Origin of the sequence: Acinetobacter sp. YH12105 (genome assembly GCF_013419095.1) — a bacterium.
GTDB classification, from domain to species: domain Bacteria; phylum Pseudomonadota; class Gammaproteobacteria; order Pseudomonadales; family Moraxellaceae; genus Acinetobacter; species Acinetobacter pseudolwoffii.
The window spans coordinates 342438-387643 of the sequence record NZ_VPAU01000001.1 but is presented as its reverse complement, the minus strand read 5'-3'; the positions used below and the strand labels follow the sequence as shown (position 1 = coordinate 387643).

Sequence of the window (45206 nt, the reverse complement as noted above, 5' to 3'; positions counted from 1 at the left end):
TTGATGCCATTTTTCTTTATACTGTCACTGAGGCAGGTTGGACATTTGATTTCTAGAGTTATTCGCATTTCTCTATTTTATCAAAATTCAACCTGCTTTGTTTCAGCATACTTTTTGAAACACCACCCAGTTATATGGTCAGTGGCTTTGCTGTAGGTATGAGCCTGATTGTCAGTATCGGGGCGCAGAATGCCTTTGTACTAAAACAGGGTTTAAAACAGCAGCATATCTTCCTGGTCTGTTTGACGTGTGCCTTGTCTGATACTATTTTGATATTATTAGGTGTTTTTGGTTTTGCTCACATCATTGAACATTATCCAAATGCGGTTATGTTTTCTAAATATATTGGCGCAGGATTCCTGTTTTATTATGGTCTGCAACATGCAATCAATGCATTTAAATCAACAGAAGTTTTGGCTCCAAGTGATCAAGTTACAGCACATTTTTTACAAGTGTTGATGATCTGTCTGGCATTTACTTGGTTAAACCCGCATGTTTATTTAGAAACCGTCATCCTGATTGGTTCAATTTCAACGCAATATAGCCTAGGAAAATGGTGGTTTGCGCTTGGTGCGGTCTGTGCATCCTGGTTTTTCTTTTTTAGCTTGGGCTATGGGGCAAAGATATTGACACCCTGGTTTCAGCATCGCCATGCCTGGAAGGTTCTGGATGCTCTCATTGCTTGTACCATGTGGATCGTCGCAGGGTCATTAATTCTAAGCATTTAATTCAACTGGTAATATAAAAATCCTCAATTGAGGATTTTTATATTTTGAACAAGAGAATGCGAGTAAGGTCTGTAATTGATATTTGTCTAGACATTCTGTTTTAAACATTTTTCAAAGAGAATCACAATAGAAAATAGAGTTTGCAGTGCTCGCTGTGTAAGCAAATTTTACTTCAGATTTTGTTGGAATATATGATCATATTTAGGAGATGAATTTTAAAATCAAAGTATTAACAGTCTCCATTCGATGAGTATACTTCGATTAAGCCATTTCTTAAAAATAAATACTAACGATTATTTTTTCCATTAGTCACTAAGGGTTTTACAAAAACTTCAGTTAACTGGTATAAAAATAACGAAAACAAAAATTCTAAAACTGAAAAGAAAATTTAATTTCAGCTTGAAGCGTGTATCTAAATCCGATCAATAAGAAATTAAACAAGGTGGATTTAAAATTGAAAACAACAATAAAAACTGGACTGATTGGCCTGGCAATCTGTTTATTTTTCAGCAGTCAGACTTTTGCAAAATCATGGACGCTCACTCCTAAAAGTGATGTCGGCTTTGAGATCAAGTCAATGGGACTGACTGTGGTCAAAGCCAAGTTTAATCAGGTGCAATCCAGCATGCAGTTTGATGCCAAAGCACCGCAAAATGCTTCAACGCATCTGGTCATGGATGTCGAGAGTTTGAGTTTTAATAAACCGTTATTGAAACATATGATTTTGGGTGAAGACCTTTTTTATGTTGAAAAATACAAAACGGTAAGTTTTAAAAGTATCCAGTTTAAAGACCTGGGCAATGGTAAATACAATGTTTTAGGCAATTTGACTTTGCGTGGTGTGACCAAACCGGTGATTTTTGAAACAACCTTTAAGTCGAGTCTGTCTAATGACAACTTGCTCGAAGTCCAGGCATTTGCAGTGATTAACCGCAGTGATTTCGGCATGAGAAAGGGGATCGCAGGCGTAGGGGAGAAAGTGAATCTGCATCTCTCGGGTCATTGTGAAGTTAATTAAGGGTGTTTGAATACAGTCTTTTTTCAGATTAATAGACTGCTGCATGTCTATTGCTTAGCTTTAAAAATTGAAGCATAGAAGACATATAAAATGCTTGTATTACATCAAAGTAATCACAAAAAAAGCCCGATTTTTTTCGAGCTTTTATCCTTGCAGGAAATAGTCAATTAAGCACTTTGCAGAGCTTTTAAATCTTCCAGGACTTGTTCGGCATGACCTGCGGCTTTGACTTTACGATATTCTTTGACCAGTTCGCCGTTATGGAAAATAAAAGTCGAACGCTCGATCCCCATGACTTGTTTGCTATACATGTTTTTTTCTTTAATCACATCAAAGTGATTACACAGGATTTCTTCTTTATCACTGATCAGATTAATACTCAGATTCTGCTTTTCAGTAAAGTTTTGATGGGCTTTGACCGAATCACGAGATACGCCAATAATGGTGGTATTTAAAGCATCAAACTGATCTTTTAAACAAGAAAATCCGACGGCTTGAGTGGTACAACCCGGAGTAGAATCTTTAGGATAAAAATAAATCACCAGCCATTCTGTATCCAGCTGGGTTAAATTGATTTCAGCTGTCGTTGCAGGGAAACTCTGGTCAAGCAAACTGATGGCAGTCATATTAACTCCTGTTTTATTTAAAATTTTCAAAAAAATAAGCCACATTATAGTGGCTTATTTCATCAAAGAATAATGAGATATTATTTCTTCGGCGCAGCTTGAGCTGATTTCATTGCTTCTTCAGTCAAAGTTTTCAGTTTGCCTGTTAACTGTGGACCAAAACATGCTTGCAGGTCTTTATTCTGCTTCTGTACAAAAGCTAAAGTTCCAGGACTTTTCTTCTGATTAATGGTGCTTTGGATTTCCCATTTTTGTGCATTGGTTAGTTTACCATCTGCTTCAACAGCGCAAGTACAATATTTACTGACTTCAGCAGCGGTCAGTTTTTTACCTTTGCCAGTTTCATCTTTACAAACATTGATCAATGCAGATTTTACATTGGTGCTTTTATAAGCTTGTTGTAATTTGTCATCAGCTGCCTGAGCCGTTGTTGCGAACATAGCAGCAGCTGAAACAATTGCTGAAAGCACGATGCTTGATTTTAAATTCTTCATAAACTCTACCTTGTTATTACGGTATATAACGTGTCGGGTCTTCAACACCTGCGTCCGCAAAACCCTGTTTACGTAAACGGCAACTGTCACATTTGCCACAGGCACGTCCTTGGTCATCTGCTTGATAGCATGACACCGTTTGACTGTAGTCTACGCCATGTTCAATACCTAAGCGAATAATATTTGCTTTGGATAAATGTAACAAAGGTGTTTCAAATTTGAGCGCCTGACCCTCTACGCCAACCTTGGTCGCAAGGCGTGCCATGTTGGCAAATGCGTCAATAAATTCCGGTCGGCAATCCGGATAGCCCGAGTAATCAACCGCATTAATTCCGATCACAATTGCTTCGGCTTTAAATACTTCCGCAGCGGCTAAAGCATAAGACAGGAAGATGGTATTACGTGCCGGAACATAGGTAATCGGAATACCGGCCTGTTCATGATCAGGCACCTCAATGCTATGATCGGTAAGGGCTGAGCCACCCAGATTACCCAGATCAATATTAATCACACGATGTTCCACACCGGCAGCTTGAGTCAGTGCTTTGGCTGCATCCAGCTCTGTGGTCGAACGCTGACCATACTTAAAACTGATCGCGATACATTCGTAGCGTGCCTGTGCCCAAGCCAGACATGTAGTTGAGTCTAATCCGCCAGATAACAGAACAATGGCACGAGGGCGCATAAGCTGATTCTCCAAAAAAGTAACTTTACAAAAAATTAACGACCAGTTTCATCATTCCATAACAACTTGTGCAGCTGTAACTGGAAACGAACAGGGAGATGGTCTTCTAAAATCCACTGAGCCAAATCACGCGCCAGTTGCGGTAAACGAACTGCGCCTTTTTCAACCGCAAATGCAGGCGAGAACCAGACTGTACTGACTTTCTTTTGAAGCTGATACTGTTCAAGCTGCTGCTTTGACCATTCATAGTCTTCACGGTTGCAGATCACAAACTTGATTTGATCATGTGGCGTTAAATGATCCAGATTGGATAACAAATTCCGTGCAACTTCACCTGAAGTTGGGGTTTTTAAATCTAGAACTTTGGAAACGCGCGGATCTACTTTAGCAACATCTAAAGCGCCACTGGTCTCTAAAGAAACCTCACAACCTAAATCGGCAAGGCGCTGCATTAAAGGCAAGGCATTCGGTTGAGCCAGTGGTTCACCACCGGTCACACAGACATAGGGTGTTTTAAAATCGAGCGTGGTCTGAATAATTTCATCCAGAGATTGACGCTGACCACCTTCAAAGGAATAGGTGGTATCACAGTAGCTACAACGTAACGGGCAGCCGGTTAAGCGGATAAAAACCGTTGGCAAGCCCGCAGCATTGGCTTCACCTTGTAATGAATAGAAGATCTCCGTAATGCGTAAACCCGCAGACGGATCAGAAACTGGAATTGCGGAAGAACGAAGCGTATTCATAACAAAACTAACCACTGAGAAATAAATAACCGGGTATAAAAATAAAAATCCCTACGATCATGACTGATCGTAGAGACGGGGAGCGCTTGAAGCTCCGAGGAACACCAATGTGCCCTCTAAGTTAAGACATATTAGTCTTCGCGTAATAGATCGTTCAGGCTGGTTTTAGAACGAGTTTGCGCATCTACTTTTTTCACGATAATCGCAGCATAAAGGCTGTAAGTACCACATTTAGAAGGCAGACTACCTGCAACAACGACTGAACCTGCTGGTACGCGACCATAGTGAATTTCACCAGTGGCACGATCATAAATCTTGGTCGATTGACCAATGAATACGCCCATTGAAATTACAGAACCTTCTTCAACGATCACGCCTTCAACGATTTCAGAACGTGCACCGATAAAGCAGTTATCTTCAATAATGGTCGGGTTGGCTTGAAGTGGTTCAAGTACACCACCAATACCAACACCACCAGACAAGTGAACATTTTTACCAATCTGTGCACATGAACCCACAGTTGCCCATGTGTCCACCATCGTACCTTCATCTACATAGGCACCGATGTTGACATAAGAAGGCATCAAGATCACGCCTTTAGCCTGGAACGAACCTTTACGCGCCACCGCAGGAGGAACTACACGTACGCCAGCCGCTTTGAATTGTTCTTCAGTCCAGTCTGAGAATTTAGTATCTACTTTGTCATAGAAACGAAGATCACAAGCTTGCATTGGTTTGTTGTCGTTTAATTTAAATGATAACAATACCGCTTTCTTAATCCATTGATGAACAATCCATTCACCATCGATTTTTTCAGCAACACGTAAAGTACCATTGTCTAGACCAGCAATTACGTCCTCAACTGCTTGACGGATTTCAGCAGGGCAATCTGCAGCTGTGAAATTCGCACGATCTTCAAACGCTTTTTCAATGATTGTTGAAAGCTGCGACATGATCTTCCTTCCAGAAAAAATTTTCTAGATTTTACACTATATTGCATTAAAAATAGTTGAGCAGACTGAAAATAGATGAAAAATAGCCAAAAGTGTGGGAAGTTTGAAATAATGAACGTGATAAGTGTTATTTTTCATTATTTTAAAATGTAGTAGAAGTGTTAGAAAAAGCCAGGTTATCAACAAGAAAAACTAATTTGTATCAAAAAATAACAAAAGATCAGCAAAACATGAATAAAAAATATTTTTTAAGTCCTTTATATTGAATCCATCACGAATAACTAATGATCAAAATAAGTTCTTTTGAGGAGAGAAATAATGAAGTCTTTACATAAAATTTTAGCAGTTTCCATTTTGGCTGCAGCAGCTGGCTCTGCTATGGCTGCTGATGAAACAATCGTAACAGATGAAGGTGTGGCATCTTTTTCTTTCTTTAAACCAGCAGCTGTTCGTGCTGAAGTCGGTACTACCGGTTACGGTGGTGCACTTTCATGGAATGTGAACCCATATGTCGGCGTGACTTTAGGCTATAACGGGGGTGACATTTCTTGGAACGATGATGTTTCTGTAAATGGTACTAAATATGACTTGGATATGGATAATAACCTAACCTATCTGAATGCAGAAATCCGTCCATGGGCAAACTGGTTCTATATGGCAGCTGGTGTTGGTTATGTCGATAACGAATATGAACTAAGTAAACGTATTGGTGCTGGTGATACGTTAAGAATTGACGGTGATAGTTATGGTCGTCTTGTTGGAGGAACAGAGGGACGTGTAGATGGTCGACTAGACTACAGAAATAATATCGCACCTTATGTAGGTATTGGTTTCTCTCCAGCAATTACTAACCGTTGGGGTGTATTTGGTGAGATCGGTGCATTCTATACCGGTAATCCAGATGTTAACTTAACAGCAACTAACTTAGCACCAGTTGAAGGTGCTCGTCCTGTAGAAGATGCAATTGCAGATGAAGAGCGTGAAATTCGTAATGATAACGAGTTTAAATGGCTTCCAGTAGCTAAACTGGGTGTAAGCTTCCGCTTCTAATGATTAGATTCAAGAAAAAACGAGCTTCGGCTCGTTTTTTTATATCTATCAAGTTATTAAATTAATTTAAGTGTTTAATCTTACTTCAATAAATCAAGCTAAAAATCCAGAAGCTTCTTAGTTTTTAAATATTATTTTAAAGTTCAATTATGCCTGTATTTTGAACCTACTCATTTCAAACAAACATAAAAAAGAGGCTAAAAAGCCTCATTTCATCTATTTAGATTTTATAGATTAGTCATCCGGATAAGCTACTTTTTTTAATGCTCGAATGTCTGCATCCGGCGAGCACAGGGAAATAAACTCGTAGCCATAACCACGTAGTAAATGTCCTTTACGTACCGCAATCCAGGTGGTATTCATGCCAAAAATATCCGTTTTAATCTGCTTTAAACGGTAATCACGCTCCGGGTCATAAGCGACATCGTTGACAATGCCGACGCCCATATTCATTTCCACATAGGTTTTAATCACATCGGCATCGAGTGCGGACATGACGATATCGACATCAAAGCCGGCTTCTTCAAAGGCGGTATCAATCTTGGAGCGACCGGTAAAACCACCATGATAGGTAATAATCGGGTAATGGGCCAGATCTTCGATCCGGATCTGATCTTTAGTTGCAAGTGGATGATTTTGCGGCGTAATAATACTATGTTGCCAGTTATAATAAGGTACGCTGGCCAGATTGTCTTCAGTCGTCAGTGCTTCGGTTGCAATACCGATATCGGCTTGACCTTGCAGCAGCATTTCCGTGATTTCTACCGGGCTGGCCTGTTGCAGAATCAAATGTACTTTAGGAAATTCTTTTTTAAATTGGCTGACAATCGGCGGTAGCACATAGCGCGCCTGGGTATGCGTGGTGGCAATGGTCAAGGTACCTTCATCAACTTTATTAAAATCATCAGCCAGACGCTTAATATTATCGGCATCGACCAGCATGCGTTCTACAATTCCTAATAGTGCCTGACCCGGCTCGGTTAAACCCAGTAGACGCTTACCCTTACGGATAAACAGCTGTACGCCAAGCTCATCTTCCAGATCTTTAATATGCTTACTTACTCCAGACTGCGAAGTATAAAGTGCAGCTGAGGCTTCAGTTAAATTAAAGTTCTGTCTAACCGTTTCTCGTATAATTCTTAATTGTTGGAAATTCATAATTCTCTTTACCCTAGAAGAGGATGGGGCATTTCGAAGCCCCATCTTTTGGTCTTAAGCGACCTGATTTTCAAATAAATGCAAGTTCACTGCACTTAACCACACGGTTTGATTGGGGCGGAATTGGTGTGCTCTTGCTTCATCAGGTGTCAGTAAGATTTCAATCAAGTTACCCTGACGGTCATTCAGTTCTGCAACGACTTTACCCGCAATCCATAATTCACGTATGAAGGTGGCCTGAATGGCATTGTCTTGTGGCTGTGCATGAATGCGCAGTTCATCAGGACGTGCGAATAAAATCACTTCACCTTGAGCAGCATTTTTTGCGCCATCAAACTGAATACGATCTTGACCGAGCTGAATAATGCCGCCGTTGTTCTGGCCTTCAAAACGATTGGCTTGACCCAAGAAATCAAACACAAATGGGGTTGCCGGCGTTTCATAGACCTCACGTGGCGAACCGATCTGTTCGACATTACCTTTGTTCATCACCACAATCTGATCGGCCACTTCCAGCGCTTCTTCCTGATCGTGGGTCACAAAGATCGAGGTGATGTGCAACTCATCATGCAAGGTACGTAACCAGCGACGTAATTCCTTACGGACTTTGGCATCCAGTGCACCGAAAGGTTCATCTAGCAACAGCACACGCGGTTCAACGGCTAAGGCACGTGCCAATGCAATACGCTGACGCTGGCCACCTGAAAGCTGAGCAGGGTAACGGTCAGCCAGAAAACCCAGCTGAACCAAATCAAGTAAACGCGTAACACGTTTTTTAATTTCCGCTTCAGATGGACGGGTTTTACGTGGGCGAACACGCAGACCAAAAGCAATATTGTCAAATACCGTCATATGACGAAACAGGGCATAATGTTGAAACACGAAGCCGACTTCACGTTCACGTACATGAACATTGGTCGCATCCTGACCTTCCAGAATGACCTGACCGCCATCTGCAGATTCTAGACCTGCAATAATCCGTAGCAGCGTGGTTTTGCCGCAACCTGATGGGCCGAGCAGGGCCACCAGTTGACCATCTGGAAAATCCAGCGAGATATTTTTAAGTGCATGGAATGCACCAAAGTGTTTTTCAATATTTTGTACTTGAATACTCATGTTGGCATTCCTTAAGAAACTGTAGAATCTTGATTACGTTTGTCCTGTTTTTCCTGGCGCAGTTCCACCCATGTTTTTAAAATCAGGGTGACAATTGCGAGGAGAGCCAGAAGCGAAGACACGGCAAACGCAGCACTAAAGGTATATTCGTTATAAAGAATTTCGACGTGTAGCGGTAAAGTATTGGTTTCACCGCGGATATGACCGGATACAACCGATACTGCACCAAACTCACCCATGGCCCGTGCATTACACAGAATCACGCCGTAAATCAGACCCCATTTGATATTTGGCAGGGTCACTTTCCAGAAAGTTTGCCAGCCAGATGCACCGAGCACAATCGCAGCTTCTTCTTCTTCCGTGCCTTGTGCTTCCATTAATGGAATTAACTCACGAGCCACGAAAGGTACAGTAATAAAGATGGTCGCCAGGACAATGGCAGGCACTGCATAAAGGATCTTGATGTCATTGTCCATTAGCCAGGACCCCATCCAGCCTTGCGTACCGAAAATCAGTACCAGCATTAAACCGGCAATCACGGGAGAGACCGAAAATGGCATATCAATCAAGGTGGTCAGGAAGGATTTACCCCGAAAGTTAAACTTCGCCACTGACCATGCTGCAGCTACACCAAATACCACGTTCAGCGGTACGGCGATTGCAGCAGTCAAAAGTGTAAGTTTGACCGCAGATAAAGTATCCGGATGCACCAATGCCTGTGTATAGACACCAATTCCCTGTTTAAAGGCTTCCACAAAAACCAGAATCAAAGGCAGGATCAGGCAGCTCAAGAAAAAAATCAGTGCAATAGTGATCAGGGTATAACGTACCCAGGTTGGCTCACGGGTTGCATCACGGGATTGCAGTTTTTCAGCCAGTGCATTGCTGTTGGTATTCAAACTCATCGTGCAGTTCTCCCGGTACGGCGGCTGGCCCAAGCTTGCAGTAAGTTAATCAGGAACAGCAGGACAAATGAAATCAGCAACATCACCACCGCAATTGTGGTTGCACCGGCATAATCATATTCTTCTAAACGGGAAATAATCATCAGTGGGGCAATTTCTGTTTCAAAAGGCTGATTCCCGGCAATGAAGATCACCGAACCATATTCACCAACACCGCGAGCGAAAGCTAACGCAAAGCCAGTGATAAGCGCAGGAAGTAAAATCGGGAAAATCACCTTGGTCACAATTTGCAAGCGATTTGCCCCGAGTGCAGATGCAGCTTCTTCCAGTTCAGTTTCCAGATCACTGAGTACCGGCTGTACGGTACGAACCACAAAAGGCAGGCCAATAAAGATTAGAGCCAGCGTAATACCAATCGGGGTATAAGCAACCTGAATACCAATCGGTTCAAGATACTGACCAATCCAGCCAGTCGGCGCATATAAAGAGGTCAAGGCAATACCGGCCACCGCTGTTGGCAGCGCAAAAGGCAAATCGACCAAGGCATCGACAATACGTTTGCCCGGGAAGCTATAACGTACCAGACACCAGGCCAATAACAGGCCAAACAGCACATTCACCAGCGCAGCAATAATGGCTGCACTGAAACTGAGTTGTAGGGATTTTTGAATACGTTCAGAGCTCAGGATTTCCCACAAGCCTTCCCAGCCAATGCCCAGTGATTTAATAAAAACAGCAGACAGCGGGATTAAAACGATTAATGATAAATACGCTAGGGTAAAGCCTAGAGAAAGACCAAATCCTGGCAGCACTCGGGATCGCTGCGACATGATGACTCCTCAAAAGAGAGAAAGCTGGTTAAAACTAACCAGCGAAAATTAAAAAAAGAAATTGGACACAAGCATAATTTGCAACGACTAAAATGCAAATTTGAAATAATACTTGCTGTCATCAGTATTGCTGATATGTTGCATAGTCTTTTCTGAAATCAAATACTGGGCAAGTTCAGGAAAAGGGCCAAATCCTGAAGCGACATTGACATGCCCCACCTGTCCGAGATTAATCGGTTTGAGTTTCCAGGCTTTGGCCAGAAACTGGGCGTCTGCATAGCTTAACCAGGGATCATTTTCACTGATTAATAACGTGGCCGGAACCTGAATCTGCACTTGCTGAAAATAATGGCTGTAATCGGTCTGGCTGTTACGAACAAAACCATTTTCCCCAAAACGTGCCGGATTGGCCGGCGCGACCAGAATCAGCTTTTTAACTTTAGCAGTCAATTCTGGATGTTGTGCCAGTGCTGCGACCGAGGTTAAACAGCCAAAGCTGTGCGCTACAATCTGTACATCATCTTGAATATCTTGCAGGGCTTTGACAAATTCAGTGATCCATTCCTGCAAAACGGGATGATTCCAATCTTTTTGTTGCACACGAGAGCATCGACTGAGCTGATGTTGTAAGCATGTTTGCCAGTGATTGTATTCGCTACCACCTACACCTGGAACAATAAGCGTATGTATCATGTCGATGCTCCTGTCAGATCAGCTGCGAATTACTTCGCGCTGTTTGCCTTCACAATCTGGTCGAAAATACCGCCATTCTCAAAATGCGCTTTTTGCACTTTTGCCCAGCCGCCAAACTCCTGATCAATCGTTACCAGTTTGAGTGGTTTGAACACATGATTATATTTCTTTAAAGCTACTTCACTGCGTGGGCGATAATAATGTTTGCCTGCCAGATCTTGCCCCAGTGGTGAGTACAGGAAGTTTAAATAACCTTGAGCCAGATGCTTATTGCCTTTTCTCGCTGCATTTTTTTCTACAATCGCCACTGGCGGTTCAGCCAGAATAGACAGACTTGGCGTGATAATTTCAAACTTACCTGGTTGCTCACGAATCGCTAAGTACGCTTCATTTTCCCAGGCCAGCAAGACATCACCGATCCCGCGCTCGGCAAAGGTGGTAGTTGCACCACGCGCACCTGAATCCAGGACTTTGGTGTTTTTATAAATTTGGCGAACAAATTCTTGTGCAGTCGTGTCATTGCCACCGGCCTGATGTTTGGCCCATGCCCATGCCGCCAGATAGTTCCAGCGCGCGCCACCTGATGTTTTCGGATTCGGGGTAATAATGCCGACACCCGGTTTCACCAGATCGCCCCAGTCTTTAATCCCTTTGGGGTTGCCTTTACGCACCAAAAATACGATTGTTGAGGTATACGGTGTCGAGTTTTGTGGCAGTTTCTTTTGCCAGTCTGTTGGCAATAATTTGGCTTTTTCTGCAAGCACATCAATATCGGCTGCGAGGGCCAAAGTCACCACATCTGCATTCAAGCCATCAATAACAGAGCGGGCCTGTTTACCAGAACCACCATGGGATTGCTTGAAGTTAATTTTTTGACCCGTACGGCTTTCCCAGTATTTGCCAAAACTCTTGTTGACATCTTCATACAATTCACGTGTCGGATCGTAGGAAACATTCAGAAAATCACGTGCTGAAGCACCTAATGAGGTTGCCGAAATCACAGCAGCCAGAACCCCAAGTTTTATTGTTTTTGAAATACTCATTAGAAACCTCAATTTCTTACACGTTTTGTAACATAGCTGCAGAATAAACCTATTCTTTATGCGTAAAAAATAAATAAAAACGAATTTTATATGAAAAAAAAAGATAAGACAGAGCTGAAGTTATTGAAATGAAAATGGCCTTATCAATAAAGGCCATTGTTTCTGCTGGACTGCCTCATTATTTCGTATGATTTGCCTTTACAATTTGATCAAAGATCCCGCCATTATCGAAATGTGCTTTTTGTACCTTGGTCCAGCCACCAAATTCTTTGTCGATGGTGACTAACTTTAAAGGTTTAAATACGCTGCTATATTTCTTTAATACTTCGCTATTACGTGGACGATAGAAGTTCTTCGCAGCCACAGTTTGCCCCGCAGGAGAATACAGATAATTCAAATAAGCTTTGGCCAGGTTTTCATTGCCATCTTTCCTGGCATTTTTCTCTACAATTGCCACCGGTGGCTCGGCCAAAATTGACAGACTTGGCGTGATGATTTCAAATTTACCCGGCTGTTCACGAGTAGCGAGATGGGCTTCATTTTCCCAAGCCAGTAATACATCACCGATCCCGCGCTCAGCAAAAGTGGTAGTGGCTCCACGTGCGCCTGAGTCCAGAACTTTGGTCTGTTTATAGATTTGACGCACAAAATCTTGTGCTTTGCTGTCATTGCCACCAGGTTGATGTTTGGCCCATGCCCATGCTGCCAGATAGTTCCAGCGTGCACCGCCAGAAGTTTTCGGGTTTGGCGTAATGATCTCTACTCCAGGCTTCACCAGATCGTCCCAATCTTTAATCCCTTTTGGATTGCCTTTTTTGACCAGAAAGACGATGGTGGAGGTATAGGGGGTCGAGTTTTGCGGGAATTGTTTCTGCCAGTCTTTAGGCAGCAGACCTCTCGCTGCAATTTCATCAATGTCGGCAGCTAGCGCGAGGGTCACGACGTCTGCATCCAGACCATCAATCACAGCACGGGCCTGTTTACCTGAACCGCCATGCGACTGTTTATAGTTCACGTCCTGACCCGTGGTTTTTTTCCAGTATGCGCTGAATTCCTTATTAAAATTGTCATATAATTCGCGGGTTGGGTCATAAGACACGTTCAGGAAATCTTTTGCAGACACACTGAAAGCAGTGGCCGAAACCAGTGCAGCCAATACCCCAATTTTTAATTTACCAATATTCATTTTTGCCTCAATTTTTTTAGCTTTTGTTGGACAAGGCAAGAATAGCTGGAGATATTTTGCATAAAAAATAATTAAAAATGCATTTGATGTGAGTAAAAGAGATAAATCGATGGAGCTTATCTCTCAGTACTCAATTGTTGATTTGAGAGGCAATAAAATATGCTCTGTTTGAAAAATGCGAACCATGTCAGTGAGATAGAAGTACTCGATCGGGCCTTTCATTATGGTGATGGCTGTTTTAGCACGGCCCGGATTCGACAGGACCGGGTGGAATTATATGATCGTCATCTGGCACGTTTGCAGCTCAGTAATCAAAAATTAAGTTTGCATGCTGATTTAGCTCTGATTGCAGAAAGTTTAGAACTTTTACGTGAATCAGAAAGTCAGCTGAATGGAACATTAAAGATCGTGCTGAGTCGTGGAGTCGGCGAGCGGGGCTATAGTTTGCCAGAGCATCCGGCGGATCTGTGGGTATTTTATTATCCTCAAGCCCTACATGATTTAAAGTATGAACAGATCCAAAGTGGGGTATTACAGCAGGCACTGGGATTGACCATGCCGGGTCTGGTCGGACTAAAAACCTTGAATCGCCTGGAGCAGGTTTTGCTCAAGCAGGAGGCGGATCAGCGCGGTTGGTCTGAGGCACTGGTGACAGATGTACAGGGCGGGGTTGTCGAAGGGGTGAGCAGTAATTGTTTCATTTGTATAAACAATACATGGATTACGCCGGAACTTCGTTATAATGGCGTCTTTGGGGTGATGCGTGCAGAAATTCTACAACGGATGCAAGATCAGGGAATTGCCTGTCAGCAACGTTACATCGATATGGAGGAAATAGCCCATATTCAGAGTCTGTTTTTTTGTAATGCGCTAAACCCGATGAAAATTGTCACTCAATTTGAGCAGCGATCCCTGGATGGCGATGCTTGTATTGAACTTTTTAACCGTCTTCGATTAAATCAGATGTCTTAATATGTCAGCTTCCAAGTCTAAAGCCAAAAAGAACAATACAGCCAAATTTTCGTCACTTTTCAAAGGAATTGCCTTCGTCCTGATTGGACTTGCCTTGATTTTGGTACTGGTCTTAAAAAGTAGTTTGTGGAAAGACTATCCTGTAGACGGACAAAAACAGCTGCTGGCGATTGGGTCAGGGGAAACCTATTCTGGTTTTATTGACCGTCTGGCCAAAGAAAAACAGGTCAGTTTCCCGATTATTCTCAAGCTTTATCAGCGCATCCTGATTCATGACACCATGAAAGCTGGCGTATATGAAGTGCGCCAGGGCATGAGTATTCGTCAGGTTCTGGATATGATCTCCAATGCTGAAAATGCCCAGATGAACCGGATTTTGGTGATTGAAGGAACCACATTCAAACAGCTGATTGATGCTTTGAAGAAAGATGATCTGGTGACCAAAGAAGTGTCACATTTGCCAATGGCACAACTCCTTAAAGAGCTCAATATTCCATTTTCACATCCTGAAGGTCTGTTTGCACCGGATACATACTTCTTTGCTAAAGGTGAAACTGACCGTAAAATTTTAACCAATCTGTATCAGCGCCAGATGAAGGCACTGGATCAGGCCTGGGAAAAACGCGTGACTGATCTGCCCTATCAGAATAAATATGAAGCGCTGATCATGGCGTCGATCATTGAAAAAGAAACCAGTGTAGATAGTGAGCTAGAACAGGTTTCTGGAGTGTTCGTGCGCCGTTTAAAAATTGGCATGCGTTTACAGACCGATCCTACCGTGATTTATGGAATGGGCGATGCCTATAATGGCAATATTACCCGCAAGGATTTACGTACGCCGACGCCGTATAACACCTATACCATGTCTGGTTTGCCGCCAACGCCAATTGCACTGCCAAGTAAGAAAGCCATTGAAGCAGCCATGCATCCGGATAATTCTGACAACCTTTATTTTGTCGCCACGGGCAATGGCGGACATACGTTTACGACCAATCTGAATGATCACAATAAAGCAGTGCAGGAGTATCTGACCATTTTACGCTCGAAGAATAAGGAATGAGTATGTTTATTAGCTTTGAAGGCACAGAAGGTGTAGGTAAAACCACACTCATTCGTTCGATCTATGACGATTTTATGGCGCAAGGTAAAGATGTGGTGCTTACGCGCGAGCCGGGTGGTACGCCGATGGCCGAGCAGATCCGTGCACTACTTCTGGCTGTGAATCATGAAGAAACGATGGCGCATGATACCGAATTACTATTGATGTATGCGGCGCGTGCCCAGCATTTGGCACAAGTCATTCTGCCAGCCTTAGCAGCCGGAAAAATTGTACTCTGTGACCGTTTTACTGATGCCAGCTTTGCCTATCAATGTGCAGGTCGTGGACTCAGTGAAACAAAGCTGCAGTTATTAAATGATCACTTTGTGGCACGTATGCCGGACATCACCTTCTGGTTAGAAGCACCGATTGAACTGGGAATGAACCGGGCACGCGCGCGTGGCGCACTGGATCGCTTTGAACAAGAGAAAGTCACTTTCTTTGAGAAAGTAAGAGCCGGCTATGAAACGTTGTGGCAGCGTCATCCGGAACGGATCAAACGTCTGGATGCAACCCGTACACCGGAGCAGGTATTCGAGCAGGCTTTAAGTTATTTGAAGTCTGGTTTAAATTGAAATCCTGTTTATTTTAATTTTCACTAGGTAAATGTGTGAAAAATCTTCTATATTGAAGGCAATATAGAAGATTTTTTTAATAAGATGAAAACGACCAAAACCGAAATCCAACAATTTTTACAACAAGAATTTCCACAAAGCCTAGAAAAATGTAGGATCGAAGCCGTTGTTCCACGCGGTGCAACTTTGCTGTATCAGGTTAGCGCACAAGAGTTGCGTCCGGGTGGTACTGTTTCTGGCCCAACTATGATGACCTTGGCCGATCTTGCTTTATATGTCGCTATTCTGGGCGAAATTGGCCTGGTGGGTTTGGCTGTCACCACCAATCTGAATATCAATTTTCTCCGTAAACCTTCAGGTGGCACGGATTTGCGAGGAGAGTGCAAGCTTATTAAAGTCGGTAAAGTTCTGATTGTCGGGGAAGTCTGGATTTATTCAGTAGACCTTGATGAGCCAGTGGCGCATGTTACTGCGACTTATGCCATTCCACCTCAACACTAAACACCTGAAGAATAGAAGTTCAGTGATATAAATAGCCTAAGCTTAATTAAGTAGGTGAGCGCTAAAAGACAGGGAGATATGATTTAAAAATCATATCTCCCCAATAATCTAAATATTGACCAAGGGTGTTTCTACTTCAAAATTCACCGGATTTAGAATGGTCTTGCGTAATTCAGGCAATAATTCCGGATAGTCCAGCGTGAAATGCAGGCCACGAGATTCTTTACGCTGCATGGCACAGCGCACAATCATTTCTGAGACCAGCACCAGATTGCGAAGCTCGATCAGGTTTTTGCTGACCTGATAATCTTGGTAATACTCAGTGATTTCTTTTTTCAGCATTTCAATACGATGCAAGGCACGTTCCAGACGTTTGGTGCTGCGCACAATACCGACATAGTTCCACATGGTCTGACGTAGCTCATCCCAGTTTTGCAGAATCACCACATCTTCATCCGGATTGGTTACCTGTGAGTCATCCCAGATGGGTACGGGCGGAAAGGCATAGTCAGCATTGAAATGAGATTCGATATGCTTGGCTGCACTCATGCCATACACAAAGCATTCTAAAAGTGAGTTACTGGCCATTCGGTTAGCACCGTGCAGACCAGTATAAGAGGTTTCCCCAATTGCATATAGACCTGCGATATCAGTCTGGCTATGTTCATCGACCACAACGCCACCACAGGTGTAATGGGCTGCAGGTACCACTGGAATCATATCTTTGGTGATATCAATACCCAGTTCCAGCAGGCGGGTATAAAGCGTAGGGAAATGTTCTCTAACAAAGCTTTCATCCTTATGGGTAATATCTAGCCAGACATGTCGAATACCTAAGCGCTTAATTTCATAGTCGATTGCGCGTGCGACAATATCGCGTGGTGCAAGTTCGGCGCGCTCGTCAAAACGCAGCATAAAGCGTTCGCCATCGGGCAGACGCAGATAAGCCCCTTCGCCGCGCATTGCTTCAGTGATCAGGAAGGAGCGCGCTTGTGGATGATAGAGGCAGGTCGGATGGAACTGGTTAAATTCCATGTTAGCCACCCGGCAGCCGGCACGATAGGCCATGGCAATGCCGTCACCTGTGGCAATATCCGGATTTGACGTATAAAGATAGGCTTTCATTGCACCGCCACAGGCAAGGGCGGTAAATGGTGCTAAAAAGGTATGTACTTTTTCATTTTTTTCATCCAGCACATATAAACCTAGCGCACGGTTTTCACCGTCTAGGCCAAGTTTATGTGAACAGATCAGATCAATCGCAATATAATTTTCAAAAATAGTGATATTTGATTTTTCTTGGGCGCGTTGTACCAAAGTAGTCGAAATTGCACGACCTGTGGCATCGGCAGCATGAATAATCCGGCGCTGTGAATGGCCGCCTTCACGGGTGAGATGCAACTGTTCCTGTTCATCCAGGGTAAATTGCACACCGTGTTTTAGCAGAAAGTCAACTGATGGTTTGCCCCCTTCTACCGTCTGTTTGACTGCGTCCATTTCACATAGCTGTGCACCTGCAATCATGGTGTCATCAATATGCTGTTCAATCGAATCCATTTCATCGAGTACTGCAGCAACACCGCCTTGCGCATAAAAGGTGCTGGCATCTGTCAGGGTGGATTTCGCTAAAACTGTAATATTAAAATGGTCCGGGAGCGATAAGGCTAAACTTAAACCGGCACCGCCACTGCCCACAATAATGACGTCAAATTGATGGGTAAGGGATGAATTAGACATGTCCATCAGCTAATTTAAAAAAAAGTTTGGTAATAACAGCGCTTTTTTGTGCAAAAGGCAAGCGTTGAAACGCTCATTTATTAATGAAAAAAATTAATCAAAGCCTTAACTTAGTGTTTTAATGATGAGATATTGTCCAGCGTGAAGCATTGAAACATATTATTACTTAAACTTTACAATGTTTGTGATAAAACCTATTTACATAAATTTATCAACAATTTGAGTGAATAATTTATATGAAAATTCTAGACTTAAAAAAAGGATTATTTGCAGCGACCCTGACCATGAGTGCTGCACAGTTGCAGGCTGTCACACCGGTTGATTTTTCAAATCTGGTCGAGCAGGTCAGTCCTGCCGTGGTCAGTGTCAATGTCGTTAAAAAAATGAGCGAAGAAGAACTCTTACAACAACAAGTTCCGGAAATTCTACGTCGCTTCTTTGGCAATCAGGTGATTATCCCTCAGCAGCGCATGCCACAGGAAAAAACCGGCTATGGCAGTGCATTTTTTATCAGTAAAGATGGCTATCTGCTGACCAACCATCATGTGGTTGAGGATGCATCTAAAGTCACCATTACCCTGAATGATCGCCGTGAAATTGATGCCACTGTGGTGGGAAGTGATGCACGTACCGACGTAGCTTTACTTAAGGTCACAGGTTCGAATTTTCCAGAATTGCGTACCGGGGATGTAGGCCGCTTACGTGTCGGTGAGCCTGTGCTCGCGATTGGTTCGCCATTTGGTTTTGATTATTCGGCCTCTGCCGGAATCGTCAGTGCCAAAATGCGCAACATGATGGGTGAAACAGCAGTGCCTTTTATCCAGACAGACGTGGCCCTCAACCCGGGTAACTCTGGTGGGCCTTTATTTAACCAGCATGGTGAAGTAGTCGGGGTGAACTCGCGGATCTTCAGTGGAACCGGCGGTTATATGGGGCTCTCCTTCTCGATTCCGATTGATGTGGCCATGGAAGTGGCAGAGCAGCTGAAAAAGAATGGTAAAGTGACCCGTTCCTATCTGGGGGTCAGCTTGCAGGATATCGACCGTAATCTGGCAGAGTCTTACAACCTTTCTAAGCCTGAAGGCTCCTTAATTACTCAGGTTGAACCAAATTCACCCGCCGCACGTGCCGGTCTACGTGTCAGTGACGTGATTTTAAAATATAACGGTACTGCGATTTCACGCACCAGTGAATTATTAAACTATCTCAACCGTACTGCACCTCAGCAACAGGTACAGCTGGAGGTTTTACGTGATGATAAGCGCCGTAATATTTCAGCAACCTTAAGTACCGCACCGGATGATACCCCTGCAAAAGCCGGAGCACAGGCGCAGCCGAGCAAAGGACCTGTAATTGGTGTGGCTATTCGTGATTTAAGTTCGCTAGAAAAGGATCGACTGGAGATCAAAGGCGGGGTCATGATTCAGGATGTTCGTTCAGGTGGCATTGCCGCACAGGCGCGTATCATGCCAAACGATGTGGTGACGCATATTAATAACAAGGCAGTATTGAACGCAGAGCAATTTGTACAAGAAGTTTCTGAGTTGAAGAAGGGCAATGTGGCACGCGTTACGCTCATGCGCCAAGGGCAGCGTGCGATTGTCGGAATGCGTATCTAATTCTATTCAGATTTTTAAATATAAAAAACCGCTTTTGATGGGCGGTTTTTTATTATTTGCAATTTACCCAGCCTATAAATTCGGTAGACTCTATTCAGTTGAAAATAATGGAAAGGATAAGAGAAAAGTGACAGCTATTTTTGATCTTGCGTTAAAGGTGCAAGCTGAACATATCGATGGCTTGGGCCATGTCAATAATGTGGTCTATGTACAGTGGATGCAGGAGGTCGCCACAGCCCATATTGAAAAATTGGGATTGGGGTTAAAGGAATATGTGGAACTGAAACATGCCATGGTGGCAGTTGAGCATCAGGTGCAATATCGCAAGGCTGCTTTCGAGGGCGATGAAATTATTTTGCGAACCTGGTTGAACGATATCAATGCACTGTATTCATTTCGCCAATATGCATTTTATCGACCACAGGATCAAAACCTGTTATTTACAGGTAGTACGCAGTGGGCCTGTATTGAAATGGCCACTGGGCGTCCTAAACGCATGTCGCCTACCTTTACCCAAGCCTATCAACCTCTTTCTGATCAGATCAATCCTTATGATTTTTCAATAGTGTATCTAGATCAATAAGTGCTCGCTTCTTTGGCACAGAGTTAGATATTTCAATCAGGTTTAGCAAAAATATGGCGTGATTTTCAAAGCTTCATTGCAGTGATTGAGCTTGAGATCGCTGGACAGGTATTTTGGCAGAGTGGACAAAGCTAAAAATATAATTCTTTTTCTAGATCACCATTCTGCTATAATCCTTCGCAATTTCTATTCGGCTTTTGTTATGTAATATTTTTAAATTACATAGCGCGTTTTTTCTCAAGGTAACCCATGGCGCAAGCTAAAAAATCTGTTGATATTAAAAACATTCGTAACTTCTCGATTATTGCGCATATTGACCACGGTAAATCGACCCTCGCAGATCGCTTTATTCAGACCTGTGGTGGTTTGCAAGATCGTGAAATGCAGGCTCAAGTCCTCGATTCTATGGAGCTTGAGCGCGAACGTGGGATTACCATTAAAGCCACTTCGGTGACGCTAAACTATACCCATCCAAATGGTGAAGTTTATCAGCTGAACTTTATTGATACGCCGGGACACGTTGACTTCTCGTATGAAGTGTCGCGATCGCTCGCAGCCTGTGAAGGTGCTTTATTAGTCGTTGATGCGGCGCAAGGTGTGGAAGCACAGTCTGTCGCCAACTGCTATACCGCGATTGAGCAAGGTCTGGAAGTACTGCCCGTACTGAACAAGATCGATTTGCCGCAAGCTGAACCTGAGCGTGTGATTCACGAGATTGAAGAAATTATCGGCATTGAAGCGACAGAAGCACCGACATGTTCAGCCAAAACCGGTCTGGGCATTGAAAATGTTTTAGAAACCCTGGTGAATGTGATTCCGGCACCGGTCGGTGATCGCGAAGCGCCGTTGCAAGCGCTGATTGTAGATTCATGGTTTGACAACTACCTTGGGGTAGTTTCTCTGGTACGTGTAAAGCAGGGTCGTGTGCGTAAAGGCGACAAGATGTTGATGAAATCAACAGGTCAAACGCACATCATTACTTCTGTGGGGATCTTTAACCCGAAACATACTGAAACAGGTATGTTGGAAGCAGGCGAAGTCGGCTTCGTGATTGCCGGTATTAAAGACATTTTTGGTGCGCCGGTGGGTGATACCATTACCTTGGCAACCACACCTGAAGTTGCAACGCTACCGGGCTTTAAAAAAGTAAAACCGCAGGTTTATGCCGGTTTATTCCCGATTGATGCCAGTGACTTTGAACCGTTTCGTGAAGCTTTGCATAAACTGCAAATTAATGACTCGGCCTTGTTCTTTGAACCGGAAAGTTCGGATGCACTCGGTTTTGGTTTCCGCTGTGGCTTCTTGGGCATGCTACACATGGAGATTGTACAAGAGCGTTTAGAACGCGAGTATGATCTTGATCTGATTTCTTCTGCGCCCACCGTAATTTACGAAGCAGTGATGAAAAATGGCCAGACGATTTATATCGACAGCCCGTCTAAAATGCCGGATGGTTCAACCGTAGAAGATTTACGTGAACCGATTGCCGAATGTCATATTTTAGTACCGCAAGAATATCTGGGTAATGTCATGACCTTGTGTATCGAGCGCCGTGGCATACAAAAAGACATGAAATTCCTCGGCAATCAGGTGTCGATTACTTTTGAAATTCCAATGGCAGAAGTGGTCATGGATTTCTTCGATAAATTGAAGTCTTGTTCACGTGGTTTTGCATCCCTCGACTATAACTTTGTCCGTTTTGAAAGTTCTTCATTGGTAAAAGTGGATGTGCTGATCAATGGTGAAAAAGTCGATGCCTTGGCGATGATCTGTCACCGTAACGACGCGCGTCATCGTGGTATTGCGCTGGTGGAAAAAATGAAAGACCTGATTCCGCGTCAAATGTTTGATGTGGCAATTCAGGCGGCAATTGGTGCGCAAATCATTGCACGTTCCACTGTAAAAGCCATGCGTAAAAACGTATTGGCTAAATGTTATGGTGGTGACGTGTCACGTAAGAAAAAACTTCTGTCTAAACAGAAAGAAGGTAAGAAACGCATGAAGCAGGTGGGTAGTGTCGAAATCCCGCAAGAAGCGTTCCTCGCTGTGTTAAAAGTCGAACGCTAAAAGAATAAGGATATAAGCCCATGGATTTTGATTTTAATTTGATTCTTGTTCCTGCGACGCTGTTTTTTGTCGCACTGTGGTTGCTTGACAAGTTTGTCCTGAAACAAAGACAAACTCGCGGCAAGGGCAATGAAAATTTTATCATTACCTGGGCTTATGACTTTTGGCCAGTACTGACGATTGTACTGGTGCTGCGTTCGTTCTTGTTTGAACCGTTTAATATTCCATCGGATTCAATGGTGCCAACCCTGGAAACTGGGGACTTTATTCTGGTGAATAAATTTGACTATGGCGTGAAACTGCCTATGGTCAACACTAAAATTATTGATACTGGTAGTCCAGAGCGTGGCGATGTGGCAGTATTCCGTTATCCACCACAACCGACCATCAGTTATATCAAGCGTATTATTGGTTTACCCGGTGATCATATTGTCTATGATCATGGTCAGTTGAGCATCAATGGTGAACAAGTAGCGAAAGTTCCAGTGGAATTTAGCCGTGAAAAAGATCGTCTGGATACACCCAATGCCATTTATCATAAAGAAACTTTAGGTCAGCATAGCTTTACCATGCGTGAGCTGGAAGGGGTCAATGTCGCGCGTCAGGCGCCTTATATTAACTTTGTGGAAAATGGTAAATATTCAAGTGAAAATGGTTTATATTGGGAAGTAAAGGTGCCAGAAGGTCATTACTTTGCGATGGGGGATAATCGCGATCAGAGTGCTGACAGCCGTTTCTGGGGGCTTGTTCCGGAAGAAAACTTAACAGGTCGTGCATTCTATATATGGATGCATAAAGAACCTGGCTTTAAATTGCCATCGTTTGGTCGCAACGGGACAATCGATTAATTGTTTCAATCAGGAAAATAAAAAATGAGACATCAACAAGGTGCTTCGTATATTGGGATTTTATTTGCAATCGTGGGGTTTGCATTTCTCGCCAAAGTAGCGATTGCAGTGTGGGGACCCTACTTTGATGATCGTATGGTCGATGGTGAGATTGAGGCGCTGTTAAAAAGTGCGCCAGCCAATATAACACCAGAAAAATTTCGTCAGCAGATGGATCAGCGTTTATCAATGAATAATATTCGCGATCTGAAGTTTGATGAAATTGCCAAAGTTACCCATACCGATGGTTTGCAGGTACACAAGAATTATGAAATTCGTAAAAATTTCATAATGAATATCGATTTAGTGATGAAGTTTGAGAAAAATTTTGATCAAAGCGCAGTCAAAACTCAATGATGAGCGTCTTGCCAGACGGATCGGTTATCAGTTTAAACAAGCTGAACTGCTCAAGCTGGCACTGACCCATCGTTCAGTCAGTCATAAACAAAACTATGAACGCCTAGAATTTCTAGGCGATTCTCTTTTAGGGATGATCATTGCGAATTATCTCTTCACTGCCTACCCAAGCGAAAACGAAGGCCGGCTGACGCGTATGCGTGCCACCTTGGTTCGACAGGAAGCATTGGGGAAAATCGCCAATGATTTAAAACTCAGTCAGAATTTAATTCTCAGTACCGGTGAATTGAAATCTGGCGGTCATCATCGCGAGTCTATACTGGCAGATACTGTAGAAGCCATTATTGGCGCAATCTATGTGGATTGCGCTGATCTCACTGTGTTAGAACCGATTGTGTTAAAATGGTATGAACCGTATTTGGATCATATTGAGCCGACCGATCAGCTTAAAGACCCTAAATCACGTTTACAAGAGTATCTACAAGCACGTAAGAAACCTCTCCCAGTTTACGAGGTTGTAGATATTCAAGGTGATGCCCCTAATCAGCATTTTAAAGTGGAATGTGAGATTGAGGGATTACCGACCATGCAAGGTGAAGGCGCCAGCCGACGTTTTGCTGAACAAGCCGTTGCGGCAGATATTTTAAAACTTTTGGAGCATAAGTCTTAATGACTACTCATTCCGATCACATTGATGCTGATCACGAGTCGCAAAGCGACAGTCACGACCTGGTAAATCAATTTTTTAGCGCACAAGGCACCGAAATTCCGTCGGATTATCGCAGTGGTTTTGTCGCTATTGTAGGTCGCCCGAATGTGGGTAAATCTACCTTAATGAACCATATTTTGGGTCAGAAACTCTCAATTACCTCACGTAAACCGCAAACCACACGGCATAAAATTGTCGGGATTGATTCGCGTGAAAAGTCTCAGGCGGTATTCGTGGATACGCCGGGGATGCATAAAAAGGAAGTACGTGCCATCAATAAAATGATGAACCGTGCTGCCCATTCGGCTTTACGTGATGTGAATCTGGTTTTGTTTGTGGTGGATGCACAGAAGTGGACGCCGAATGATGATCTGGTACTGGAAAAGCTGAAAAATGCTGAAATGCCGGTGATTCTGGTGATCAACAAATTAGATACTTTTGAGAACAAGAACGAAGCTTTACCACTGATTCGTGAGCGCGAAAAGCTGATGAACTTTGCGGAAATCGTACCTGTTTCTGCACTTCGTGGTGCCAATCTTGAGCATTTACGTGACACGATTGCCAAGTATCTTCCGTTCCAGCCGCCATTGTACTCCCTGGATCAATTAACTGACCGTTCAGAACGTTTCCTGGCTTCTGAAATTATTCGTGAAAAAATCATGCGTCAGCTGGGTGAAGAACTGCCCTATGATTTAACCGTGCAGATTGAATCATTCAAAACTGAACAGCCAGTGATGAATGAAAAGACTGGTCGTATGAAGCCGGCCTGTACCTATATTGATGCTACGATTTTTGTCGATCGTCCGAGCCAGAAAGCCATTGTGATTGGTGAGAAAGGCGTTAAGCTGAAAAAAATCGGTATGGATGCACGTCTCGACATGGAAAAAATGTTCGAACAGAAAATCATGCTGACCCTTTGGGTGAAAGTCAAAGGCGGCTGGTCTGATGATGAACGTGCACTAAAAAGCTTAGGTTATAGCGATATCTAAGTTATAAAATTAATAAGCCCCTTTAAGGAATTTCGTGATGATGAAAGTGTTGGCAGTGCTTGCATGTGTTTTATTCTTGCAAGGCTGTATCCATAAAGTGGTCACGGTTCCTGTCAAGGTGGCTTATAAAACCACAAAAGTCGCAGTCAAAGGCACTGCGGCTGTTGTGGGCGCAGTCATCCCGGATGGAGATGACGACGATGATAAAAAATCAAAAAAAGATAAGGATTAAAGTGTCCGCTTATGCGTAACGAAGTACTGCATGGTTATTTGATTCATCATCGTAAGTACCGTGAGCGCAGCCATATTGTGCATTTATTTACCCAGGAATACGGTCGTATGGATGGCATTCTCCGGCAAACACCGCCGCCGCAATATCAGCCCATCAGTTTGCAAGCCACCGGAAAATCAGAACTCAAAAACTTTACCAAACTGGAAATTGTCAATCAGCCGATTTTCTTTTTTGGCGATGCCTTTTTTTCAGGCTTTTATCTGAATGAAGTCCTGTTGCGTTTGTGCCCCCTAGAAGTGGAAATGCCGCAAACCTTTGCCAAATATGCAGAGACATTAACTGCATTGCAGCAATTATCAGAACAATCTAATCCCAATTTATACTTAAAACAGATTTTGCGGCAATTTGAACATATCTTGCTGGAAGAACTCGGTTATGGTCTGGATTTTTCCCTAGATGCTCATCAGGTACAAATCGATCCGTTACAACACTATTATTTTCAGCTCAATGCCGGTTTTATGCCATCGGCCAAAGCATTACGCTCTACCATGTCAGGTCAGCAGATTTTAAGTATGCTAGATCATGAAAATGGTGGGGATTTTAATCCGGAACAGTTACAATTGTTGACGAAACTGTATCGACAGGTGATCACGGCCTTATTGGGTGATCGGCCATTAAAAAGTCGGCAACTCTGGATTCAAAACTCTCAATCTCAAACGTAGTTAGGAAAAGATTATGGCTGCATTACTTGGTGTCAATATTGACCATGTCGCAACATTAAGACAAGCACGTGGTACAACGTACCCAGACCCAGTCAATGCTGCATTGATCTGTGAGCAGGCCGGGGCAGAGGGCATTACCTTGCACTTGCGTGAAGACCGTCGTCACATTCAGGATGAAGATGTGCGTCGTATGCGTCCTGCACTGAAAACCCGTATGAACCTCGAGCTGGCGGTAACAGATGAGATGGTCGCTTTTGCCAAGGAAATTAAACCGCATCATGTCTGTTTTGTCCCTGAAAAACGTCAGGAAGTCACCACTGAAGGTGGTCTGGATGTGGTGACCCATTTCGAATCAGTCAAAGCAGCCACGCAAGAACTGGCGGCGATTGGTTGTGATGTGTCTTTGTTTATTGATGCCGACTTTGCCCAAATTGATGCAGCAGTTGCTTGTGGTGCACCGACCATCGAGATTCATACTGGGGCTTATGCCGATGCAGAAACGCCTGAAGCCCAGCAGACTGAGCTTGAGCGCATTATTAAAGGCGCTGAATATGCCGCATCGAAAGGTCTGGTAGTGAATGCCGGTCATGGTTTAAACCTCGATAATGTAACGCCAATTGCGGCGATTCCACAAATTCATGAACTTAATATTGGCCACTCATTAATTGCAGATGCTGTATTTGTAGGTCTGGCACAAGCTGTTCAGCAAATGAAAGCTGTGATTAAGTCAGCACGTTAAGATCAGAATCGTTATGTCAAATATTAATTATGATGAACTGATGCAGCCGGTGATTGCTTTCCTGGGGTGTGAAACGCCCAAGGCATGGCTGAATGTGGCAGTCGAAAATCTTGAAATCTTGATGCAAGATCATGCTAATTGTGAGAAAAAAGCAGCCAGCACGGCCATGAACCTGATGTTTCGCTATAGTTACTTTGTCGATTTACAGGTGAAGCTTGCGCAGTTAGTGCGTGAAGAAATGCTGCATTATGAACAAGTGCTTGAACTGATGAACAAGCGCGGTCAGGCCTGGCAGAATTTGAGTGCAGGGCGTTATGCCGGTGGCTTGCGCAAAGAAATCCGGACTTTTGAACCTGAAGCCTTGATTGATGTCTTGGTGATTGGTGCTTTTGTGGAAGCACGCTCTTGTGAGCGTTTCTACGCGCTGGCTTCGCGTGTGGATGATGAGTTGGCACGTTATTACCGTTACTTGCTTAAGTCTGAATCTCGTCACTTTGAGGACTATCTGGCTTTGGCGATGGATGTGGCGACCACGGCAAAATTGAAAAATCCGCAAGAGGATATTCAAAGCCGGATTGATCATATTCGTAACGTTGAAAAGCAGCTGATTCTGACACCAGATGACACTTTCCGTTTCCATAGCGGTGTTCCGGCTCAAGCGGCTTAATTGCAGTGAACATTTAAAAATCCTCCATTCATGGGGGATTTTTTATATCCAGAGCAAATATATAAATGAGAATTATTTACATCTACAGACTTAATCCATAAAATACAGCAGATTTCTTAATAACGATGATGAAATAATGAATAAGCTGGTAAAAGTCATGCCTTTTTTGATCTTGGGAGTGATCAGCAGTACAGCCTTTGCACACTATCCTTATGTTGCCCCACTAAGTTATCAAACTTTTAACAATCACACCGCGATTGTATCTGGCTTTTATGACAATCCATTTGCCTCGGAAGTGGCGATTAAAAACTTTAAGTTTCATTATCATACGCCTACAGGCCAAAAGATTTATCTTGCAGATGATGCATGGACCAAAACACAAACCCTAAGTAGTTATAGTCTGGAAAATAAACAAGAGGGTACCTATCGGATTCGTGGCGAGAAACAGGGGAATAGCCTAAAGTATGCACAGGTTGCTCAAAAATGGAAAATGGTTCTAAGTGCTGTTCCAAAAGCCAATCAAGCCGCCAATCAAAATGTGATTTATCAGCAAGCGCTGAAGAAAAACATGCCACAGAAAACTGTGCAGACTATCGATATTATTGAAACCTTTGTCTCACGGCGTGTGACGTCGAATCAGGTCATTCAGCATATCCATGCTGGCTTTGATGTTCAATTTATCACGCATCCAAATGCATTTAAAAAATCTCAAGCGATTCAATTGAAAGTACTGGATGATAAAAAAGGAGTTGCGAATTTAAACGTTGAGATTTTGGCACAAACGACAGATTTTAGTCGTGATAAAAAAATCTATAAAGCGCTCACAACAGATGCGCAAGGGTTACTCAACTTTAATATGCAGGAAAAAGGCCAGTACTTAATGAAAATTGATTATCAGCAGCCTTTCGACATAAAAAAGAATGATTTAAAGCGTTATAAATATACCTTGGCTTTTAATGTAATGGATTAAGCCAAAACGAGCCTGAAATCATTCAGGCTTGTTTTATAAAATATTAAACGAAAAAAAGCCCACTTCGTTATGAGTGGGCTTTTTAGTATTTGGCTCTCCAACCTGGGCTCGAACCAGGGACCTGCGGATTAACAGTCCGTCGCTCTACCGACTGAGCTATTGGAGAATCTGAAAGCGATTATAGAGGGATTTTGACAGGGGTCAAGCAAAAACTGTCATATTTATAACAAATTCAGCCTGTCTGTTTTTAATTTAGACAATTGCATAAATTTTACGAAAAATACTTGTCAGAATAAATTTCACTTGCTAGATTAAAACCATAAAGTCGTTTGACCAAATGGTCAAACAGTGTGGATTTAAACCTACTTGCCAGCACAAAAATGGCTAAACCGGAGACAGCGAATGAATACGCTCAGCATCCCTCAAATTTTCTCTCAACTCACTTATTATCAAGAAAACTATCTGCAGATTATTGCAGATCCAGCACAGTATTATATTCCTGTTACAGATGCTCATATCAAGCTATGGCCCTTGGCGCAACAGTCCTTGTATCTAGGTGATTTGCTGCAATTGTGGTTTGCAGAAAAATGGTTGGTAGAAACTGAACGTCAATTTAGCTTTGAAGTGTTTTTGAATGCCGATTATCTGAAAGAGCAAAGCAAAGAATTATATATCTATGCCATTTCAGGTAATCTTTTGACCGGTACCAATCAATCCAAAGCTTGGCAGGCATCGACAGCGCAAATACAAGATGTAGAGCTGGCCAATGTGTCCAAGCATTATTTTGAGTTTCAGGGCTTAAGCCGACCACAGATCGCTTGTGTTCAAGCCGGACAGACGAAGGGCAATATTGCTTAGGTCATCGATTGAATGCTGGCCATAGGTTCTCTTGGTTATTCAGGGCGAATAATCATACAGGTCGCAGTGGCATGGGCATATAAACGGCCTTCTTCATCCAGAATCCGACCTTCAGCAATACCCAGATTTTTACTGAGGTTAATTAATTGTCCGGTCGCTTTAAGCTGCTGGTCTTGAGGAATCGGTCGGCACATTTTAACATTCAGATCAATCGTGCCATAACCGACCCCTGCTTCGAGTAAAGTATGAATCGCACAGCCTGTCACCGTGTCTAAAACAGTTGCTGCAAAACCACCATGCACGCCACCAAGCGGATTTAAATGTCGGTGATCGGCTTTGACTTTAAATTCTACGTATCCGCTTTGGATAACGGCAGGTTGCATCGACATGGTTTCGCTAATGCTTGGAGCGGGAATTTTCCCATCTCGCATCGCTTGTAATAAGGCCAAACCGTTCATTTCTTTTGGATTCATTCTGCTTTTCCTGTGATTATTCTTTAGCTGTTTCGATTTTATTTAAAAGTGAAACATCAATAATAGCAAGTGACATATTTTTTAATGAGATGTTGCCGAAGGTAATTGTTATCTTGGAGGGTTAAAAGTTATTGTGGTTAAAATATTTATTTTTTCAATGCTATTGCAGATAGCAGGAGAGTGCTATTTCTACCGGAAATAGAGATACTTTAGATATTCAGGAATTTCGATCAATGCTATGTGTGGCATACACTTTGGCTGCGATCATTTGTTTGATCTGCTTAAAATACGTTATCAAAAGCAGCTTGGAATGGCATAAAAAAACCCGCGATCAACGCGGGTTTTTAAATCAAGCGAATTGATTATTGTGCAGCTTTTTCAGCTTCGATTGAAGCAATTGCGGCGTCAACGCCTTCGATTGAATCAGCAGCTTTCTTGATGCGCGCAAGTGCATCAACCAACACTTCATCTGCAGTTGCATAAGAAATACGCATGAAACCGCCCAGACCGAATGCATCGCCAGGAACAACGGCAACGCCAGTTTCTTCCAGTAACCAAGCAGAGAATTCTGTGCAAGATTTCAAACCTTTGGCACGAATCAACGGCTTGATGTTTGCGTATGCATAGAATGCACCATCCGCAGGTAAGCAAGAAATACCATTGATGTCATTCAAGCCTTTCACAACCAGGTCATGACGACGTTTGAATGCTTCAATCATTGGCTCAAGAACATCTTGAGGACCATTCAATGCAGCTTCGGCAGCAACTTGTGAAATTGAAGTTGGATTTGAAGTGGATTGTGACTGGATTTTTTTCATCGCACCGATCAGTTTAGCAGGGCCCGCTGCATAGCCAATACGCCAGCCAGTCATTGCATAGGCTTTAGATACACCGTTTAACACGATTGTGCGGTCATACAGGTCTGGTGCAACAGTGGCGATGTTATAGAACTCATCTTCCCAACGAATCGGTTCATACATGTCATCAGACGCGATGAATACTTCAGGGTATTTACGCAGTACCTCAGCCAAAGCAAGAAGTTCTTCTTTGGTGTAGATCATGCCAGTCGGGTTAGAGGGACTGTTCAATACCACTAAACGTGTTTTGTCAGTGATCGCAGCTTCTAGTTGCTCAGGTGTGATTTTGAAACGCTGTTCTTCACCACATTTCACAATCACAGGTACGCCTTCAGCGATGATCACCATATCCGGGTAGCTGACCCAGAAAGGTGCAGGAATGATAACTTCATCACCTTTGTTCAACAAAGCCAAAGACAGGTTAAAGAATGATTGTTTACCACCACAAGAAACCAGAATCTGGTTTGCTGCGTAGTCTAGGTTATTGTCACGTTTCAATTTAGCAATAATGGCTTTTTTAAGACCTGGCGTACCGTCAACAGCGGTGTATTTGGTGAAACCGTTGTTAATCGCTGCAATTGCTGCATCTTTGATGTGTTGCGGTGTATCAAAATCTGGCTCACCTGCGCCCAAACCAATAACATTATGACCTGCAGCTTTTAATTCAGCAGCTTTGTTGGTCACAGCAAGCGTTGGGGACGGTTTGATGGCATTTACACGATCAGAGAGACGTACGTCCACGGCAGTATTCCTTCTTATAGGGATTAAAAAATAAAAAGCACATTATCTTAGCTTAAAATGCGAGGCATGGGGCAAAAGAATTTGGAAAACTTTGAGGAAAAAATGGTGTACTTGCAGAGCTTTATCTTGAACTCCGATGCCAAGGGACAACAGTTAAAAGGCTTGAGTTATCCAGTAAACCCCCATAAGCCAGTCAATATAAACTAAAAATGGCCACTTTATAGTGACCATTTTGTGGTGTTGTCTTGGTACTTATTTATTAAAGCGTGACAGATCTTCATCCGGACGCGCGGTTAAGATTTCAACCCCTGTTTTAGTGACGAGCAGGGTATGTTCATATTGTGCTGACAATGAATGGTCTTTGGTGACCACCGTCCATTTATCACCCAGTAATTTGGTTTTCCAGTCGCCACCATTCACCATAGGCTCAATGGTAAAAGTCATGCCTTCTTCTAAAATCATCCCGGTATCTGGCTGGCCGTAATGCAATACTTGCGGTTCGTCATGGAAAGTCGTGCCAATTCCATGACCACAATATTCACGTACCACACCAAAACGTTCAGATTCGACATATTTTTGAATCACGTGGCCAATATCGCCAATGGTTGACCCTGGTTTTACAGTTTCAATACCCCGGTACATGGCTTCTTGCGCTACTTTACATAGACGGTTAGCAAGAATAGACGTTTCACCACCGACGATGTACATCATGTTGGTATCTCCATGATAGCCATCTTTAATCACAGTGACATCGATATTCAGAATGTCACCTTTTTTCAACTTTTTGCTATCCGATGGAATGCCGTGACACACCACATGATTCACAGAAGTGCAAATCACATGCTGGAAAGCAGGCCGACCTGGTGCTGCACCATAACCTAAGCAGGCTGGAATGGCTTGTTGTTGGTTAACAATATAGTCATGACAAATCGTATCAAGTTCTAGCGTAGTAACACCTGGAACAATATGCGGTTTGATCATATCCAATACTTCTGCCGCCAGTCGCCCTGCCACACGCATTTTTTCAATTTCGTCAGGGGTTTTGATAAGTCGACGTGGCGCTTGGTAAGTGTTGTTCATGATCTCTAAAAACTTTTGGAAATTTGTGTGTGACTATGGTATAAATAGCCGCCCATTTTATCAAATGCTTTTTCGTGAATAAATTTCACGGGCTTTGTGCGATGGGGCAAAAAATCCGCACATATATCGACACATTACTCTGGGTGCTTCTAGGGATTGTTGTCACTTTATATGTGAGTTGCGTTGTCAGCTAAAATTTCGTCATGCGAGGCATGAAACGATGGTAATGGTATTCCCTTATCGAGTTTCATAACGAAGTATGAGGGGATTTTAGCTACAACCCTTCGGGATAGGGACGTTTTTTGACGCTACTGCGTTATGAATAGTTTATTTAGAATGTTAAATCTCACTATTCATGCCTTGTATCGCTAAAAAATGTCCTCTGTCGCAACCACTGATAAAATGACAGCAATCCCTTGGGTGGAGAATGCGGGTATATGGAGGCCTAACCCAAACTTTAAGGTAAAGAAAATGGCAGATTACAACGTAGGCATGCGCGACCTTCTACAAGCAGGCGCACACTTTGGTCACCAAACACGTTTTTGGAACCCAAAAATGCGCGATTACATCTTTGGTGCGCGTAACAAAATTCACATCATCAACCTTGAGCACACTGTTCCTGCGTTAAATGATGCTTTGAACTTTGCTAACAACTTGGCGAGCAAAAAGAACAAAGTTTTGTTTGTTGGTACTAAGCGCGCAGCTTCTGCAATCATCCGTGAACAAGCGCAACGTGCTGGTCAACCATATGTTGATCACCGCTGGTTAGGTGGTATGTTGACGAACTGGAAAACACTTCGCCAATCTATCAACCGTCTAAAAGACCTTCAAACTCAATCTCAAGACGGTACTTTCCTTAAGCTAACTAAACGTGAAGCTTTAGAACGTACTCGTGAGATGGAAAAACTTGAACGCGGTCTTGGCGGCGTGAAAAACATGGGTGGTTTACCTGACGCATTATTCGTAATCGACGTTGATCACGAAGCAATTGCAATCAAAGAAGCAAAGAACCTTGGTATTCCTGTAATCGGTATCGTTGATACAAACTCTAACCCAGACAACGTAGATTACGTTATTCCGGGTAACGATGATGCGATCCGTGCAGTAACACTGTATGCTTCTGCTATGGCTGATGCGATTCTTGCTGGTAAAGAATATGCTCAATCACAAGCGAATGCACAAGCTAAAGCAGAAGAAGCTCCAGCTTCTGAGGCTTAATGCGTTTGACGCAAGCTTGTCATTTTTGCGACATGTGATGGTGGCAAAGTAAGCGTTATGTATGCAGGCGGCCCATGAGAACTCCTCTGGGCCGTTTCTGTTCTAAAAAGAATTCATTTTCTACCGAATTTAGGAGATAAACATGACTGCAGTTACAGCAAGCATGGTTAAAGAATTGCGCGATCGTACTGGTCTTGCAATGATGGAATGTAAAAAAGCTTTGACAGAGGCGGGCGGCGACGTTGAATTAGCGATCGATAACCTACGTAAATCTGGTCAAGCGAAAGCTGCTAAAAAAGCGGGTAACATCGCTGCTGATGGCGCGATCACGATTGCTCAAGAAGGCAACAAAGCACTTCTTTTAGAAGTAAACTGCCAGACTGACTTCGTTGCAAAAGATGAAAACTTTGCTGGTTTCTCTGCGAAAGTTGCGGCTGCTGCACTTGCTGCAAACGTAACTGATCCTGCTCAAATCGCTGAATTGAAACTAGAAGATGGTGCAACTGTAGAAGAAGCGCGTATCGCTCTTGTTCAAAAAATCGGTGAAAACATCCAAGTACGTCGTGCGAAAATTGTTGAAGGTGCTAACCTTGCAGTTTACAAACACGGTCTTCGTATCGGTGTTGTTGTTTCTTATACTGGTGATGAAGCAACTGGTAAAGGCTTGGCAATGCACGTTGCTGCGTTCAACCCAGTCGCTGTAAATGCTGAAGGCGTTTCTGCTGAGCTTATCGCGAAAGAGAAAGAAATTGCTGAAGCGAAAGCACTTGAATCTGGCAAGCCAGCAAACATCGTTGAGAAGATGGTTGTGGGTTCTGTTGAGAAATACTTGAACGAAGTTGTTCTTGAGCGTCAAATGTACGTAATCGACAACGACAAGAAAGTTGCTGACGTTCTTAAAGCAACAGGTACTACTGTAGCTGAATTCGTTCGTTTCGAAGTTGGTGAAGGTATCGAGAAGAAAGCTGAAATGAGTTTCGCAGAAGAAGTTGCTGCTGCTCAGGCTGCTGCTCAATAATTCGGTAACGAATTATAAAGAAGCTCCACTTTGTGGGGCTTTTTTTATATCTGCATAAAAATACAATAAGTCGAAAGCGGTAGTTTTTCTTGGAAAATGCGAGTTTGCTTAGAAAGTACGCGTGATAAAATCAACGAAATTTAAAGAATTGAAAATCATTAATAGCGCATATAAAACCGACATGGGTATTGGGGCGATGATTGCTTATTGATTGCTGTATATCTGTGTTGATACCTAGCAAAACCAGTTTGAGTGGAGCTCCTTAACACAAAGTCAGCCAAGTCGCCACACCGACACTCATTTTGAAGCTATGTCTCAAGATGATCTCAATAAAATTTAGACTGCTTTTCAACATCATCAGGGTGCTATTGGGGTTCGATCTTATCGAACAATGATTGCAACGTTAGGTGATGATCATAAAGGATCACGCTATTAAGAGTTCATGCTTGAATGATCAAATTGTATTGGTGACATATAATATCGATTCCGCACCCGGCATTGGTTCGATTCAAAAAGATGATATTGTCGAATTTTATAGTGAATATAAATAGCGAGAAGGGGGATGTGGCGCACTGGATGCATCATGATTGTGCCCGAAAACATGTGTATGGCCGGTTAAAACATCAAGGAAGAACCTGTCAAGAAGGTTCTTCTCATTAGAAAAAATGAAGAATGCTGCTAAATGCTCTTCATGTCTCGTATCTGGCGACTTTTCCAGGAAGGTGCTACTTTAGCTAAATAAGCATCCATGCACCAAATCGGGCCAATAAGAAGGAATTGAAGGTCTTTAAAGAAAGATGGCTTTTTGCCTTCCACTTTGTGGCCATAAAACTGACCAATCCAGGCAAAAACAAATAGGCCAACATAAAAACCGGCACCGACTGGCAGAATCCAGATTAACCAGGCCATGATCAATGTTAAAGCAGCCATTGCAACTGCCAAAACAATATCTAGTCGGGCATAGAAAATAAAAGCCAGAGCTAGCAGAAGGGCGGTCAGTAAAGCACTAAAGTGCGCAATAATGCCAATAATCGAAAAATAGATAGTCGGTACGCAGACCCAGTGAATCAGCTTATTGGTTTTGTTTTGATGACTGTCACTATATTCATCCAGCCATTCAGATATTGTTTTCATTATTCGCTCCATTCCATGAATACGTTGTGCTTGCCTGAAAATATAAAGCAGAATCTAGGTTTGGTCAAAAGTTAATCGTGCCAGAACGTGAATTTTATTTGGCGAATTTGCAACATTCAAGCTGTAATGGACAGGTAGCCGGAGATAAGAGGAGCTATAGATTGATTGTCATTTTTCTATAACTTGAAGTTAATAAAAAAGCCACACTACTGTGGCTTTTGGTTAAATGTATTGCAAGCTAAATCTTAAGAATTTGGACCAGCGACACGCTCAATACTGACATTGCCAACACCGGCATTGGTAATGCCGAGTTTCTTCGCTGCGCCATAAGATAAATCGACGACACGGTTACCATGGAATGGGCCGCGGTCATTGACTTTAACCACTACGCTTTTACCATTATTTCTATTGGTCACACGAATATAACAGTTCAATGGCAGGCTACGATGAGCAGCAGTCATTGCATTCATGTCAAAGGTTTCACCGCTTGCAGTTTTACGGCCGTGGAACTGGCGACCATACCAAGAGGCTGTACCTGTCTGACTGAACTTGCGTACAGTATTAGAAGCCACGGTATTCAGTTTTTCAATCACTGAAGGCTCTTCTGCAGGAATTTCAATTTTCGCTGCAATGGTTTCACGGCGAACTTTATCGCCAGAACGCTCAGTGATTGAAAGGCTGTTCAAATTGGTGAAATTTGAATTGAAGCTTTGAGCTTCTTTATTTAATACACGCGTTGCAAGGCGCGAATTGTCATTTTCGTGATTAAACGAAGATGACGGAACCATATCTGCCTGCGATTGCGTCAGTGTGACTATCGTGGCAATAGCCATAAAATACTTCAAAATTGAAGAATGCATCGAATCAACTCCTAACAGCATATCGCATGGATTTGTTCATAAGTAACTGAAAAACCATGTAAACACGCCTGATATTTAACTTATGCAACTACATTTAACGAAATGGATAATATTCATGCCTGCAATATCCTGTCTAGTATTTAATTAAAATAGTTTAAAAAAGAACTTAAAATAAACAATGAGTGATTAAAATATGATCAATATTGTAACACAATATTAAAATTGATCAATATTTGCTCATAATCACTCATAAAAATGTTGACTTTAATAATTTGTATTAAATTCTCATGTTAACGGCTAGTAATTTCTGTACCTAATAACCACAATGCAGTGGCATACATTCGGCTGCGATTATAAGTAGTAATCACTTGAAAATTTGGATAAGTAATATAGTAAATATACCCATAATTTTCTTGTAATTGAATTACATTGACCAAGTCTAGATCGTCAATTTGAACAATAGGATTCATTGGGCTAATCCCTTGTGTTTTTAACACACCATATGGGCTAGGTTGAGTCAGATCTTTGGCAATTACCGCATCCGGGTTCGAGCCACTATAACGGGCCGGAAAAGCAATCGGTTGATTACGCTGCCAGCCATGCTGGGCTAAATAGTTGGCAATCGAGCCAATCGCATCTACTGCTGAATTACGCAGGTCAATATGTCCGTTACCATCGTAGTCCACGCCGAATTTTGGAATATTACTTGGCATGAATTGTGGATAACCGACCGCACCTGCATAAGAGCCGACGATAGAAGAAGCTGAAACGCCATCTTTATAAGACCAGGCAATTAATGCCGCCAGTTCATCTTGAAAATACTGGGCACGACGCTCATAACCAAAACCTAAGGTGGCCAGCGCATCACGGGTGACAAAAGAACCCTTATTGGTACCAAAGCCGGTTTCTACCCCTAAAATTCCGAGAATGATTGACTGTGGTACACCAAACTGCTGTTCAGCGCGATTCAGCGTTTCCGCATATTGCTGTTTAAAGCGCACACCGCGTTGAATGGTCGACTCAGCCAGAAAGTTGGTTTTATAAGAATACCAAGGCTTGCTTTCACCTGGACGATTCATAATATTGATGATATTGGGCAGGTTGCGCGCCCCGTTCATGGCTGAATCGACTTGCTGGGCACTCAGCCCATAATTTTGCATGGCAGTCTGTTTAAAACTGGCATAAGAGGGATGAGATTGGAAATCGTTGGCCAGACTGAAACTGCTGAGACCTAATGCGGTCAATGCGATTGAAAGCTGTTTAAATTTTTTATAAAAATTCGATTTCAACATCTTGGTACGATTTCCAATTTTTGATAAGTTGCGGGCAATGTTATTTGAATCATGCCATGAAAAAGATTGAGAAATTTTTTCAATCATGAGGCTGTAAAAACCAGATTAAAGATAACATTCGGATGATTAAGAGACCTAGATGCATATACAAAAATAGTGAAAGACTGGTTATTTTTGCGTCAGTTTGCCTTGTGGAGCTGCTTATCTGTAACAAGCTATTTCATTGAACATAAAAAAGCCTGACCGAAGTCAGGCTAATTTCAAAAAATCACTCTTAGATGATTCTATGCAGACCTATTCTGTATAGAACAAGGTGTCATGATATTCAGCCATGGCGCGAAGCTCATCCTTGTTCAGATTGAGAATGATTTTATCTGCAGCCATATTGATGGCCTTAATCACAGCAGAAGCACCAATATCTGCTGCCTTGCGTTTGATCATGCCAAGATCCAAGGTTTTATTAAAATCGACCATAAAGTGACGTACCGTCGCTTCACCAAACTGCTTATACAGGTTGCTAAACATTTGTTTGTCGATACTCTGACCGGCTTTTAGTTCCGCATAATGATGTTTTAAATTGGTCACCAGATTGGCATCCAGCGACTCACCAATACGGATCTGTCCTTCAGGGTCTTTAAACAGACTGCGTTCAGAGAAAGCAATAGATTGCTTCACCACATCATTCGGCGCTTTGCTCAATAACTGTTTCAGCAATACCGCCACAGTTGACTTGATATAGCCCGCCAGTTTTTCCGCAGTATCGCGCTTATCACTTGCAGGAAAACGACGCACCAGTTCCGTGAGAATCGCATCAATAATTTCATCATTAATCATCAATGCGGTTTTATCACGAAGTGGGTAAAGCAGCTCATTTGAATTTTTATTTTGTTGTGCAGTCTGAATTGTATTTAAAAGCTCTGCAGAAGGAATAAAACCAAAAAATGGCATTGTTAAACCTCAATGTTTTTATTGTCGCGCTAATCGAATAGGGCGAGGCATCCATGTTAAATCCGATACACGGCAAGGGTTGATATCCAATCCACCGCGGCGTGTATAGGTTGCGTAGACCATCAGCTTTTCCGGTTTCAGTTGTTGCCAGAGATCGGCAAACATCTGCTCCACGCATTGTTCGTGAAAACCGTTATGCTGACGATAAGAAATAATATAAGCCAAAATACTCTTATAACAAGGTTTTTTGCCCTGATAGCGTATAAATACTGTACCCCAATCCGGTTGTCCAGTGACTGGGCAGTTACTTCTTAATAAATGTGAATACAGCTGGATTTCAACTTCTTCGGTATGGTTCGCATCCAGAGCCAAAAGACTCGCATCAGGATGATTTTCCAGACGTTCCGGAATTAGTTCATCAATGCAGATGCCTTCAGGCTTGGCAACTTCCAAGTCATCAACCTGAAATAAATCTAACGTAATCTCTGCACCAGCCGCAGCAGATAAATTTTTTTCCACCGTGGCGATAAAGTCAGCTTGAGATTCAAATTTGGCAAAATTCAAACTATTAAAGTAGAGCTTGAGTGATTTGGATTCAATCAGATTCGGCGAAGAAGCAGGCAGGCTGATCCGTCCAATTGCGACTTGCGGCACACCGGCTGAATTTAACCAGGAAATTTCAAAAACATGCCACCAGTCGGTGCCTTGCTGAATCGCGTCGACATGCGCGTATTGTTCACGAGCAGGTGCGCGCGAAATCGGAAACAGAACATCCGGCTGATATTCTGTCGGGTAATTGGTGTCTTTACCAAGAAGAGATTGTTCTACACTCATTATTCACGCATTCCTGAACCACGGGAGAGTAAATGATAGGCCAATGCATAGAGCAGGCCGCAACATAAGGTGACCACTGCAAGTGAAACAGTTACATTGACATCGCTATGTCCTAAAATGCCATAGCGGAAGGCATTGACCATATACACCACAGGGTTGATCAAAGATAAATTTTGCCAGAATGGACTTAAGGCAGAAATTGCATAAAACACACCGCCTAAATAAGTCAGTGGCGTTAAAACAAAGGTCGGGATAATCGAAATATCATCAAAAGATTTGGCATAGACGGCATTGATAAAACCACCCAAAGAAAACAGCAGGGAGGTAATCAATACGGTATAAATCGTCACAAACCAGTTGGTAATGTATAGATCTGCAAAAAACAAACTCACGGCACTAACAATAATCGCCACCAGTACTCCACGAATCACACCGCCCAGCACATGTCCCCAAAGAATGGCATGCATCGGTACCGGACTCATGACCAGCTCTTCAATACTCTTTTGAAATTTTGAACTGAAAAAACTGGAAGAGACGTTGGCATAGCTGTTGGTAATCACGGCCATCATGATCAGACCGGGCACAATGAACTCCATATAGCTATAGCCGCCCATGTCTCCAATCCGCGAACCGATCAGATTGCCGAAAATCACGAAATACAAGCTCATGGTGATGGCAGGTGGTAACAAGGTTTGCGGCCAGATCCGCATAAAACGGCGGACTTCTTTATATACAATGGTATATAAAGCTACGCTGAGTTGATTAATGTTCATTGCGCAGCTCCATCCAGATTTTTTTCGACCATTTTGACAAAAAGCTCTTCCAGACGATTGGATTTGTTACGCATACTGCGTACCTGAATATTCTGTGATTCCAATAGCTGGAACAGATCATTCATGCTATGTGCCTTGTCCATGGTAATTTCTAAGGTCATCGGGTCGATTAAATTAAAACGTACCCCGATAATCTCCAGATGCAAAGGTTCAATCGGTGCTGCAAGATCAAAAATAAAGGATTCTTCATTCAGCTGACTTAGGAAGCTCTTCATGCTGGTGTCTTCTTTAATCACACCACGATCGATAATCGCAATGCGGCGACACAGCATTTCGGCTTCTTCTAAATAGTGGGTGGTGAGAATGATGGATGTCCCTTGCTCATTCATCTCGTTCAAAAACTCCCACATTGAACGACGTAATTCGATGTCGACACCCGCAGTTGGCTCATCCAGAATCAAAAGTTTCGGTTCATGCATCATGGCACGTGCAATCATCAAGCGACGTTTCATACCGCCCGACAGCATACGCGCCTGCGTTGCACGTTTTTCCCATAGGCCCAGCTTGGTCAGATAGAGTTCAGCCCGTTGCTGTGCAATTTTTTTAGGAATACCGTAATAGCCGGCTTGCGTCACCAGAATGTCGAAAGTTTTTTCAAACTGGGCGAAGTTAAATTCCTGAGGAACCACACCTAAACACTGTTTGGCTTGGGAGGGGTGGGTATCCAGGTTGTGACCGAAAATTTCGACTGTGCCGGCGGTTTTTTTTGTTAATGAACTGATAATACCGATGGTGGTGGATTTTCCGGCGCCATTTGGCCCCAGAAGTGCATAAAACTCACCTTCTGGTACACTTAAGTTGATTCCTTTTAATGCCTGAAAGCCATTGCGATAGGTCTTTGACACATCTCTTAAGATCAGTGCATCAGTCATGAATATCTCAAATGGTGAAAAGTTGAGATATTGTGAGTGATCTTGGAAAATAAGCCAAGTGATTCACATGGAATTCTGTGTTGCTGTTTTGGAACATTGTATAAAGTCTAAGCATAAAATGACGAAGTTATAGATAGTTGCTTTACCTTATGATTTTTTTTGTTATGATGTGCATCGCGCGCTCATAGCTCAACTGGATAGAGTACAGGTCTCCGAAGCCTGTGGCGTGGGTTCGAGTCCCGCTGAGCGCACCATTTTCTTATTTCTTACAACATAAAAATCTCTCTAAATTAAATCTTTATATCAGATCGCTTTTCATAAAACATTTTATTCAGTGCCACCATATAGATTGCATTGCTTAAATCGAATCTCAAACTCTGTCTTTTCACTTTATTTGATACTGCTCAAAAATAATCTTAAAAGTTTTCAGACAAACAAATGACATGCTCATTTTCTTTTACTTATTCTGATTCTATATTTTGAGTTGATGCGCTAATTCACAACGGCTTTGAATATTTTGAATACGAGAACTGATTGCAATGCAGAGTACGATTCTTGAATATCTTGAGGATGAAATAACTCAAATGTTTTTAATAAACCGATTTTTGAACAGATTATTTGTTGAGTAAAATTCATTAAAATAATTTAAAAGTGAAAATATTGAAGTGAGCATCCTGAAATAGATTATGCTATTCACCAAGCTTGAGTAGCTGATTTCTGTATTTTTTTGGGTAAGCCATATGATAGAACTACGACATTTAAAAACACTGACAGCGCTAAGAGAACATGGATCACTGGTTGCAGCAGCAGGAGATCTCTGTTTAACACCTTCAGCTTTGTCTCACCAATTGCGCGAACTCGATCAATGGTTCGGGGTTGAAGTGGTCAATCGCCGTAGTCGCCCTGTGAGTTTTTCTAATGTAGGTTTACGTTTGTTGAAACTGGCTGATGATGTGCTACCACAAGTACAGATAGCGCAAAGTGATATCACACGTATTGTGCATGGACAGACAGGCCGTATTATATTCTCGTCAGAGTGTCATAGTTGTTTTGACTGGCTAATGCCACTTTTGAATCAGTATCGTATCCAATATCCAGATGTTGATTTGGATTTTGCTTCGGGCTTTGAAGCCAATCCGCATGAATTGTTACAAACGGGCGAGTTTGACTTACTGATTACTGCCGATCCGATTGCACTCAAAGGTGTGGAATATTTCCCGGTATTTGAATATGAATCACGTTTGGTGTTGTCTAATACACATCCTTTAGTACGTGCCCAAGAGATTACGGTGCAGGAACTGGCAGAAGAAACATTAGTAACTTATCCGGTAGATAAGCATCGTCTGGATATCATGTCACGCTTGTTTATTCCTGCGAATATTTTGCCAAAACAGATTCGGACGACCGATTTGACTCAAATGCTGATTCAGCTTGTTGCCAGTGGTCGTGGGATTGCGGCATTGCCAGATTGGGTGGTAAATGAATATGAACAGAAGGGCTGGGTGACTTCGCGCCGTCTGGATTGTGTAGCCCCTGAAGGCTTACGCCGTACTTTATATGCAGGTTATCGAACTGAAGAAAAACAGAAAGATTACTTTGAGGGATTCTTAAAGCAGCTTGACCGATTCTCTAAAAAGCGGGCACAGTATTACACTTGATCCTAATCTCAAAGGAGCAGGCTCAATAATATGAATATTAAGGATTCTGTTCCTCTTCATCCTGATGTTGTTGACGGATTTGGTCTCTTTTTATCTGAGGGTCTTTATCTACGCCCAGCTGGCCGCGCTGCATCTCTCGATCCTGTTTTTCTTGTGGGTCCAATTCCTCTTCTGGAAATTCTTCATTAATTTTTTCATCTGGATGAGTCATCGCAATATACCTTTTCTAGAAATATAAATTTGTTTTGATCGATTTAATATCGGGTTTGAGTACATTTGTTTATTGTATATGAGCGACTTTATTACACTGTTGTTTTATAACTGATTTGATTTTACAAATTGTGATGCTTGTAAGTGTGTTTATACAGTACATTTTAAATAAAAATTAGTGCTTTATGTTCAAAATAACAATGGATTATATCTATAAGAAAATTACTTTTAATTTGGCTAATTACAGCGGTTCCTGTAGAGGTTCGCTAATTTCTGAGTAGCGCTTATTATTCTCAATAATTTAAAAAAATAAATTTTAAAAAACTGAATAAATTAATAAAGGATGATGTGAACACATATTGAGCTAAATTAACTTAAATTAAAATTTTATAGAAATCATATGTTTATTCTAAAAATATTTCCTTCTAAAAAGAATAATATTTGGAAATTAATAAGCCTGAAATATCATAATTTAGTTTTGAAAAATGACAATTTAAATCTTGTATGAGTCTTCTTTTAGAAGTGTAAAGAGGGCTTGTAGGTCTGAAAAATGTTGCTATATTGAACTCATGGTAGGTCGTAAAACCAATAAGACGCTACCGATAAGTTGGACGGATCAATGACAGTTAGTTGAGTTTGATGTTGATCACCAAACAATAAATCTAGCACTAGCCATCCAACACAGAGCTCGCAGCAATGCGAGCTTTTTTAATGTCTGTTATAAAGCTTTGTTTAATGATTCCAGATAATTTCTTTTCTAACTGATTCATATAAAAAAGTTTACATTGCCAAATTCGCTAACATCTTGACGTTAAATATGCGATTTAAGTGTGATATAAAAAATGGAAACTTAGAAAATAGAAAGGAGAGAGAAATGTCAAAGATTATTGATATAAAGGTGAAAGACCAATTTAGCAAGGTCATTGAGGCGAAAGCTTTATTACGTTCATTTGTAGAGCAACATCAGCATGATGCAATTGATCTGGTAAAAAAAATTGAACATATCGTGGTAGATGGCGAAACTATTTTACCGAGTATTGAACTGTTATTTGAAAGTCAAAAGTCTTCAAATATTTATAAAGTCGTAGAATAACTGGATCAATACGTTATACAAAGGTGAAAAAATTGAGTCCATCTATCCGATATTACAGGTTTAGCCATTAAAAACTCACCTTCCTGGTGAGTTTTTAATGAATGCAGAAAAGCAAAATTTATCCCCTATTAATAAAAAAGCCCACCGAGGTGAGCCAGAAATTAGATGTGCTTAAGTTGTACATTCACATCATATTTTTCAAATTCTTGCAGAATCTGTTTTAAGGTTTTCTGAGCGGTGATATGTTCGGGGCTTAAAGAAATTTCCTGACGAGTATTACTGTCAAAACATTCAATGGCTTGAATCAGCCAATGGTGCTCGATAGAGCTTTTTTGAATCACTACACGTCGCGGTTGTAAACTGTCACTGAGCTGGCGGGGCAGTACATAGGTAATTGCCAGTTGCACAAGTTCTAGTTCTTCAGCCGGACTTAAAAAGGTAATGACCCAATTGCCCACCTTGCTCAGTTGCATGGGGTTATCAAACGCATCGAATTCTAAATAATGTGGCATATAGCAACCAAGCGGATTTTAATGATCACTATATGGCGAGATTTTCAGGTTTTTTCTAT

General features: G+C 42.3%; 50 protein-coding genes and 2 tRNA genes. 26 read left to right on the top strand and 26 right to left on the bottom strand.

What is annotated here, in order from left to right:
• Positions 1-158: 158 nt before the first annotated feature.
• Together FTU44_RS02015 and FTU44_RS02010 are read left to right on the top strand one after the other, a co-directional pair.
• The gene (locus FTU44_RS02015; RefSeq protein WP_257226365.1) at positions 159-728 is read left to right on the top strand and encodes a LysE/ArgO family amino acid transporter; all 570 of its coding nucleotides are present in this window, start codon (positions 159-161) and stop codon (positions 726-728) included.
• A gap of 454 nt (positions 729-1182) precedes the next feature.
• Positions 1183-1746 (top strand): YceI family protein, encoded by a 564-nt coding sequence (locus FTU44_RS02010; RefSeq protein ID WP_051064995.1) that lies wholly within the window; start codon positions 1183-1185, stop codon positions 1744-1746.
• Positions 1747-1913: 167 nt separating this feature from the next.
• On the opposite strand, the gene FTU44_RS02005 is transcribed toward FTU44_RS02010, so the two are convergent.
• The 5 genes from FTU44_RS02005 to dapD form a co-directional block, all read right to left on the bottom strand.
• A complete protein-coding gene (locus tag FTU44_RS02005) occupies positions 1914-2372 on the bottom strand; it encodes a peroxiredoxin (protein WP_180049290.1) in 459 nt (152 codons plus the stop codon).
• An 80-nt stretch (positions 2373-2452) separates the two neighbouring features.
• On the bottom strand, positions 2453-2866 hold the full coding sequence (locus FTU44_RS02000; RefSeq protein ID WP_005170085.1) for a hypothetical protein: 414 nt from the start codon (positions 2864-2866) through the stop codon (positions 2453-2455).
• Positions 2867-2882: 16 nt separating this feature from the next.
• Positions 2883-3551 carry a 7-cyano-7-deazaguanine synthase QueC gene (gene queC / locus FTU44_RS01995; protein WP_005170088.1) on the bottom strand — a complete coding sequence of 223 codons (669 nt, stop codon included), beginning with the start codon at positions 3549-3551 and terminating at the stop codon, positions 2883-2885.
• Positions 3552-3586: 35 nt separating this feature from the next.
• A complete protein-coding gene (queE, locus tag FTU44_RS01990) occupies positions 3587-4297 on the bottom strand; it encodes a 7-carboxy-7-deazaguanine synthase QueE (RefSeq protein ID WP_180049288.1) in 711 nt (236 codons plus the stop codon).
• Between the two features lie 131 nt (positions 4298-4428).
• On the bottom strand, positions 4429-5250 hold the full coding sequence (dapD, locus tag FTU44_RS01985; protein ID WP_005097576.1) for a 2,3,4,5-tetrahydropyridine-2,6-dicarboxylate N-succinyltransferase: 822 nt from the start codon (positions 5248-5250) through the stop codon (positions 4429-4431).
• A gap of 318 nt (positions 5251-5568) precedes the next feature.
• Here dapD and carO point away from each other — a divergent pair, with 318 nt between their 5' ends.
• Positions 5569-6300, top strand: coding sequence for an ornithine uptake porin CarO (gene carO, locus FTU44_RS01980; RefSeq protein WP_180049286.1), 732 nt, complete (start codon positions 5569-5571; stop codon positions 6298-6300).
• A gap of 234 nt (positions 6301-6534) precedes the next feature.
• Here carO and FTU44_RS01975 read toward each other — a convergent pair whose 3' ends face one another.
• From FTU44_RS01975 to FTU44_RS01945, 7 genes are all read right to left on the bottom strand, one after another.
• A complete protein-coding gene (locus FTU44_RS01975) occupies positions 6535-7458 on the bottom strand; it encodes a CysB family HTH-type transcriptional regulator (protein ID WP_180049284.1) in 924 nt (307 codons plus the stop codon).
• A gap of 54 nt (positions 7459-7512) precedes the next feature.
• Positions 7513-8574: a sulfate/molybdate ABC transporter ATP-binding protein gene (locus tag FTU44_RS01970; RefSeq protein ID WP_100329043.1), complete on the bottom strand. Its 1062-nt coding sequence runs from the start codon at positions 8572-8574 to the stop codon at positions 7513-7515.
• Positions 8575-8585: 11 nt separating this feature from the next.
• The gene (gene cysW / locus FTU44_RS01965; protein ID WP_005097571.1) at positions 8586-9479 is read right to left on the bottom strand and encodes a sulfate ABC transporter permease subunit CysW; all 894 of its coding nucleotides are present in this window, start codon (positions 9477-9479) and stop codon (positions 8586-8588) included.
• Positions 9476-10309, bottom strand: coding sequence for a sulfate ABC transporter permease subunit CysT (gene cysT, locus FTU44_RS01960; protein ID WP_005170095.1), 834 nt, complete (start codon positions 10307-10309; stop codon positions 9476-9478). Before cysT ends, cysW begins: the two co-directional genes overlap by 4 nt.
• Before the next feature lie 87 nt (positions 10310-10396).
• Entirely contained in the window at positions 10397-11002 is a 606-nt protein-coding gene (locus FTU44_RS01955; protein WP_005097569.1) for an alpha/beta hydrolase, read from the bottom strand.
• A 29-nt stretch (positions 11003-11031) separates the two neighbouring features.
• A complete protein-coding gene (locus FTU44_RS01950; protein ID WP_159138202.1) occupies positions 11032-12045 on the bottom strand; it encodes a sulfate ABC transporter substrate-binding protein in 1014 nt (337 codons plus the stop codon).
• Between the two features lie 178 nt (positions 12046-12223).
• Entirely contained in the window at positions 12224-13231 is a 1008-nt protein-coding gene (locus FTU44_RS01945) for a sulfate ABC transporter substrate-binding protein (protein WP_005170101.1), read from the bottom strand.
• Between the two features lie 159 nt (positions 13232-13390).
• Between FTU44_RS01945 and pabC the strand changes: the two genes are divergently transcribed.
• The 4 genes from pabC (at position 13391) to FTU44_RS01925 (ending at position 16378) form a co-directional block, all read left to right on the top strand.
• Positions 13391-14203 (top strand): aminodeoxychorismate lyase, encoded by an 813-nt coding sequence (pabC, locus tag FTU44_RS01940; protein WP_005170105.1) that lies wholly within the window; start codon positions 13391-13393, stop codon positions 14201-14203.
• A 1-nt stretch (position 14204) separates the two neighbouring features.
• On the top strand, positions 14205-15263 hold the full coding sequence (gene mltG / locus FTU44_RS01935; RefSeq protein WP_180049282.1) for an endolytic transglycosylase MltG: 1059 nt from the start codon (positions 14205-14207) through the stop codon (positions 15261-15263).
• A 2-nt stretch (positions 15264-15265) separates the two neighbouring features.
• Positions 15266-15877, top strand: a complete 612-nt coding sequence (gene tmk, locus FTU44_RS01930; protein WP_180049280.1) for a dTMP kinase — start codon at positions 15266-15268, stop codon at positions 15875-15877.
• Between the two features lie 84 nt (positions 15878-15961).
• The gene (locus tag FTU44_RS01925; RefSeq protein WP_005097561.1) at positions 15962-16378 is read left to right on the top strand and encodes a PaaI family thioesterase; all 417 of its coding nucleotides are present in this window, start codon (positions 15962-15964) and stop codon (positions 16376-16378) included.
• Positions 16379-16486: 108 nt separating this feature from the next.
• On the opposite strand, the gene nadB is transcribed toward FTU44_RS01925, so the two are convergent.
• A complete protein-coding gene (gene nadB / locus FTU44_RS01920; protein ID WP_100357441.1) occupies positions 16487-18115 on the bottom strand; it encodes an L-aspartate oxidase in 1629 nt (542 codons plus the stop codon).
• 236 nt (positions 18116-18351) lie between these two features.
• On the opposite strand from nadB, the gene FTU44_RS01915 reads away from it, so the two are divergent.
• From FTU44_RS01915 to FTU44_RS01860, 12 genes are all read left to right on the top strand, one after another.
• Positions 18352-19734: a Do family serine endopeptidase gene (locus tag FTU44_RS01915; protein WP_180049279.1), complete on the top strand. Its 1383-nt coding sequence runs from the start codon at positions 18352-18354 to the stop codon at positions 19732-19734.
• A gap of 127 nt (positions 19735-19861) precedes the next feature.
• Positions 19862-20317, top strand: a complete 456-nt coding sequence (locus FTU44_RS01910) for a thioesterase family protein (protein WP_100355707.1) — start codon at positions 19862-19864, stop codon at positions 20315-20317.
• A 249-nt stretch (positions 20318-20566) separates the two neighbouring features.
• Entirely contained in the window at positions 20567-22384 is a 1818-nt protein-coding gene (lepA, locus tag FTU44_RS01905) for a translation elongation factor 4 (protein ID WP_005097556.1), read from the top strand.
• Between the two features lie 20 nt (positions 22385-22404).
• Positions 22405-23232: a signal peptidase I gene (gene lepB, locus FTU44_RS01900; protein WP_005097555.1), complete on the top strand. Its 828-nt coding sequence runs from the start codon at positions 22405-22407 to the stop codon at positions 23230-23232.
• Between the two features lie 24 nt (positions 23233-23256).
• Positions 23257-23628, top strand: coding sequence for a DUF4845 domain-containing protein (locus FTU44_RS01895; RefSeq protein ID WP_005097553.1), 372 nt, complete (start codon positions 23257-23259; stop codon positions 23626-23628).
• Positions 23600-24298 carry a ribonuclease III gene (rnc, locus tag FTU44_RS01890; RefSeq protein WP_159138197.1) on the top strand — a complete coding sequence of 233 codons (699 nt, stop codon included), beginning with the start codon at positions 23600-23602 and terminating at the stop codon, positions 24296-24298. The genes FTU44_RS01895 and rnc overlap by 29 nt, the downstream gene beginning before the upstream one ends.
• Complete coding sequence (gene era / locus FTU44_RS01885; protein ID WP_005097549.1) at positions 24298-25326, top strand: GTPase Era; 1029 nt, start codon at positions 24298-24300, stop codon at positions 25324-25326. The genes rnc and era overlap by 1 nt, the downstream gene beginning before the upstream one ends.
• 37 nt (positions 25327-25363) lie before the next feature.
• Positions 25364-25558 (top strand): NF038104 family lipoprotein, encoded by a 195-nt coding sequence (locus tag FTU44_RS01880; RefSeq protein ID WP_005097547.1) that lies wholly within the window; start codon positions 25364-25366, stop codon positions 25556-25558.
• 11 nt (positions 25559-25569) lie between these two features.
• Positions 25570-26280: a DNA repair protein RecO gene (locus FTU44_RS01875; protein ID WP_074383331.1), complete on the top strand. Its 711-nt coding sequence runs from the start codon at positions 25570-25572 to the stop codon at positions 26278-26280.
• Between the two features lie 13 nt (positions 26281-26293).
• Positions 26294-27019 carry a pyridoxine 5'-phosphate synthase gene (pdxJ, locus tag FTU44_RS01870; RefSeq protein ID WP_159516068.1) on the top strand — a complete coding sequence of 242 codons (726 nt, stop codon included), beginning with the start codon at positions 26294-26296 and terminating at the stop codon, positions 27017-27019.
• A 13-nt stretch (positions 27020-27032) separates the two neighbouring features.
• A complete protein-coding gene (locus FTU44_RS01865) occupies positions 27033-27686 on the top strand; it encodes a tRNA-(ms[2]io[6]A)-hydroxylase (RefSeq protein ID WP_159138194.1) in 654 nt (217 codons plus the stop codon).
• Positions 27687-27822: 136 nt separating this feature from the next.
• On the top strand, positions 27823-28656 hold the full coding sequence (locus FTU44_RS01860; RefSeq protein WP_180049277.1) for a DUF4198 domain-containing protein: 834 nt from the start codon (positions 27823-27825) through the stop codon (positions 28654-28656).
• A 90-nt stretch (positions 28657-28746) separates the two neighbouring features.
• Here FTU44_RS01860 and FTU44_RS01855 read toward each other — a convergent pair.
• Positions 28747-28822 (bottom strand) — tRNA-Asn (locus tag FTU44_RS01855).
• Positions 28823-29058: 236 nt separating this feature from the next.
• On the opposite strand from FTU44_RS01855, the gene FTU44_RS01850 reads away from it, so the two are divergent.
• Entirely contained in the window at positions 29059-29514 is a 456-nt protein-coding gene (locus FTU44_RS01850; protein WP_005170144.1) for a hypothetical protein, read from the top strand.
• 35 nt (positions 29515-29549) lie between these two features.
• Here FTU44_RS01850 and FTU44_RS01845 read toward each other — a convergent pair whose 3' ends face one another.
• From FTU44_RS01845 to map, 3 genes are all read right to left on the bottom strand, one after another.
• On the bottom strand, positions 29550-29987 hold the full coding sequence (locus tag FTU44_RS01845; protein WP_180049275.1) for a PaaI family thioesterase: 438 nt from the start codon (positions 29985-29987) through the stop codon (positions 29550-29552).
• 362 nt (positions 29988-30349) lie between these two features.
• Complete coding sequence (locus FTU44_RS01840; RefSeq protein WP_159516067.1) at positions 30350-31585, bottom strand: pyridoxal phosphate-dependent aminotransferase; 1236 nt, start codon at positions 31583-31585, stop codon at positions 30350-30352.
• A gap of 252 nt (positions 31586-31837) precedes the next feature.
• Entirely contained in the window at positions 31838-32665 is an 828-nt protein-coding gene (map, locus tag FTU44_RS01835) for a type I methionyl aminopeptidase (RefSeq protein ID WP_005097535.1), read from the bottom strand.
• A gap of 471 nt (positions 32666-33136) precedes the next feature.
• On the opposite strand from map, the gene rpsB reads away from it, so the two are divergent.
• The 3 genes from rpsB (at position 33137) to FTU44_RS15310 (ending at position 35452) form a co-directional block, all read left to right on the top strand.
• Entirely contained in the window at positions 33137-33883 is a 747-nt protein-coding gene (gene rpsB / locus FTU44_RS01830) for a 30S ribosomal protein S2 (RefSeq protein WP_005097534.1), read from the top strand.
• Positions 33884-34025: 142 nt separating this feature from the next.
• Entirely contained in the window at positions 34026-34901 is an 876-nt protein-coding gene (gene tsf, locus FTU44_RS01825; protein WP_005097533.1) for a translation elongation factor Ts, read from the top strand.
• Positions 34902-35311: 410 nt separating this feature from the next.
• The gene (locus FTU44_RS15310) at positions 35312-35452 is read left to right on the top strand and encodes a DUF3465 domain-containing protein (RefSeq protein WP_347929327.1); all 141 of its coding nucleotides are present in this window, start codon (positions 35312-35314) and stop codon (positions 35450-35452) included.
• 127 nt (positions 35453-35579) lie between these two features.
• On the opposite strand, the gene FTU44_RS01815 is transcribed toward FTU44_RS15310, so the two are convergent.
• The 7 genes from FTU44_RS01815 to FTU44_RS01785 all read right to left on the bottom strand — a co-directional run bounded on the left by FTU44_RS01815 (position 35580) and on the right by FTU44_RS01785 (position 41674).
• A complete protein-coding gene (locus FTU44_RS01815) occupies positions 35580-36035 on the bottom strand; it encodes a DUF962 domain-containing protein (RefSeq protein ID WP_005097532.1) in 456 nt (151 codons plus the stop codon).
• A 245-nt stretch (positions 36036-36280) separates the two neighbouring features.
• The gene (locus FTU44_RS01810) at positions 36281-36895 is read right to left on the bottom strand and encodes a septal ring lytic transglycosylase RlpA family protein (RefSeq protein WP_005097531.1); all 615 of its coding nucleotides are present in this window, start codon (positions 36893-36895) and stop codon (positions 36281-36283) included.
• 290 nt (positions 36896-37185) lie between these two features.
• Positions 37186-38187, bottom strand: a complete 1002-nt coding sequence (mltB, locus tag FTU44_RS01805; protein WP_180049273.1) for a lytic murein transglycosylase B — start codon at positions 38185-38187, stop codon at positions 37186-37188.
• A 294-nt stretch (positions 38188-38481) separates the two neighbouring features.
• Positions 38482-39135, bottom strand: coding sequence for a hypothetical protein (locus FTU44_RS01800; protein WP_180049271.1), 654 nt, complete (start codon positions 39133-39135; stop codon positions 38482-38484).
• A gap of 18 nt (positions 39136-39153) precedes the next feature.
• The gene (gene queF / locus FTU44_RS01795; protein WP_180049270.1) at positions 39154-39969 is read right to left on the bottom strand and encodes an NADPH-dependent 7-cyano-7-deazaguanine reductase QueF; all 816 of its coding nucleotides are present in this window, start codon (positions 39967-39969) and stop codon (positions 39154-39156) included.
• Entirely contained in the window at positions 39969-40742 is a 774-nt protein-coding gene (locus tag FTU44_RS01790; RefSeq protein WP_005097525.1) for an ABC transporter permease, read from the bottom strand. Before FTU44_RS01790 ends, queF begins: the two co-directional genes overlap by 1 nt.
• The gene (locus tag FTU44_RS01785) at positions 40739-41674 is read right to left on the bottom strand and encodes an ABC transporter ATP-binding protein (RefSeq protein ID WP_005097523.1); all 936 of its coding nucleotides are present in this window, start codon (positions 41672-41674) and stop codon (positions 40739-40741) included. Before FTU44_RS01785 ends, FTU44_RS01790 begins: the two co-directional genes overlap by 4 nt.
• Before the next feature lie 178 nt (positions 41675-41852).
• Here FTU44_RS01785 and FTU44_RS01780 point away from each other — a divergent pair.
• Positions 41853-41928, top strand: a tRNA-Arg gene (locus FTU44_RS01780).
• Positions 41929-42414: 486 nt separating this feature from the next.
• Entirely contained in the window at positions 42415-43332 is a 918-nt protein-coding gene (locus tag FTU44_RS01775; protein WP_005097509.1) for a LysR family transcriptional regulator, read from the top strand.
• A 37-nt stretch (positions 43333-43369) separates the two neighbouring features.
• Here FTU44_RS01775 and FTU44_RS01770 read toward each other — a convergent pair whose 3' ends face one another.
• Complete coding sequence (locus FTU44_RS01770; protein ID WP_180049268.1) at positions 43370-43543, bottom strand: hypothetical protein; 174 nt, start codon at positions 43541-43543, stop codon at positions 43370-43372.
• A gap of 873 nt (positions 43544-44416) precedes the next feature.
• Here FTU44_RS01770 and FTU44_RS01765 point away from each other — a divergent pair.
• Positions 44417-44635, top strand: a complete 219-nt coding sequence (locus tag FTU44_RS01765) for a hypothetical protein (protein WP_005170167.1) — start codon at positions 44417-44419, stop codon at positions 44633-44635.
• A gap of 161 nt (positions 44636-44796) precedes the next feature.
• Here FTU44_RS01765 and FTU44_RS01760 read toward each other — a convergent pair whose 3' ends face one another.
• Positions 44797-45147, bottom strand: coding sequence for a hypothetical protein (locus FTU44_RS01760; protein WP_005170170.1), 351 nt, complete (start codon positions 45145-45147; stop codon positions 44797-44799).
• Between the last annotated feature and the right edge of the window lie 59 nt (positions 45148-45206).

Excerpts from the sequence above, each read along its gene's own strand:
- FTU44_RS02015 (WP_257226365.1), top strand. The coding sequence starts at position 159 with ATGAGCCTGATTGTCAGTATCGGGGCGCAGAATGCCTTTGTACTAAAA.
- FTU44_RS02005 (WP_180049290.1), bottom strand. The coding sequence starts at position 2,372 with ATGACTGCCATCAGTTTGCTTGACCAGAGTTTCCCTGCAACGACAGCT.
- FTU44_RS02000 (WP_005170085.1), bottom strand. The coding sequence starts at position 2,866 with ATGAAGAATTTAAAATCAAGCATCGTGCTTTCAGCAATTGTTTCAGCT.
- queC (WP_005170088.1), bottom strand. The coding sequence starts at position 3,551 with ATGCGCCCTCGTGCCATTGTTCTGTTATCTGGCGGATTAGACTCAACT.
- queE (WP_180049288.1), bottom strand. The coding sequence starts at position 4,297 with ATGAATACGCTTCGTTCTTCCGCAATTCCAGTTTCTGATCCGTCTGCG.
- dapD (WP_005097576.1), bottom strand. The coding sequence starts at position 5,250 with ATGTCGCAGCTTTCAACAATCATTGAAAAAGCGTTTGAAGATCGTGCG.
- carO (WP_180049286.1), top strand. The coding sequence starts at position 5,569 with ATGAAGTCTTTACATAAAATTTTAGCAGTTTCCATTTTGGCTGCAGCA.
- FTU44_RS01975 (WP_180049284.1), bottom strand. The coding sequence starts at position 7,458 with ATGAATTTCCAACAATTAAGAATTATACGAGAAACGGTTAGACAGAAC.
- FTU44_RS01970 (WP_100329043.1), bottom strand. The coding sequence starts at position 8,574 with ATGAGTATTCAAGTACAAAATATTGAAAAACACTTTGGTGCATTCCAT.
- cysW (WP_005097571.1), bottom strand. The coding sequence starts at position 9,479 with ATGAGTTTGAATACCAACAGCAATGCACTGGCTGAAAAACTGCAATCC.
- cysT (WP_005170095.1), bottom strand. The coding sequence starts at position 10,309 with ATGTCGCAGCGATCCCGAGTGCTGCCAGGATTTGGTCTTTCTCTAGGC.
- FTU44_RS01955 (WP_005097569.1), bottom strand. The coding sequence starts at position 11,002 with ATGATACATACGCTTATTGTTCCAGGTGTAGGTGGTAGCGAATACAAT.
- FTU44_RS01950 (WP_159138202.1), bottom strand. The coding sequence starts at position 12,045 with ATGAGTATTTCAAAAACAATAAAACTTGGGGTTCTGGCTGCTGTGATT.
- FTU44_RS01945 (WP_005170101.1), bottom strand. The coding sequence starts at position 13,231 with ATGAATATTGGTAAATTAAAAATTGGGGTATTGGCTGCACTGGTTTCG.
- pabC (WP_005170105.1), top strand. The coding sequence starts at position 13,391 with ATGCTCTGTTTGAAAAATGCGAACCATGTCAGTGAGATAGAAGTACTC.
- mltG (WP_180049282.1), top strand. The coding sequence starts at position 14,205 with ATGTCAGCTTCCAAGTCTAAAGCCAAAAAGAACAATACAGCCAAATTT.
- tmk (WP_180049280.1), top strand. The coding sequence starts at position 15,266 with ATGTTTATTAGCTTTGAAGGCACAGAAGGTGTAGGTAAAACCACACTC.
- FTU44_RS01925 (WP_005097561.1), top strand. The coding sequence starts at position 15,962 with ATGAAAACGACCAAAACCGAAATCCAACAATTTTTACAACAAGAATTT.
- nadB (WP_100357441.1), bottom strand. The coding sequence starts at position 18,115 with ATGTCTAATTCATCCCTTACCCATCAATTTGACGTCATTATTGTGGGC.
- FTU44_RS01915 (WP_180049279.1), top strand. The coding sequence starts at position 18,352 with ATGAAAATTCTAGACTTAAAAAAAGGATTATTTGCAGCGACCCTGACC.
- lepA (WP_005097556.1), top strand. The coding sequence starts at position 20,567 with ATGGCGCAAGCTAAAAAATCTGTTGATATTAAAAACATTCGTAACTTC.
- lepB (WP_005097555.1), top strand. The coding sequence starts at position 22,405 with ATGGATTTTGATTTTAATTTGATTCTTGTTCCTGCGACGCTGTTTTTT.
- FTU44_RS01895 (WP_005097553.1), top strand. The coding sequence starts at position 23,257 with ATGAGACATCAACAAGGTGCTTCGTATATTGGGATTTTATTTGCAATC.
- era (WP_005097549.1), top strand. The coding sequence starts at position 24,298 with ATGACTACTCATTCCGATCACATTGATGCTGATCACGAGTCGCAAAGC.
- FTU44_RS01880 (WP_005097547.1), top strand. The coding sequence starts at position 25,364 with ATGATGAAAGTGTTGGCAGTGCTTGCATGTGTTTTATTCTTGCAAGGC.
- FTU44_RS01875 (WP_074383331.1), top strand. The coding sequence starts at position 25,570 with ATGCGTAACGAAGTACTGCATGGTTATTTGATTCATCATCGTAAGTAC.
- pdxJ (WP_159516068.1), top strand. The coding sequence starts at position 26,294 with ATGGCTGCATTACTTGGTGTCAATATTGACCATGTCGCAACATTAAGA.
- FTU44_RS01865 (WP_159138194.1), top strand. The coding sequence starts at position 27,033 with ATGTCAAATATTAATTATGATGAACTGATGCAGCCGGTGATTGCTTTC.
- FTU44_RS01860 (WP_180049277.1), top strand. The coding sequence starts at position 27,823 with ATGAATAAGCTGGTAAAAGTCATGCCTTTTTTGATCTTGGGAGTGATC.
- FTU44_RS01850 (WP_005170144.1), top strand. The coding sequence starts at position 29,059 with ATGAATACGCTCAGCATCCCTCAAATTTTCTCTCAACTCACTTATTAT.
- FTU44_RS01845 (WP_180049275.1), bottom strand. The coding sequence starts at position 29,987 with ATGAATCCAAAAGAAATGAACGGTTTGGCCTTATTACAAGCGATGCGA.
- map (WP_005097535.1), bottom strand. The coding sequence starts at position 32,665 with ATGAACAACACTTACCAAGCGCCACGTCGACTTATCAAAACCCCTGAC.
- rpsB (WP_005097534.1), top strand. The coding sequence starts at position 33,137 with ATGGCAGATTACAACGTAGGCATGCGCGACCTTCTACAAGCAGGCGCA.
- tsf (WP_005097533.1), top strand. The coding sequence starts at position 34,026 with ATGACTGCAGTTACAGCAAGCATGGTTAAAGAATTGCGCGATCGTACT.
- FTU44_RS15310 (WP_347929327.1), top strand. The coding sequence starts at position 35,312 with ATGATCATAAAGGATCACGCTATTAAGAGTTCATGCTTGAATGATCAA.
- FTU44_RS01815 (WP_005097532.1), bottom strand. The coding sequence starts at position 36,035 with ATGAAAACAATATCTGAATGGCTGGATGAATATAGTGACAGTCATCAA.
- FTU44_RS01810 (WP_005097531.1), bottom strand. The coding sequence starts at position 36,895 with ATGCATTCTTCAATTTTGAAGTATTTTATGGCTATTGCCACGATAGTC.
- mltB (WP_180049273.1), bottom strand. The coding sequence starts at position 38,187 with ATGTTGAAATCGAATTTTTATAAAAAATTTAAACAGCTTTCAATCGCA.
- FTU44_RS01800 (WP_180049271.1), bottom strand. The coding sequence starts at position 39,135 with ATGCCATTTTTTGGTTTTATTCCTTCTGCAGAGCTTTTAAATACAATT.
- queF (WP_180049270.1), bottom strand. The coding sequence starts at position 39,969 with ATGAGTGTAGAACAATCTCTTCTTGGTAAAGACACCAATTACCCGACA.
- FTU44_RS01790 (WP_005097525.1), bottom strand. The coding sequence starts at position 40,742 with ATGAACATTAATCAACTCAGCGTAGCTTTATATACCATTGTATATAAA.
- FTU44_RS01785 (WP_005097523.1), bottom strand. The coding sequence starts at position 41,674 with ATGACTGATGCACTGATCTTAAGAGATGTGTCAAAGACCTATCGCAAT.
- FTU44_RS01775 (WP_005097509.1), top strand. The coding sequence starts at position 42,415 with ATGATAGAACTACGACATTTAAAAACACTGACAGCGCTAAGAGAACAT.
- FTU44_RS01770 (WP_180049268.1), bottom strand. The coding sequence starts at position 43,543 with ATGACTCATCCAGATGAAAAAATTAATGAAGAATTTCCAGAAGAGGAA.
- FTU44_RS01765 (WP_005170167.1), top strand. The coding sequence starts at position 44,417 with ATGTCAAAGATTATTGATATAAAGGTGAAAGACCAATTTAGCAAGGTC.
- FTU44_RS01760 (WP_005170170.1), bottom strand. The coding sequence starts at position 45,147 with ATGCCACATTATTTAGAATTCGATGCGTTTGATAACCCCATGCAACTG.